57 protein-coding genes, 2 pseudogenes and 1 riboswitch (2 of these 60 cut by a window edge) are annotated in these 57,671 nt (G+C 32.7%); of the genes and pseudogenes, 38 read left to right on the top strand and 21 right to left on the bottom strand.

Annotation, left to right across the window (positions count from 1 at the left end; all coding sequences use genetic code 11):
* Together B6K90_RS11170 and B6K90_RS11165 are read left to right on the top strand one after the other, a co-directional pair.
* Positions 1–140, top strand: partial view of a GNAT family N-acetyltransferase gene (locus tag B6K90_RS11170; protein WP_088012813.1) — the end only. 412 nt of this gene lie to the left of the window's left edge; the window shows 140 of its 552 coding nt (coding positions 413–552); its start codon lies beyond the left edge, outside the window; the stop codon is at positions 138–140.
* Positions 141–331: 191 nt separating this feature from the next.
* Complete coding sequence (locus B6K90_RS11165) at positions 332–907, top strand: GNAT family N-acetyltransferase (protein ID WP_088012812.1); 576 nt, start codon at positions 332–334, stop codon at positions 905–907.
* A 55-nt stretch (positions 908–962) separates the two neighbouring features.
* Here B6K90_RS11165 and B6K90_RS11160 read toward each other — a convergent pair whose 3' ends face one another.
* Positions 963–1,154, bottom strand: a complete 192-nt coding sequence (locus tag B6K90_RS11160; protein WP_088012811.1) for a hypothetical protein — start codon at positions 1,152–1,154, stop codon at positions 963–965.
* A gap of 89 nt (positions 1,155–1,243) precedes the next feature.
* Positions 1,244–1,378 (bottom strand): hypothetical protein, encoded by a 135-nt coding sequence (locus B6K90_RS24355; RefSeq protein WP_255294764.1) that lies wholly within the window; start codon positions 1,376–1,378, stop codon positions 1,244–1,246.
* Between the two features lie 102 nt (positions 1,379–1,480).
* On the opposite strand from B6K90_RS24355, the gene B6K90_RS11155 reads away from it, so the two are divergent.
* A complete protein-coding gene (locus B6K90_RS11155) occupies positions 1,481–1,624 on the top strand; it encodes an imidazoleglycerol-phosphate dehydratase (RefSeq protein WP_088012810.1) in 144 nt (47 codons plus the stop codon).
* Positions 1,625–1,668: 44 nt separating this feature from the next.
* On the opposite strand, the gene B6K90_RS11150 is transcribed toward B6K90_RS11155, so the two are convergent.
* The gene (locus tag B6K90_RS11150) at positions 1,669–2,133 is read right to left on the bottom strand and encodes a hypothetical protein (protein ID WP_088012809.1); all 465 of its coding nucleotides are present in this window, start codon (positions 2,131–2,133) and stop codon (positions 1,669–1,671) included.
* A 202-nt stretch (positions 2,134–2,335) separates the two neighbouring features.
* Between B6K90_RS11150 and B6K90_RS11145 the strand changes: the two genes are divergently transcribed.
* The 4 genes from B6K90_RS11145 (at position 2,336) to B6K90_RS24560 (ending at position 6,363) form a co-directional block, all read left to right on the top strand.
* On the top strand, positions 2,336–5,083 hold the full coding sequence (locus tag B6K90_RS11145; protein ID WP_088012808.1) for a dynamin family protein: 2,748 nt from the start codon (positions 2,336–2,338) through the stop codon (positions 5,081–5,083).
* Positions 5,084–5,172: 89 nt separating this feature from the next.
* The gene (locus tag B6K90_RS11140) at positions 5,173–5,502 is read left to right on the top strand and encodes a helix-turn-helix domain-containing protein (RefSeq protein WP_088012807.1); all 330 of its coding nucleotides are present in this window, start codon (positions 5,173–5,175) and stop codon (positions 5,500–5,502) included.
* Between the two features lie 143 nt (positions 5,503–5,645).
* Positions 5,646–6,017 carry an IS3 family transposase gene (locus B6K90_RS23705; RefSeq protein WP_167555347.1) on the top strand — a complete coding sequence of 124 codons (372 nt, stop codon included), beginning with the start codon at positions 5,646–5,648 and terminating at the stop codon, positions 6,015–6,017.
* A 16-nt stretch (positions 6,018–6,033) separates the two neighbouring features.
* Positions 6,034–6,363 carry an IS3 family transposase gene (locus B6K90_RS24560; protein WP_139840716.1) on the top strand — a complete coding sequence of 110 codons (330 nt, stop codon included), beginning with the start codon at positions 6,034–6,036 and terminating at the stop codon, positions 6,361–6,363.
* A gap of 101 nt (positions 6,364–6,464) precedes the next feature.
* Here the strand turns inward: B6K90_RS24560 and B6K90_RS11130 are convergent, their stop codons facing one another.
* Positions 6,465–6,719 carry a hypothetical protein gene (locus tag B6K90_RS11130; RefSeq protein WP_088012806.1) on the bottom strand — a complete coding sequence of 85 codons (255 nt, stop codon included), beginning with the start codon at positions 6,717–6,719 and terminating at the stop codon, positions 6,465–6,467.
* A 160-nt stretch (positions 6,720–6,879) separates the two neighbouring features.
* On the opposite strand from B6K90_RS11130, the gene B6K90_RS24350 reads away from it, so the two are divergent.
* The 4 genes from B6K90_RS24350 to B6K90_RS11115 all read left to right on the top strand — a co-directional run bounded on the left by B6K90_RS24350 (position 6,880) and on the right by B6K90_RS11115 (position 10,771).
* Positions 6,880–7,005 (top strand): hypothetical protein, encoded by a 126-nt coding sequence (locus B6K90_RS24350; protein WP_268875909.1) that lies wholly within the window; start codon positions 6,880–6,882, stop codon positions 7,003–7,005.
* A gap of 131 nt (positions 7,006–7,136) precedes the next feature.
* On the top strand, positions 7,137–7,865 hold the full coding sequence (locus B6K90_RS11125) for a GntR family transcriptional regulator (RefSeq protein WP_088012805.1): 729 nt from the start codon (positions 7,137–7,139) through the stop codon (positions 7,863–7,865).
* A complete protein-coding gene (gntK, locus tag B6K90_RS11120) occupies positions 7,862–9,406 on the top strand; it encodes a gluconokinase (protein WP_088012803.1) in 1,545 nt (514 codons plus the stop codon). Before B6K90_RS11125 ends, gntK begins: the two co-directional genes overlap by 4 nt.
* Before the next feature lie 18 nt (positions 9,407–9,424).
* Positions 9,425–10,771, top strand: a complete 1,347-nt coding sequence (locus B6K90_RS11115) for a GntP family permease (protein ID WP_088012801.1) — start codon at positions 9,425–9,427, stop codon at positions 10,769–10,771.
* A 508-nt stretch (positions 10,772–11,279) separates the two neighbouring features.
* Here B6K90_RS11115 and B6K90_RS11110 read toward each other — a convergent pair.
* From B6K90_RS11110 to B6K90_RS11100, 3 genes and pseudogenes are all read right to left on the bottom strand, one after another.
* A complete protein-coding gene (locus B6K90_RS11110) occupies positions 11,280–12,725 on the bottom strand; it encodes a spore germination protein (protein WP_088012799.1) in 1,446 nt (481 codons plus the stop codon).
* A gap of 176 nt (positions 12,726–12,901) precedes the next feature.
* Complete coding sequence (locus B6K90_RS11105; RefSeq protein WP_088012797.1) at positions 12,902–13,417, bottom strand: DUF421 domain-containing protein; 516 nt, start codon at positions 13,415–13,417, stop codon at positions 12,902–12,904.
* Positions 13,418–13,622: 205 nt separating this feature from the next.
* Positions 13,623–13,956, bottom strand: a pseudogene (locus B6K90_RS11100) (IS110 family transposase); the annotation flags it as partial.
* Positions 13,957–14,468: 512 nt separating this feature from the next.
* On the opposite strand from B6K90_RS11100, the gene B6K90_RS24640 reads away from it, so the two are divergent.
* The 5 genes and pseudogenes from B6K90_RS24640 to B6K90_RS24155 all read left to right on the top strand — a co-directional run.
* The gene (locus tag B6K90_RS24640) at positions 14,469–14,564 is read left to right on the top strand and encodes a hypothetical protein (protein ID WP_456237254.1); all 96 of its coding nucleotides are present in this window, start codon (positions 14,469–14,471) and stop codon (positions 14,562–14,564) included.
* A gap of 230 nt (positions 14,565–14,794) precedes the next feature.
* Positions 14,795–15,991: an 8-amino-7-oxononanoate synthase gene (bioF, locus tag B6K90_RS11095; RefSeq protein WP_235821787.1), complete on the top strand. Its 1,197-nt coding sequence runs from the start codon at positions 14,795–14,797 to the stop codon at positions 15,989–15,991.
* Positions 15,988–16,728 (top strand): alpha/beta fold hydrolase, encoded by a 741-nt coding sequence (locus tag B6K90_RS11090; RefSeq protein WP_088012793.1) that lies wholly within the window; start codon positions 15,988–15,990, stop codon positions 16,726–16,728. Before bioF ends, B6K90_RS11090 begins: the two co-directional genes overlap by 4 nt.
* Positions 16,721–17,578 carry a malonyl-ACP O-methyltransferase BioC gene (bioC, locus tag B6K90_RS11085; RefSeq protein ID WP_088012791.1) on the top strand — a complete coding sequence of 286 codons (858 nt, stop codon included), beginning with the start codon at positions 16,721–16,723 and terminating at the stop codon, positions 17,576–17,578. Before B6K90_RS11090 ends, bioC begins: the two co-directional genes overlap by 8 nt.
* 545 nt (positions 17,579–18,123) lie before the next feature.
* A pseudogene (locus B6K90_RS24155) lies at positions 18,124–18,463 on the top strand (LysR family transcriptional regulator substrate-binding protein); the annotation flags it as partial.
* Positions 18,464–18,747: 284 nt separating this feature from the next.
* Here B6K90_RS24155 and B6K90_RS11075 read toward each other — a convergent pair.
* The 4 genes from B6K90_RS11075 to B6K90_RS24145 all read right to left on the bottom strand — a co-directional run bounded on the left by B6K90_RS11075 (position 18,748) and on the right by B6K90_RS24145 (position 20,439).
* Positions 18,748–19,161 carry a cupin domain-containing protein gene (locus B6K90_RS11075; RefSeq protein WP_088012790.1) on the bottom strand — a complete coding sequence of 138 codons (414 nt, stop codon included), beginning with the start codon at positions 19,159–19,161 and terminating at the stop codon, positions 18,748–18,750.
* Positions 19,162–19,219: 58 nt separating this feature from the next.
* Positions 19,220–19,915 carry an aldo/keto reductase gene (locus B6K90_RS11070; protein WP_235821792.1) on the bottom strand — a complete coding sequence of 232 codons (696 nt, stop codon included), beginning with the start codon at positions 19,913–19,915 and terminating at the stop codon, positions 19,220–19,222.
* Positions 19,912–20,079 carry an aldo/keto reductase gene (locus B6K90_RS24150; RefSeq protein ID WP_235821786.1) on the bottom strand — a complete coding sequence of 56 codons (168 nt, stop codon included), beginning with the start codon at positions 20,077–20,079 and terminating at the stop codon, positions 19,912–19,914. Before B6K90_RS24150 ends, B6K90_RS11070 begins: the two co-directional genes overlap by 4 nt.
* Before the next feature lie 171 nt (positions 20,080–20,250).
* Positions 20,251–20,439 carry a carboxymuconolactone decarboxylase family protein gene (locus B6K90_RS24145; RefSeq protein WP_235821785.1) on the bottom strand — a complete coding sequence of 63 codons (189 nt, stop codon included), beginning with the start codon at positions 20,437–20,439 and terminating at the stop codon, positions 20,251–20,253.
* A gap of 135 nt (positions 20,440–20,574) precedes the next feature.
* Here B6K90_RS24145 and B6K90_RS11060 point away from each other — a divergent pair, with 135 nt between their 5' ends.
* From B6K90_RS11060 to B6K90_RS11040, 5 genes are all read left to right on the top strand, one after another.
* Positions 20,575–21,060, top strand: a complete 486-nt coding sequence (locus B6K90_RS11060; RefSeq protein ID WP_088013104.1) for a TetR/AcrR family transcriptional regulator — start codon at positions 20,575–20,577, stop codon at positions 21,058–21,060.
* Between the two features lie 297 nt (positions 21,061–21,357).
* A complete protein-coding gene (locus tag B6K90_RS11055) occupies positions 21,358–22,209 on the top strand; it encodes an aldo/keto reductase (protein WP_088012789.1) in 852 nt (283 codons plus the stop codon).
* Positions 22,210–22,245: 36 nt separating this feature from the next.
* The gene (locus tag B6K90_RS11050) at positions 22,246–23,229 is read left to right on the top strand and encodes an aldo/keto reductase (RefSeq protein WP_088012788.1); all 984 of its coding nucleotides are present in this window, start codon (positions 22,246–22,248) and stop codon (positions 23,227–23,229) included.
* A 341-nt stretch (positions 23,230–23,570) separates the two neighbouring features.
* Positions 23,571–23,990 carry a MarR family winged helix-turn-helix transcriptional regulator gene (locus B6K90_RS11045; protein WP_235821784.1) on the top strand — a complete coding sequence of 140 codons (420 nt, stop codon included), beginning with the start codon at positions 23,571–23,573 and terminating at the stop codon, positions 23,988–23,990.
* Positions 23,991–24,126: 136 nt separating this feature from the next.
* Complete coding sequence (locus tag B6K90_RS11040) at positions 24,127–25,503, top strand: MATE family efflux transporter (RefSeq protein ID WP_088012787.1); 1,377 nt, start codon at positions 24,127–24,129, stop codon at positions 25,501–25,503.
* A 58-nt stretch (positions 25,504–25,561) separates the two neighbouring features.
* On the opposite strand, the gene B6K90_RS11035 is transcribed toward B6K90_RS11040, so the two are convergent.
* Positions 25,562–26,386, bottom strand: coding sequence for a TrmB family transcriptional regulator (locus B6K90_RS11035; RefSeq protein WP_088012786.1), 825 nt, complete (start codon positions 26,384–26,386; stop codon positions 25,562–25,564).
* A 111-nt stretch (positions 26,387–26,497) separates the two neighbouring features.
* Here B6K90_RS11035 and B6K90_RS11030 point away from each other — a divergent pair, with 111 nt between their 5' ends.
* From B6K90_RS11030 to abc-f, 6 genes are all read left to right on the top strand, one after another.
* Complete coding sequence (locus B6K90_RS11030) at positions 26,498–27,259, top strand: TSUP family transporter (protein WP_407920510.1); 762 nt, start codon at positions 26,498–26,500, stop codon at positions 27,257–27,259.
* 433 nt (positions 27,260–27,692) lie between these two features.
* Positions 27,693–29,039, top strand: a complete 1,347-nt coding sequence (gene brnQ, locus B6K90_RS11025) for a branched-chain amino acid transport system II carrier protein (RefSeq protein WP_088012785.1) — start codon at positions 27,693–27,695, stop codon at positions 29,037–29,039.
* 172 nt (positions 29,040–29,211) lie between these two features.
* Positions 29,212–30,600: an amino acid permease gene (locus B6K90_RS11020; RefSeq protein ID WP_088012784.1), complete on the top strand. Its 1,389-nt coding sequence runs from the start codon at positions 29,212–29,214 to the stop codon at positions 30,598–30,600.
* A 266-nt stretch (positions 30,601–30,866) separates the two neighbouring features.
* A riboswitch (cobalamin riboswitch) is annotated at positions 30,867–31,066 on the top strand.
* A 147-nt stretch (positions 31,067–31,213) separates the two neighbouring features.
* A complete protein-coding gene (gene metE / locus B6K90_RS11015; RefSeq protein ID WP_088012783.1) occupies positions 31,214–33,502 on the top strand; it encodes a 5-methyltetrahydropteroyltriglutamate--homocysteine S-methyltransferase in 2,289 nt (762 codons plus the stop codon).
* A 16-nt stretch (positions 33,503–33,518) separates the two neighbouring features.
* A complete protein-coding gene (locus tag B6K90_RS11010) occupies positions 33,519–34,013 on the top strand; it encodes an acyl-CoA thioesterase (RefSeq protein WP_088012782.1) in 495 nt (164 codons plus the stop codon).
* Between the two features lie 408 nt (positions 34,014–34,421).
* Positions 34,422–36,254, top strand: a complete 1,833-nt coding sequence (abc-f, locus tag B6K90_RS11005) for a ribosomal protection-like ABC-F family protein (protein WP_088012781.1) — start codon at positions 34,422–34,424, stop codon at positions 36,252–36,254.
* 75 nt (positions 36,255–36,329) lie between these two features.
* Here abc-f and B6K90_RS11000 read toward each other — a convergent pair whose 3' ends face one another.
* A complete protein-coding gene (locus B6K90_RS11000) occupies positions 36,330–36,911 on the bottom strand; it encodes a VanZ family protein (protein WP_235821783.1) in 582 nt (193 codons plus the stop codon).
* Positions 36,912–37,173: 262 nt separating this feature from the next.
* Positions 37,174–37,992 (bottom strand): YitT family protein, encoded by an 819-nt coding sequence (locus B6K90_RS10995; RefSeq protein WP_088012780.1) that lies wholly within the window; start codon positions 37,990–37,992, stop codon positions 37,174–37,176.
* Positions 37,993–38,154: 162 nt separating this feature from the next.
* Between B6K90_RS10995 and adh the strand changes: the two genes are divergently transcribed.
* The gene (gene adh / locus B6K90_RS10990; protein WP_088012779.1) at positions 38,155–39,672 is read left to right on the top strand and encodes an aldehyde dehydrogenase; all 1,518 of its coding nucleotides are present in this window, start codon (positions 38,155–38,157) and stop codon (positions 39,670–39,672) included.
* Between the two features lie 145 nt (positions 39,673–39,817).
* On the top strand, positions 39,818–40,090 hold the full coding sequence (locus tag B6K90_RS10985; protein ID WP_088012778.1) for a hypothetical protein: 273 nt from the start codon (positions 39,818–39,820) through the stop codon (positions 40,088–40,090).
* A gap of 162 nt (positions 40,091–40,252) precedes the next feature.
* Here B6K90_RS10985 and B6K90_RS10980 read toward each other — a convergent pair whose 3' ends face one another.
* Both B6K90_RS10980 and B6K90_RS10975 read right to left on the bottom strand, forming a co-directional pair.
* The gene (locus B6K90_RS10980) at positions 40,253–40,630 is read right to left on the bottom strand and encodes a hotdog family protein (protein ID WP_088012777.1); all 378 of its coding nucleotides are present in this window, start codon (positions 40,628–40,630) and stop codon (positions 40,253–40,255) included.
* Between the two features lie 102 nt (positions 40,631–40,732).
* Positions 40,733–41,059: a YnfA family protein gene (locus tag B6K90_RS10975; protein ID WP_088012776.1), complete on the bottom strand. Its 327-nt coding sequence runs from the start codon at positions 41,057–41,059 to the stop codon at positions 40,733–40,735.
* A gap of 163 nt (positions 41,060–41,222) precedes the next feature.
* On the opposite strand from B6K90_RS10975, the gene B6K90_RS10970 reads away from it, so the two are divergent.
* Positions 41,223–42,623 carry a PQQ-dependent sugar dehydrogenase gene (locus tag B6K90_RS10970; protein ID WP_088012775.1) on the top strand — a complete coding sequence of 467 codons (1,401 nt, stop codon included), beginning with the start codon at positions 41,223–41,225 and terminating at the stop codon, positions 42,621–42,623.
* A 181-nt stretch (positions 42,624–42,804) separates the two neighbouring features.
* Here B6K90_RS10970 and B6K90_RS10965 read toward each other — a convergent pair whose 3' ends face one another.
* A complete protein-coding gene (locus B6K90_RS10965; RefSeq protein ID WP_088012774.1) occupies positions 42,805–43,209 on the bottom strand; it encodes a VOC family protein in 405 nt (134 codons plus the stop codon).
* Positions 43,210–43,486: 277 nt separating this feature from the next.
* Between B6K90_RS10965 and B6K90_RS10960 the strand changes: the two genes are divergently transcribed.
* On the top strand, positions 43,487–43,957 hold the full coding sequence (locus B6K90_RS10960; RefSeq protein ID WP_088012773.1) for an NUDIX hydrolase: 471 nt from the start codon (positions 43,487–43,489) through the stop codon (positions 43,955–43,957).
* Positions 43,958–44,447: 490 nt separating this feature from the next.
* Here B6K90_RS10960 and B6K90_RS10955 read toward each other — a convergent pair whose 3' ends face one another.
* Both B6K90_RS10955 and B6K90_RS10950 read right to left on the bottom strand, forming a co-directional pair.
* The gene (locus B6K90_RS10955) at positions 44,448–44,573 is read right to left on the bottom strand and encodes a GapA-binding peptide SR1P (protein WP_088012772.1); all 126 of its coding nucleotides are present in this window, start codon (positions 44,571–44,573) and stop codon (positions 44,448–44,450) included.
* Positions 44,574–44,994: 421 nt separating this feature from the next.
* Positions 44,995–46,191, bottom strand: a complete 1,197-nt coding sequence (locus B6K90_RS10950; protein ID WP_088012771.1) for an FAD-dependent monooxygenase — start codon at positions 46,189–46,191, stop codon at positions 44,995–44,997.
* Positions 46,192–46,453: 262 nt separating this feature from the next.
* On the opposite strand from B6K90_RS10950, the gene B6K90_RS10945 reads away from it, so the two are divergent.
* Complete coding sequence (locus tag B6K90_RS10945; protein WP_088012770.1) at positions 46,454–46,921, top strand: UPF0158 family protein; 468 nt, start codon at positions 46,454–46,456, stop codon at positions 46,919–46,921.
* 201 nt (positions 46,922–47,122) lie between these two features.
* Here the strand turns inward: B6K90_RS10945 and B6K90_RS10940 are convergent, their stop codons facing one another.
* Positions 47,123–47,680 (bottom strand): hypothetical protein, encoded by a 558-nt coding sequence (locus tag B6K90_RS10940; RefSeq protein ID WP_088012769.1) that lies wholly within the window; start codon positions 47,678–47,680, stop codon positions 47,123–47,125.
* A gap of 231 nt (positions 47,681–47,911) precedes the next feature.
* On the opposite strand from B6K90_RS10940, the gene B6K90_RS10935 reads away from it, so the two are divergent.
* Complete coding sequence (locus B6K90_RS10935) at positions 47,912–48,949, top strand: M42 family metallopeptidase (protein WP_088012768.1); 1,038 nt, start codon at positions 47,912–47,914, stop codon at positions 48,947–48,949.
* 41 nt (positions 48,950–48,990) lie between these two features.
* Here the strand turns inward: B6K90_RS10935 and B6K90_RS10930 are convergent, their stop codons facing one another.
* On the bottom strand, positions 48,991–49,890 hold the full coding sequence (locus B6K90_RS10930) for a L,D-transpeptidase family protein (protein ID WP_088012767.1): 900 nt from the start codon (positions 49,888–49,890) through the stop codon (positions 48,991–48,993).
* Positions 49,891–50,324: 434 nt separating this feature from the next.
* Here B6K90_RS10930 and B6K90_RS10925 point away from each other — a divergent pair, with 434 nt between their 5' ends.
* The 5 genes from B6K90_RS10925 to B6K90_RS10905 all read left to right on the top strand — a co-directional run.
* The gene (locus B6K90_RS10925) at positions 50,325–51,956 is read left to right on the top strand and encodes a glycoside hydrolase family 13 protein (protein ID WP_088012766.1); all 1,632 of its coding nucleotides are present in this window, start codon (positions 50,325–50,327) and stop codon (positions 51,954–51,956) included.
* Between the two features lie 378 nt (positions 51,957–52,334).
* The gene (locus B6K90_RS10920) at positions 52,335–54,071 is read left to right on the top strand and encodes an ABC transporter ATP-binding protein (RefSeq protein WP_088012765.1); all 1,737 of its coding nucleotides are present in this window, start codon (positions 52,335–52,337) and stop codon (positions 54,069–54,071) included.
* A complete protein-coding gene (locus B6K90_RS10915) occupies positions 54,071–55,858 on the top strand; it encodes an ABC transporter ATP-binding protein (RefSeq protein ID WP_088012764.1) in 1,788 nt (595 codons plus the stop codon). The genes B6K90_RS10920 and B6K90_RS10915 overlap by 1 nt, the downstream gene beginning before the upstream one ends.
* A gap of 934 nt (positions 55,859–56,792) precedes the next feature.
* Positions 56,793–57,320 (top strand): YcxB family protein, encoded by a 528-nt coding sequence (locus B6K90_RS10910; protein WP_088012763.1) that lies wholly within the window; start codon positions 56,793–56,795, stop codon positions 57,318–57,320.
* Between the two features lie 242 nt (positions 57,321–57,562).
* Positions 57,563–57,671, top strand: the start of a protein-coding gene (locus B6K90_RS10905) for an ATP-dependent DNA helicase (protein ID WP_088012762.1). Its footprint extends 2,165 nt past the window's final position; the window shows 109 of its 2,274 coding nt (coding positions 1–109); it begins with the start codon at positions 57,563–57,565; its stop codon lies off the right edge, out of view.

Here is a 57,671-nt window from a genome sequence, read left to right as displayed (position 1 = left end):
CAAAAAGCCGTGCTATTCCAGGGAGATTAGGATTTTGTCAAGAAGGTCGTATTAGGAAAGCCGAATGGTTGTATGATCATTATGTAGATCACATTGTTTACGGTATGTTAGCGGAGGATTGGGTTTCACTAAGGAAATGATTTAATTAAATTTCTAATGTCAATAATATTGGAGCTTTTCTTGCATGAAAAGTATTAATACTTCAAATACTTCATTTTAAAGGACTTACTTATTATTTTTTTAGAAGTTAAATGAAGTGTGTAAGCAGTCTAACATAATGGCTTGTCTAACGTAATGCTATAAAACTGCATGTAAGAAAAGGAGAATAACAATGCATTGGTATGAAAAACTAAATCAGTATTTTCCAGTTGAAGAAATGAAATCAAGGGAGCATATGGAAACATTATTGAAAGAGCGGTCAGATATATACCATAAAGACGAAGGCCCTCATCATGTTTTAATGTATGCGGAACTGGATGATTTTGTATTTATTGATTACTTATTCGTTTCAAAAGATGCCCGTGGGCAAGGTCTTGGGTATAAACTGCTTGAAAAGCTAAAGAAGAAGGGCAAACCGATTATTTTAGAGGTTGAACCAGTTAATTATGAAGATACTGATACAGAAAAAAGGCTTCGATTTTATAAAAGAGAAGGCTTTGAGCATGCTCAGTCAATTGGATATAACAGACGCTCACTAGCAACTCAAGAAATAAACCCAATGGAAATTCTGTACTGGTCTCCAAATAACGAGGGTGAAGAAATGATTTTTAAGGCGATGAAAAAAACTTATAATATGATTCATACATATAAGGATACACATTTTTACGGTGAATCTTATCAGCCAGTAAATGATGTTTTAACTTTTGGTGAAAATAATAGCAATCAAAATCTTTTAGAAGACATATAAAAAGGTGAAATAAAAAACGACTGATCACTCAGTCGTTTTTTACTAAGTTAAAATATTAAACACCCATACGTTTACGTTGATTGTTTGGCTTTTTAGCAATTTGATTCTTTTTCGTCATATCTTTAACAGCATTTACCCCAGTATTTTGATTAGAATTTTGCTGTTTTTTGCTAGCCAACTTTTGTTTCATTAATTCCTGAAGACTAACTTTTTTTGGTTCGTTTTTAACTTCATTATTTTCGCTCATAAAATTTGTTTCCTCCAATTTTATCATACTTTTATAATGACTTGTTGAAGGAAAATTAGCAAGTACATTTAAAAGAATTAAAAGTTCTTTTAGCTTTCTTTTTCTGTATTTTTCTTATGAAACTCTTCCATTTTTTTACTCTTCGAATAAGCAGATTCTTCTGAATGTCCAAATTGATCTACAGAACTTTTTTGTGGACCTTTGTTCGTATGCCCTTTAGCCATGTTTAACCCTCCTTTTTTATTATTATGTGCTTAAATTCCTTGAATAATCTTTAATTTAAAATGGGAATCTATTTATGATAAATGGTTTTAGGAGGAAGAAAAATGACAAGTAAAAATGGCAGCAAAGGAAGTAAAAATCAAAACGCACCTCAACTTCATGGACAAGAACCAACTAGTGGTGATAACACAAAAGGAAACGTTTATCGCTCTAAAAAAGGCAGTAAATCCAAAAATGAATTACATTAATATTTAAATTAAAAAGAGCTTGGTTCCCCAAGCTCTAAATCTGTTCAGTCCTGAACATGAAATCCTTCTTCATCTAAATATTCACAAGCTTCACCGTAGCTATTGAATGTACCATCAAGATTTTCTCCTGCATAAACATTCCACATGTCCATTTCTGAAACTAGTTTAAGGATTTGTCCAGTCGCATTAACCCAAATTTCTTCTACTTCTTCATCTTCTTCAAAAATTGGTTCGATTGATAGGCTTTCAATTGATTTAGTGAGTATTGTACGAAGTTCGTCTTCAGTAAATTCTCTTATATTTACCATACCTTTTTCGTTAGTTTTATACCCCTTAATACCTTCAGCATATACAAAGCCATTACCATTAGGATGTAGATGGTAAACAACATTCTTTTTTTCCTTTAAACTTTCTTCAAATTGAAAATTTGTACGCCCAAGTGAGACGGGCTTTTTCGTTAATTCTGGAAATGATTCAATGATTGTAAGTTTTTCTTCGTAAGTTAGCATAATGCCTCCAAAAAATATTATTTTTTCTATGTTTTGTATGTAACGTAACAAATATAACAAAATTCTTATGAAAATGACATTGAATTGTTACAATTTCGGTTACTCTTATTTGGTAGAATAATAATGCTGTATAAATTTTACAAATTTCTTTTAGTAAATTTCTGGACTTAAATTGATTTTATTATACATAGAAGGTGATAACATGACTGTTAAAGTGAAAGTAAAAGAACAATTTATAAACAAACAATTTTATAAATCATATTTAAATGAAAATGAAAACAATAATCATCCTATTGCAGTTTTAGCTGACCTTTACAGAGAACAAAATGATGATATGGATCTTTCATCTATCCGATTTGCACAAGGTGAAGTTTATTTTGAAAATAAAGACTTTGAATCTGCAGTATTCAAGTGGGAAAAAGTCGCAAATCAGTTAAGCGATTGGGCAAAGAAAAATATTGCTGATTCTTATTATGAAATTGGTGCATATGAAACAGCAGAAAAGCTATATAAAGAAGTTAAAACAGATAGTAATACACTAACATCTGAAATATTCTTAAATTTATTCTCACTTTATATCGATGTTTCAAAATACGAGGAAGCAGATCGTATTATTAAAGAAGCAGTAAAATATAATCCTGATTATCCTAATGTAACAAGAATTGCACGTAATTTTTATGAGAAACATCACGATTGGAATAGTGCTGTAGCTCTAGCTTCTGATGAATCAATTCGTACGGAAGATTTAAAATGGTTTATTGTATTAAGAGAATACATCATAAATGGTGTAACAAAAGAAATGGCGCCAAGTTATTTTGTACAACCGCTACTATCATTGGCTAAAGTCGATCTTGAGCACTTTGAATTAATGGTAGAAGCACTTTGGAATAGTTATAGAGAACAATCAGTTTATGTAAATTGGTTACAAACCTTCAATGATATGTTATTCCAAATCAACGTTGAGACAGGTGTTAAATGGAATCGTTTGCCATCAATCTATTCAATGACATACGAAGAATTAGTTGAAGGTGAATACTTTGTAGCTCAGCTTGAAGAAATGATGCCAAGCTTCTTAACAAATTGGTTACGTATCACCGATATTAAAGGTGCAGTTTTAGCAACGACTGCAACACTAGCATGGGATCGTTTATTCCCGGGTCGTATTGATTATCAAATTGTTGCTGACGCAGAAATGGCATTTGAACAGTTAATGAAAACGCCTGATTGCTTTGAAATTGGCAAAGAATTATTTGAAAACATCCTACAATGGTCTGCTTTAAATGAAATAGAAGTTGGGGACCGTTTTGAGTGGTGGACAAGTAAATTAACTCAATTTGAAAATACAACAATGCTTGTGGCAGGTACAACTGGTAACGGAAAATCTTCATTTGTTAACTCACTTTTAGGTGAGAAAATGATGGGGTCTTCTACGACAATGCCAGTATTATTTGAACAAGATAGTGAATCAAATATTGTCGTATTTTCGAAAGAAGGCAATACACAGCTTGCTGAATATGCAGATTTTTACGATTTAACAACTGTTGAAAATAATCTGTTAAAAGGTGATGAATTAGTATACTATAAATTACCAAATTCATTTTTACAAAAGCATCGTCTATCAATCATTGACACACCTGGAATTGATGGAAAGCAAATTAATACAAAAGCATTATTTCAATCAGTAAAACTAGCAGATCGTCTTGTTTATGTTTTAAATGCTACTGCACCTTATACAGAAAACGAACGTTCTTTACTAGTTAAAATTAAAAAAGAATTACCAACTCTACCGATTCACTTTATTTTAAATAAGATGGATTCTATTTATAGTAAAGAAGAAATTGATCGAGTTCGCGCTGAAATCCAAGCGAAAATTAGTGTAGATTTCCCTAACGCTCAAGTATTACCTTATTCTTCAATTTATAGTAATCAAGATCAATTTAAAGATTTAGAATTATTTATTGAGAATAACGTTCTATCAACTGAAGCAAATTCAAAACGAACAGAGAAATTATTATTAGCTATTCGCAAATTAATTAATTTCCTATTAGAAAAACGAGTTGAAAGAGAAGATGAACTACGAGCTAATGTTGAATGGAATGAAGTTCTTGATGACAAATTAAATGGTCTATTACATTCTTTAAAAGATAAAGAAATGGAACATTTAAATACAATTAAAAGCTCGTATCGTGAATTAAAAGACGAATTAAAATATGACTTGAAGCTTAGTATTCCTGGTCTACTAAAAGAATGTAAAGAATTAATCAAAGAAGATAGTGATTTCGGTACAATTCTTGAAACGCTTAACGAGGAAATGAATCTTCGAATTGGTGAGTATGTAAGAGAGAATACTCTACCAAAACTAAATGAAGCTCTACAAAACTGGATTAAAGAATCAGGTGTTTTATTAGAAGGTACTCAAAGCTATTTAACTGAAATGAGTGATTCTTTAAATGAATATATTGGAAATGAATATTTAAATCTTGAGTGTGATTTTAAAGTATTAGATGACTGGCGCCGTGATGCAGATCGTATGACTAGTATGACTCAGCTAGATGACATGAATATTTTATTAAATTCATCACCATCTCAATTTATCTTAAAGAGCTCAGGTATCTTATTAGGTTTACTGCCACAAAATAAATCCAAGCTTGTTGCTCAATATCAAAAATATGTAGATAACGTTAATTATGATGATGTTACATCAGAATTATCAAACAAGTTTTTCTTACAATTTGAGATGTTTGAAAAAACTTTGCCAAGGGATTTATCAATGTTCCTAAATGCTCCATTTGAGCAAATCCATGAACTAGTTGATGAAACAAGAGTAGCAATTTCTAACTATAATCAAACTTTAGAAGATATGAAATCAAATCCAAGTATTTACTTTGATCCGATTACATTCTTCACAGTAAGATTAAGACAACTAGAATTTTTAACATTGCGTAAATAATAAAAAAAGAGTGTGCTAAATGTTATTATCCCCTCATAGTAGACAGTAAAAAGAAAGGGTTGTACTGTCTACTTTGGAGGGGTTTTTTTATGGGGAAAATTAGAAAAACATATTCAAAAGAGTTCAAGCTTAATGTAATAGATATGTATGTGAATAATCATATGGGTTCTACTTCAATAGCTAAAGAATTAGGTATATCTCAGTCAATTGTGCAACGTTGGATATCTCATTACAAAAAAGAAGGATTTCAAGGGTTAGATGAGAAGAGAGGAAAAACTGATAATCATCTGAAAGGCAGACCCAAGAAAATTCATGAAGACGACACAGAAAAAATCAAGCGATTAGAAGCAGAGAACGCCTATTTAAAAAAGCTCTTAGCTGCGAAAAGGAGGATGAAACAGGAAGAGAAAAAACAATAGAATACCAAATAATTCATGAGCTTAAAGATCAATTTACAATCTTAATTTTATGTGAGATAGCAGGTGTTTCAAAAAGTGGTTATTACAAATGGTTAACTCGTCAAAGTAATTCTACTAAAAATGATTTAGAAGATAAATCAATCGTGGAAAAAATTATCGAATGCCAACAAGATCCAGATATTAATTGGAGTTATGGCCATCCAAGAGTTAAAACTTGGCTAAGTAAAGCTTATGGACTAAAAGTAAATCATAAGAGAATATACCGTTTGATGAAGTCCAATAAGATACAAGCTAAAATACGAAAAAAGAAATGGAAACACTTCGGACGTAAAGAAAAGTTTGTACTTTCAAATAACTATCTTAATAGAGAATTTTCAGCTAAACGTCCAAATGAAAAATGGGTAACAGATATAACCTATTTACTTTTTAATGGGAAGAAAATGTATTTATCTTCTATATTAGACCTTTATAATAATGAAATTGTCTCATATAAAATAAGTGAAAGAAATGACTGAAATTAGTAGCTGATACATTAAAATCAGCAATAAAAAAAGAAATGTAAATGGACTCCTATTACATAGCGATCAAGGATTCCAATACACTTCTAAAAGATATAACCAGCTATTAAAAAGATATAATATTAAAGGGAGTATGTCTAGAAAGGGCAATTGCTTAGATAACGCTTGTATGGAAAGCTTTTTTAGTCATTTTAAAACTGAATGTTTTTACCGTTATCAATTTGAATCCTCACAAGAAGTTAAAATGGCTGTGAAAAATTATATTAAGTTTTACAACAACAAACGTTTCCAAAAAAAATTAAATAATCTTAGCCCTACTGAGTATAGGGCTAAGGCAGCTTAAAGAGTATACCTTTTATTTATGTGTCTACTTGACAGGGGTAAGACCAAAATGGCACACTCTTTTTTACATATTGAACTTTATAAAACCAATATTAATTTCAACTATTCCTCGGTATCTTCTTCAAACGGAATATGTACAACGATTGTTTGGTAGCCTTCTTTAATTTTTACATAGCCACCCCAAGGGATTTGTAGAATTAAAAAGGCTCCTTTCGTATCAATTGAAAAATGTGCAATTTTTTCATGTTCTTCATCAAGCAATAGTACTTCTCTTTCATTTCCTACAGTCCTAATTCCAGCGTGGCAGTGAATTTGAATTTTCCAGTTGCCTAGTCTACTTAATAAGAAATGACTCATATGGTATATCTCCTTCCATCAGTTTGTTTCTTTAAAAAGATCCATTGAAACTTCTTGGAATTCTAGATATTTATATTTTGATAGATAAATTAGTAAGGCTATCTTTAAAATCATTCTATTCTAAAAAATGTTAACTTAAGACTATTTAAGGAATGTTAAATTGGAAAGCAGCGTTTATACCAATGGAAAATATCTTGTAAAAGTGACTGTTACAAGCACTGGTGCATTTATTTCTAGATTGGCAGGGAATATTGTTGAACGTCATAATAAATCAAATCCTTTGTAATAAATTGCACTTGATATTCAAAATCTATTACATGATGGAGTTGTTTTAAATAAAAGCGCTTGCATTTTTTTAATTATGTTTTTATAATACTTGTATACAAGTATACTCGTATGGAAATGAGGATGGACTAAATGTTAGAATCAAAGCAATATCTTTATCCGGAAAAATGGCTATCAAAAGCTTCAGCTGGTGATCGTGTAACTTATGAATTAAGGATGCAGATAATTTCTGGTCTAATTGAAAGCGGTACCAAGTTATCAGAAAATAAATTGGCTGCCGATTTTAATGTGAGTCGTTCTCCTATTCGAGAAGCATTAAAAACACTAGCATCTGAAAATCTGATTCGTTTAGAAAGAATGGGTGCAGTTGTTATTGGATTAACTGAAAAAGAAATAGAAGAAATATATGATGTACGATTACTAATCGAAACATTTGTATTTGAAAGGTTGGTAAAATTAGACACGAAAGAATTGGTAATGGAACTAAGTAAAATTCTTGAAATGATGAAAATCGCAATTAAATATCAAGATGCCGATGAGTTTTCATTTCAAGATGTTTTATTCCATGAAACGATTATTCGAGCGATTGATCATTCATACATTTTGATGATCTGGAATAATGCCAAACCAGTAATGGAAGCGTTTATACTTTTATCAATGCGAGTACGGTTCAAGGAAAAATATGAAGACTTTCAACGAATAGTCGAAAATCATCAATTATATATTGACGCAATTGGTACGAAGAATAGAGACCTTATGATTCAATCTTTGCATCAAAACTTTGATGATGTTCAAGGAAAAGTAGAAGATCATTGGAGATCTCAACAAATGCTTTCAAAAGGAGTAGAACAAGAAAAATGACAAACTATATGTTAGGGTTAGACATTGGTACCACAAGCACAAAAGCCGTTTTATTTACTGAAACAGGCGAAGTCATCCAACAAGAGAATATCGGTTACCCACTCTATACACCTGATATTTCAACAGCTGAACAAGACCCAGAAGAGATCTTTACAGCTTTAGTACAAGCAATTTCTAAAATAATGAAACAACATCCAAATAAAGAGATATTATTTATTTCTTTTAGTAGTGCAATGCATAGCCTAATTGTAATGGATGAAAATGATCGACCATTAACGCCTTGTATTACATGGGCAGATAATCGAAGTGAGTCTTGGACTCATAAAATTAAAGATGAATTAAATGGTCACGAAGTTTACAAACGAACAGGTACTCCTATTCACCCGATGTCACCTTTAAGCAAGATTACATGGATTGTAAATGAACGACCAGAAATCGCTCAAAAAGCGAAAAAATATATCGGGATTAAAGAATTTATATTTAAAAAGTTCTTTGACCAATACGTTGTAGATCATTCTCTTGCTTCAGCTATGGGGATGATGAATCTTAAAAAACTAGATTGGGATGAGGGAGCTATACAAATAGCGGGGATTACAACTGAACAACTATCTAGACTAGTACCTACTACTGAGATTTTTACAAACTGTGATCCTGATTTGGCTAGACAGATGGGAATTGATCCACAAACTCCTTTTGTAATTGGTGCAAGTGATGGAGTACTATCCAATCTTGGTGTGAATGCGATTCGAAAAGGAGAAATAGCAGTCACAATTGGGACAAGTGGGGCAATTCGAACCATTATTGACCAACCACAAACTGATGAAAAAGGACGAATATTTTGCTACGCATTAACGGAAAAACATTGGGTCATCGGTGGGCCAGTAAACAATGGCGGAATGGTTTTTCGTTGGATTCGTGATGAATTTGCGGCTTCGGAAGTTGAAACCGCAAAAAGACTAGGTATTGATCCATATGAGGTTTTAACAAAGATTGCTGAAGGTGTTAAACCTGGAGCAGATGGTTTGTTATTCCATCCTTACTTAGCGGGTGAACGTGCCCCATTGTGGAACCCTGACGTTCGAGGCTCCTTCTTCGGCTTAACGATGGCACATAAGAAAGAGCATATGATTCGCTCTGCACTTGAAGGTGTTATATACAACTTATACACTGTGTTTTTAGCTTTAATTGAATGTATGGATGGGCCAGTTTCTAAAATTCAAGCAACTGGTGGATTCGCAAGGTCGAATGTATGGCGTCAGATGATGTCCGATATTTTTGATTTAGAAGTAGTTGTACCAGAAAGCTATGAAAGTTCTTGTCTTGGTGCTTGTATTTTAGGTCTTTATGCAACAGGAAAAATAGAATCCTTTGAAGTAGTATCTGAAATGGTCGGTAGTACTCACAAACATACTCCTAATGAAGATGCAGTAAGAGAATATCGAGAGCTATTGCCAATCTTTATTAGCCTATCGAGAGTGTTAGAAAAAGATTATAAGCGGATTGCTAATTATCAGAGAGGATTAATTAATAAAAATAAATAGATATACGGGGGGATTTTCATGCCACTGGTTATAGTAGCAATAGGGATTTTAGTATTACTTTTTTTAATCATGAAGTTTAAATTAAACACTTTTATTTCATTAATCATTGTTTCATTTGGAGTTGCTTTAGCACTTGGAATTAAACCAGATAATATCGGCACAACTATTGAAGCTGGATTAGGCGGGACACTTGGTCATTTAGCATTAATTTTCGGACTTGGTGCAATGCTTGGTAAGTTGATTGCAGACTCTGGTGGCGCACAGCGAATTGCGATGACACTTGTTAACAAATTCGGTGAAAAGAACATTCAATGGGCAGTCGTTGTTGCTTCGTTCATTATCGGTGTCGCTTTATTCTTCGAAGTTGGATTAGTGTTATTAATTCCAATTGTATTTGCAATATCAAGACAATTAAAAGTTTCTATTTTATATTTAGGTATTCCAATGGCGGCTGCATTATCTGTAACACACGGATTCTTACCGCCACACCCAGGTCCGACTGCAATCGCTGGTGAATATGGTGCGAATCTTGGTGAAGTATTACTTTACGGTTTTATTATTGCTATACCAACTGTTATTATCGCTGGTCCATTATTTACAAAGCTTGCTAAAAAACTTGTACCTGCGTCGTTCACAAAAATGGGTAATATTGAATCTTTAGGAGAACAAAAAACATTTAAACTTGAAGAAACTCCTGGTTTTGGAATCAGTGTTTTTACCGCATTACTTCCAGTTATTTTAATGGCAATTGCAACAATAATTAATTTACTGCAAAAAACAATGGGATTTGAAGATAATAGTTTACTTGTAGCGATCCGGTTTATTGGTAATGCAGGTACTGCCATGGTGATTTCATTATTAGTTGCGATCTATACAATGGGATTAGCTAGAAAAATTCCAATTAAAGAAGTTATGAATTCTTGTACAACAGCAATTACTCATATTGGTATGATGCTCTTAATCATCGGAGGCGGCGGTGCCTTCAAACAAGTGTTAATTGATGGCGGTGTTGGTGACTATGTTGCAGAGTTATTCAAAGGCACTTCAATTTCGCCGATTTTACTTGCATGGATTATAGCAGCAATCCTACGAATTTCCCTAGGTTCTGCTACTGTTGCAGCTTTAACAACTTCTGGTTTAGTTATTCCAATGTTAGGTCATTCTGATGTTAACTTAGCTTTAGTCGTTTTAGCAACTGGAGCTGGTAGTTTAATTGCTTCACACGTCAATGACGCAGGTTTCTGGATGTTTAAAGAGTATTTTGGATTAAGCATGAAAGAAACTTTCTTAACTTGGACATTACTTGAGTCAATTATTTCAGTTTCCGGATTGGTCTTTATTTTATTACTAAGTTTATTCGTATAAAAGCTTCTGCTAGTTAGACAAAAAGGGTAGTATCCTCGCTATAATGCTTAGAATCCTCTGGGTATTATGGTAGTGGTATACTGCTCTTTTATTTTTTTAAAAGACTCTGTTAAAGTAGATTGTAGGTTCCTTATTCAACTAATTGGGGGATTAGAGTTTTATGATTGATTAATACTTCTTGGCTTGATGATAAAATTAAAATAAAGTGGAATTAAATAAATTAGAGTATGGAGAAACCATATGAAAAAACTTATAAATATATTAGTCATATTAGGTCCAATGTTGAATTATTATTTTACGCTTATACAACTAATGCATTAGTTGAACAACCTAGAGCTGTTACAGTACATTTTTCTAATTCAAGTAAATGGCAGTTGTTTAAGTGAAAAATTTCACAAAATAGATTAAATATTTAACTCGAAAAATAAAATTACATGAAAAAGTTCTTCAACAATCAGGCCATTTAGTTGAAGAACCGGAATATCTGATTAGATAATTTGTTGGTTAGTTACTTTTCATCATGCGGATAATGATGAGGACTGTTACTTAACTTTCGTAAATCTCCTCTAATCAAGACATCTTTAAATTCTTTGTAATGAAATGGTACGATTGGTGCTAAGAATGGAACACCAACAGAACGTAAACGTGCTAGGTGGATAAATAATAAAACTAACCCTAAACATATACCAGTTAGTCCAAAGAGTGCGCCCAAAAAGGTAAATACATAGCGAGTAGTATTGACTGCCATAGTCATTTCTCCAATCACTAATAATGTATTTGATAGAAACGTAACACCAATTACAATAAGACTTAGTGGATGAAAAAGTTTTGCTTCGACGGCAGTTGATCCGATAGTGACTGTGGCAATTAGTGAAACAAGAACTAACATCTCCCTTGAAACTCTAAACTCGCCGATTCCTAATATCTGTAACAAAACAAGTAACAAGAAGACTTCAAACCAAAATGGAAGAACGGTATGTGAATGGGTAAAATAAGCCTTCGCAAATTCCTTCGGAAACCAATTTTCGTGAAAATTAGCGATTGACATGTACACTCCCGGTAAGAGAATTGAAGCAAAAAAACAAATAAAAGAAAGAAGTCGATTTTGAATTCGTGCCTTCATATAGTATTCACTAGGTTGTTGAAAATATTGGACAAATACATTTGGAACAATGACTGCCTGTGGAACCCCATTGACCATTACCGCAATTCGTCCTTCAAATAAGGCAGAAACGACAGCATCTGGCAAATCCGTTTTAAAGGACAGTGGAAATATTGTTTTTTGATTCCCTTCAATCGCATCTTCAATGACCCTTCCTATTACATAGTTCACTTGTAAGGCATCAATCCGACGATGTACTTCATCTAACGCTTTTTGATCGACTAAATCTGTTAAATACACAATAGCAATATCAGTTTTAGCGATCGTACCAATTTGTTTTTTTTCGACCATTAATGTAGGAGATTGAATACTATTATGTAATAAATTTAGATTCCCCTTTAATTGTTCAGCAAACGAAATTAACGGACCTTGGATATTTCGTTGGTTGGTACTTTGTTCAATTTCTCGGTGTTGCCATTCGGCTGTATCTAAAAGTAGTGCACGTTCATATCCTTCAACAAGGAGTAGACTCTTTCCTCTTACAATACCATTCACTATATCACTCATCGATTGGACAATCTCAACAGATTCTGATTGAAGATAAAGAATGGCCAACGTATTTATTAATGAACTCTTCTCTACTCTTCGAACTAACCGTAGTGGTTCGATGATGTTCTGTCTAATTAAATCCACGTTCACAATCGAGTCAATATAGAGGATTGCTCCATAAAACTTATGAACTTGGTCAAATTGAATTAATCGAATTGTTAATTCCGGTGAGTGATGAAATTGCTCTTGGACCTTCCTTATATTTTTATGTAACTGTTTCGTTAATACTGGTTCTTTACTCATTGTTGTCACACCTCTTAAAAGTTGACGATTTTTAACCGTTTATCCTCAGATTAACAGACTTACACTCCTATTAGTCATTCCCATTTTTATGACAAATTACTAAAAAGTACAGACTAGTAGCTGTTTTACTAAATTTTCCCACAAGATATCGATAAGAAAGTGACAATTAAATAACTTCACTTTGAATCGAGAATTTTTGTTTCTATCAATCTTACTAGATTTTGAATGTCCTGTTTAGTTGCAGGTTGTAAGTTTGTCTTCAATTTATATCCTATTTGCCCATTTGTTTCTAATGTAGCCCATTCTACATCTTCAATTGAAGCTATTCCCAACTGGTGTAAACGCATTTTTAAATTTTCAGTTGTAAGTCGTATTTTTTTCATGTTTTCTAAATTTAAGTTCCCATCTTCTATGATAATGATCGATCTACCAGTTAATAATAATTCGAATGATTTATATTTTATTTTTAGAAACTGAAATACAACTACAGTTAAAATAAGCAAAGACGCAACACCTAAACTAGTCCAAATACTCTTATTTTCAATTGGACGACTTAGTAATGGACCAATTGTACTCATTAAAACAATTTCAGAAACTGTCAATTTGGAAATAGAGTTTCTTCCAGCTATTTTTAATAAAAGAGTTCCCATAATAACGATTAACACTGCTTTCCAAACAAAATCTAGTTGCATATTATCATCCTTTTAAACTTATTTTTCCAAAGTTCATTACAGAATATTCATTAAAAATGGGAGGCTTTATTTTGAAATCATTGATATTATTAATGTAATTAAGGGAAATACGATAGTTAATTAATAGGTTAAAATTGGACATTTGATTAAATGCTTATAAATCAACTAAACCAGCTAATAGTTGTCAATATTTTTCAATAAAAATGAGATTTAGAAGCTGAATTCCTCGTTTTTATATGGTTCTAGCTCTTCTTTGTAATACAACTCGCACAGGTGATAGGAATCAATCGCATCAGTTTTAACTTTTCGCAAACTCGTGCTTTTCGCTCGATAAGAAATTAATGGATTAACGACAATATATAAATAATTATGTTCTTCTATAAAATGAAGAATGGGTGAGTGATAGTGACCTGTTGACTCTAAGACAATCGCAGGTTTTTGTTTAGTTAGTTTCTCAATTTCTATTAAAAAATGATGTAATGTTCAAATCCATCAAGTGTATGAGTAATTTTAAAACTGCATTTATATGGATGCCCCTCTGGATTCATAAATGATCTCCTCCTAAAATAAATTCACCGGTAACCCCTCGTCCTTTCTGTAGTTTCATAGGTTCGCTTGTTATACGAGATCTAAGTCCCAACCAGCCCAAATCATGCTTCTACAAATAGGGTGCGAACTGTTTAGTTGACGGGGTCAAAGCCCCATGCATGCAACGTTCTACCCCGGCTACCATAATGAAAAAACAATATGAAAAATGGTCAACCAGTAAATCTGGATGACCTTATAATACGAACGCATGCATTAGTTCCATAAGAACGGCTGCCTCGGACTTACCCCTGTCAAGTAGACATATTTAAATAAAACCTTCATTTCGTAGAAGTGTGATTCCTTACTTTTTGAATTTGATCAAGAAGATACAGAAATGGAAACAAAACAGTACAGTTTAAAAGTTAAGTAAGATGATATTCGTTTAGATTATCTTATTAAATCAATAGGCAATATGGAATTTTGAAAGAAACCAAAGGTTAATGATTCTTGTTATTTACTAAATTTGACGAAAGGGACGTTGTTTCATATGTACGATGATCGATGTTTATTGATTTGTTATCAGAAGAGCCAAGGATTGATTCCATCGCCATCCAAATAGTTGGTACAATTGGATATGATAGGTTTGTTCTAGGAGTTATAAAAGAGTAAGAGGATCATTGAATAAAGAATTCTATTGAATGCTATTGGGCGCGTTAATAAAACGCGTCTATTTTTTGTTTAATCATTTGTTGCTGAATCTCTAAGTATTTTATGTTAACATAATATACAAAATGGTTAACATTTAAAAATTATCAAGGAATGTATGGTTAAATCAAAGGGGGGATGGTTTTGATAGATCAAGAGAATTTACAATGGGAACAAGAAATCAAGGGAGAGTTAGCTCGTCTTGAGGAGCTCTCTCAGAATCGCCGCCTCGTTACGACTGAATTTGCTGTTCAGCCTTGGCTTATAAAAAATGGAAAGAACATGTTGAACCTTGCGTCGAATGATTATTTAGGGTTCGCAGGAGATGAACGATTGAAAAATGCTATGGTGGATGCAGTTAGAACTTATGGTGCGGGCTCAACGGCTTCCCGTCTGATTGTCGGTAATCATTTGCTTTATAAACAAACCGAAACCGAGCTTGTGAACTGGAAAAAGGCAGAAGCTGGACTTATTATCAATAGCGGTTATACGGCGAATCTAGGGATTGTTTCTGCACTAGTAGGTCGGGGTGATTATGTTTTTAGCGATAAACTCAATCATGCCAGTATTATAGACGGTATTCTCCTGAGCCGGTCTAAAAACCAGCGATATCGCCACAATGATTTAGAACATTTGGAGACGTTGCTACGACAAGCCCCCATTGAAAAAAGAAAGCTGATTGTAACAGACTCTCTTTTTAGTATGGATGGTGATTTTGCAAATCTATCCGGGCTGGTTCAGTTAAAGGAGAAATATAACGCTATCTTAATGGTTGATGAAGCCCATTCTAGCGGAATTTATGGTGAAAATGGGGAAGGTTATGCTCGTCAATTGAATCTTGACCATAGGATCGATATTCAGATGGGGACGTTCAGTAAAGCGCTTGGATCGTTTGGCGCATATGTGGTCGGAAAAAAGTGGCTCATTGATTATTTAACAAATAAGATGCGAAGTTTCATATATACAACAGCCCTTCCTCCAGCAATCCTCGGTTCAGCAAAAGCTGCTATTAAACTTGTACAAGTAGAATCAGAGCGGCGAGTGTTGTTGAAAGAACATGCTTCCTATGTTAGGAATGCACTTGGTGACTCTGGGTTTAATTTATGTGGGAGCGAATCCCAAATAATTCCGATTATGATTGGCAAAAACGATAAGACCATGGAGTTTGCGGCAGCTTTACAAGAAGAAGGAATCGCTGCTATTCCAGTACGTCCGCCTACTGTTCCTGAAAATGAAGCAAGAATACGCTTTACCGTTACTGCTCTGCATCAAAAAGAAGATCTAGATTGGGCTTTAGAGCGTATTGTGGTCTTAGGGAAAAGGATGGGGATCATTAAATGAGAAAACCACATCTAATCATGCTGCCAGGTTGGGGAATGGAGACTTCAGTATTTCAAACGATAAGAGAGCCTCTTGCAGAAATCGTTCAGCTTTCTTTTGTGGAATGGAGAAACGTAAGAAACTTAGGTGATTTTAAAGAACGGGTAAAGGAAACCGTATATAAAACTAACGAACCTGTTCATATACTTGGATGGTCATTAGGATCAATTGCTGCTCTCGAATTTGCAGCTGAGAATAATGAATATGTGAAAGGACTCATACTTATTGGTGCAACGAGCCATTTTACATCAGTTATTGACCATACAATTGGATGGCATCCACGAGTAATCGAACGAATGAAAAAGCAGTTGAAACGAAATAAGGAGATAACTCTTTCGAATTTTTATGAGGCGATGTTTTCGCAATCGGAAAAAAAAGAATTCTTAACATTTATGAACTCGGTAAAACATAATTTTCAAGGAGATGACCTTGATTCACTCTGTACAGGATTGGACTATTTAGTAAAAACAGATGTTAGAGGGAGTCTATCAAAGATTAAGGCGAATAGCTTATTGATTCATGGGAAAGAAGATACTATTTGCCCTTCGGAGGCGTCTTCATATATGAAGGAACAAATGAACAAAAAAGGAAAACTATATGTATTACATAACGCAGGGCATATCCCGTTTTTTACAAGATCAAGTGAATGTATTCAGTTGATGACACAATTTTTACAAAGGACGGATTATGATGATTAATAAACAACTTTTACGGAAACGGTTTAGCGAAAATGCAAGGACATATGATCAGTATGCGAAGGTACAAAAAAAGATGGCCAATCAATTAATGGGTACAATTCCTAAGTCAGATGAAGCGATTGAAATTCTTGAAATTGGTTGTGGCTCAGGTTATTTGACTCAGTTGTTGTGCAATGCTTTTCCGAATGCAAGATTGACAGCAGTTGATCTCTCGCCAGGTATGATTGAAGTAGCAAAGAAAAGGGTGTACGAGGAGCGAATCACATTTCTTTGCGGGGATATTGAGGAAATGAAAATCTCTCGTAATTTTGACATTATCATCTCAAACGCAACATTCCAATGGTTAAACCATCCTCAAAAAGTCATTGAAAAGTTGTATAAATTGTTGAAGAAGGAAGGGATACTATCATTTTCAACATTTGGAAAACAAACCTTTCAGGAACTTCATGCTTCCTATAAAATTGCGAAAGAGAGGTTACAGATTGAAAACAACAGCAGTCCGGGACAGAAATTCTACAGTATTGAAGATCTCATCGGGTTTTGTAAAAGCACATTACCGTCATTTAATGAATTGTTAGTTGAACAATTTTATGAACGGGAGTATTTTCAAGGTGTTCGTGAATTCTTTACCTCGGTCAGAAAAATTGGGGCTAATAATAGTAACAAAGCCAATTCCATACAACGGCCGTCTTTCTTCAAAGAATTGATAAACCAATACGAAACTAACTACCGTGATGAAAAGGGAGTCATAGCAACTTATGAATGTTTGTTTTTAACCATTTTGAAAAAGGATCAAAGACAAGATCAGCAAGAACCATATAATAGTGAATACCAAAAAGTAAGTAGGTAATTCGCGAACAAGAAATTCGTAATGATTTATATAACATTTGTTCAGCAATCGGACGCATTTCTCTAACAAGGAATACGTCTATTTTCATTTAAGGGGCTCCTCTATGAAATTAATATTATTGAAGAACACAGAGCAAAGGGATTCGAAAACAGAAGTTATCAATCATATTAAAGAATGGTTAAAACAAAAAGAAGTTCATTAATTTAAACTACACTTCTTTGGGGAATAATGCAGGGGCTCGAAGACTACGAGATTCTCGGATTTGAATTGCGGGAGTTAATATGTTGAAGTCAATAAACTAACTTTCAAAAGGTTAACTTTTTTAACGTAGTTGTACTGAATCAGATACTTGTTTAAACAATATCTAAACTTATTAACACTTGAATGTATTTGGAAATCTACATATGGATCATCTTTTAATTCAAAGAAATCTTCCATTAGGATGAAACATACGAATCGAAAAAGTAGCTATGACGGGTTTAACTTGTTGGTTTTCGAAAGAGAGAATTGGCAATATCAGTTAAGTATCGATCGAAGGGTAGCTGATATTGGAATTATTGAACAGTCCATTTATGCTACTGGAAAAAGGAGGGAAAGCAGAAATCTAAGAATTTTTTGAAAAACATCAAATATCACCATTAATACATTTACAACATGGGATGACTATGCCATCTTATCAATGGTAGAAATCGGTTTAGGAATCAGTATATTACCAGAATTAATTTTACAACGTATTCCTTACAAAATAATATCGAAGGAGCTTGAAGATCCTGCTTTTAGAAATATTGGCATAGCTATGAGAGAGGAAAATCACTGTCGCTTGCAGCCAAGAGATTTTTAGAATATCTATCATATAGAAGATTGATAATTGAAAAGCCTGATTAAGACATCTATTAGTTTTAATAAAAACTACTATTACTTATGTAACTAACAAACATGCTTTAGTTGAATAAGGTTTTCTTAATTTTACGACGAATATAAATTATGCAAGAGTATAAATTGACTTAATATAGAGATGGAAATATATTCTGAAGTCAACTAAAGCAATACATAAGTTGATGATCAAAATAACACGCTTCCCTTAAAAGTTAAAAAACTACTAAATTGAAATGCAATGATTCAATGGGGTAGTTTTTTATTTATTTTCTAGATTTTAAATGTTATAAAAATTATTTACCTGTATTTTCGTATTCTTCTTCTGAAACAGATTCCAACCATTCTGGTGTACCAGCAGTGATTGCAATGTGTTCAAACCAACTATTTTTTGTTGCACCATGCCAGTGTTTCACACCATCGTGCGTGACAATAACATCACCAGCTTTTAAGAATTGAGCAGGTTTTCCTTCTTCTTGATACCAACCTTCTCCACCTGTTACTAATAATATTTGATAACCATTACGATGAATATGCCAGTTGTTTCTGCATCCTGGTTCAAAAGTTACATTCCCAACCCCAATACTCACTTTAGGATCGGCAACTAATGACTTAAGATAGCTTTGTCCTATAAAAAATTGTGAAAATGCTTCATTTTTCTCACCTATTGGGAAAATTACACCATTTTTTACTTCTTCATGTTTTGCCATTTTAAATTCCTCCATCTTTCTTTTATTAATTTACTAAAGGTCATTATTCATCACCTGTTTACTTTAATTTCCCACCAAATACCGGGAAAAAGCTATGTTCACCATAATTTCTGATGTGCTCTACATTTTTCAATGTCTCCATATCTTCGTCGCCTATAACAAAATCAAGCTCTGCATTGATTCTCATATGATCTGAATTTGCAGTCTTTGGAATTACGACAAGACCAAGCTGGATATCATAACGTAGGCAAATCTGTGCAACAGATACTCCATACTTATCAGCTATTACCTTAACTTCTCCATTATTAAAGACTGCACCGTGTGCAATTGAATATGCCTCTACTAGGATGTCATTCTTCTGGCAGAATTTAATTAGCTCAAATGGTGTATTGCTTACATGTGCTAATATCTGATTTACCATAGGCTTGATTTCACAGCTTTTAAGAATATTTTCTACATCGTCTTGGAGGAAGTTAGAAAGACCGATTGCTTTTACTTTGCCTGTCTTATAAGCATCTTCCATTGCTTTCCATACTTCTTTGTTTTCCTCGAAGTAGCGGTTCTCTTCACGGAATTCCTTCCAAGGTTGTGGGCTGTGGATAATCAAAAGATCAATGTAATCTAGTCCCATTTTTGCTAAATACTCATCAATGGACTGCTTAACTGCATCGTAGGTCTTAACTTCTGCAGCAACCTTTGTCGTAATAAAAAGTTCTTCCCTCGGGACCCTGCAAGAACGGACTCCCTCACCTATACCAGTTGCATTCTATATGCCTGAGCAGTATCGATATGTCGATAACCGATTGATACAGCATCACGAACGGCCTGTGCTGCCTGTGTATCATCAAGCAAGCAAGTACCAAGACCTAATATAGGAATTTCTACATCAGTTGATAATTTGTAAGTTTTGTTAATCATATTTTTATCTCATTTAAGTTATATTTATTAGCATTTTGTTTCCTACTTTCTTTTTAATTTTCAGGAATGATTTCATTAATGCATGATAATGCGTTAAGTGTTCTCGGAAAGCCCATATAATATATGGAAGGCAGTGGGTAATAGCTGAAATCAATGTTACCTTGTCATTTCCTACATTATGTTGCCATGGACATGTGCCTTTACTTGACCTTCAGCACCACCCAACGCACTAATAATACAAAGCGTCAACAATTCCCTTGTATTTAAATCGAGTCCGCTACGAGTGTAGAAGTCGCCAAAACAAAAAGCTGAAAGATAATCCTGTATATGCTTTTGATTTGATGGGGCACTTTCAAGCATTTTTTTTTATGACATCCCCGAAAATCTCTATTTGTTTTGCAAGCCCTTTTTGAAAACGTGTATTTTCATCTACTGTTTTTTGACTTTCAATTGATAAACAGATATTTTTTGCTTAAAAATGCCTTCATTGAACTAATGTCCGAAAAAAAATTTGATCAGGTTACGATACAAGACATTTCAGATCGAGCTAATGTTGGTAGAAGAACAATTTATGATCATTACACAGATAAATTCGATATATTAGACATGCTAATTAAAGAACATATTAATGAACTGAGGAAGTTGTGTGAATCTGCATCTGAATTAAGTTTTGCAGAGGGGAATCTTCTTTGGTTTAAATACTTTGAAAATAATTACACATTTTTTTCAACAATGTTAGCTAGTAAAGGAGCTTCTAATTTTCGTAAACATTTTTTAGACTTTGTGATTGAGGAGTTAGAGGTTGACGTAAATGTAAAAGAAGGGAAAAATCAAGGATTAAGCAAGGAGTTAATTCTAAGATTTTTTGGAGCAGCTATTGTAGAGATTGTAGAGGTTTGGATTAATAAAGGTATATCTGAACCAACTGAAGTTGTGGCAGAACAAGTAGGGTTGTTGTTAGATAGGAATTTATCGATTTAAACATTTGTTTTATTAATATTGCATGCTGCTTTAGTTGAATGAGTTCAGCCTGATATTTGAATAATTGAACAGACATTTAAACCTCCTAGTTTCTAAATTAATTCTAGTCTATTAAATATACATTTCAATGAATATAAGTAAGTTGAGAGAATTAGGCAATGATTTGATAAGAATTTGATAACGGTAGCTTTTTCATTTATAAGATAATAAGTATTGTAACGTTGCACAAATTCAATCTTAAAAAACTTAAACATAATATTTCTTGGATACAAAAGGTGTAGAACTGGAGGAATTTACATGCAAAAAGTCGTTTTAAATAATGGTGTAGAGATGCCTATTTTAGGTTTTGGTGTTTTTCAAATTCAAGATGAAAGTGAATGTGAACAAGCTGTTTACGATGCTCTTATGACGGGTTATCGTTTGATCGATACTGCTGCCTCTTACTTAAATGAAAAAGCAGTCGGCAGAGCATTAAAACGAAGTGATGTGCCACGGGAGGAACTATTTATTACCACAAAACTCTGGGTTCAAGATACAGGATACGAACAAACAAAGAAAGCATTTGAAAAGTCCCTGGAAAGATTGCAATTAGATTATTTGGATTTATATTTAATTCATCAGCCATTTGGTGATGTATATGGTTCTTGGCGTGCAATGGAGGAACTGTACCGGGATGGCAAAATTAAGGCGATTGGAGTTAGTAATTTTTATCCAGACCGACTAACTGATTTAATTATTCATAATGAAGTTGTACCTGCTGTAAACCAAGTTGAAACGCATCCTTTCTGTCAGCAAATTGAAAGTCATAAACTTATGAAAGAAAATAATGTACAGATAGAGTCATGGGGACCATTCGCTGAAGGCAAAAATAACATGTTTCAAAATGAAGTTTTAGCATCAATTGCAAAGAAACATAATAAATCGGTAGCTCAGGTTATCTTGCGATGGTTGACACAAAGAGGCGTTGTTACGATACCTAAATCAGTACGTATGGAAAGAATCATCGAAAACTTTACTATCTTTGACTTCGAATTAAGCCAAGTAGAACTTGAGAGGATTGGGGCTTTAGATACGAAGGAAAGCTTGTTCTTTTCTCATAGGGATCCTGAAATGGTGAAATGGATAGGTACTCGTAATCTTGATATTTAATGTATACTATTTTTTATAAAAGGGAGGACAATTTAAATGGAGTATACAAAACTTGGGAAAACAGGTTTAGAAGTATCTAGGCTTTGCCTTGGTTGTATGGGTTTTGGAGTTGCAGAAAGATGGATCCATCCATGGGTAATTGATGAAGAAAATAGTCGCCCTATAATTAAACAAGCTCTTGAGATGGGGATCAATTTTTTTGACACAGCTAATGTTTATTCAGATGGAACTAGTGAAGAAATACTTGGAAGAGCATTAAAGGACTATGCTAACAGGGATGAAGTTGTTATCGCCACAAAGGTTTACTTTCCTATGCATGATGGACCGAATGGAAAGGGGCTTTCTAGAAAGCATATTATGAGTGAAATTGATAAGAGTCTTAAACGCCTTGGGACTGAGTATGTAGATTTATATCAAATACATCGATGGGATTATAATACTCCTATAGAAGAAACAATGGAAGCTTTACACGATGTGGTAAAGGCCGGTAAAGTGAGATATATTGGAGCATCTGCAATGTTGGCTTGGCAATTTTTAAAGGCGAACCATGTAGCTGAAAGAAACGGATGGACTCGATTTGTATCAATGCAGAATCACTTAAACCTTTTATATCGGGAAGAGGAGCGTGAAATGCTGCCATTATGTAAGGAAGAACAGATTGGTGTGATTCCTTATAGCCCTCTTGCATCAGGAAGATTGACTAGGGACTGGACAGAATCAACACATCGATCAGAAACTGACCAAGTTCAAAAGTCTAAATATGATGCAACTGTTGAAACAGATAGATTGATCGCCAATCAGGTTGCTGTAATTGCAGAAAAACGGGGAGTACCTCGTGCTCAGATTGCACTTGCTTGGTTACTACAAAAGGAACCAGTGACTGCTCCAATTATTGGAGCAACAAAGTTATCCCACCTTGAAAATGCAATCCCGGCACTTTCTATCAAGCTAACCCCTGAAGAAATACTTGCTTTAGAAGAACCGTATATACCACACCCAGTAGTTGGGCCATTAATCTAGGTTTAATTATTATAAAATTAGTAGCCATTTTTCTTAATTGAAAAATGGCTTTCCTAATGTAATTGTTTAGATTTAGGGACAGGAAAAGCTTGATTGACACAATTAATATTCTTCCTACACTTGGGCTAAGTAGAGCTAGTTAAAAGATTTTTATTTTGGATTGGTACAATTAATTTTATTGTCATTTGAATAAAATAAGGATCCAAAGGCATATTTAACACAAATCTTTAAAAGTTTAAAATCTAATTGTTAGAATTCTATCTTTTTAATTGACATAGAAATTTAACCAAGGTATATTTGTTTCAGACAGTTAGAATTCTAATTATTCGGAGGTGAACGATTTGCTTGATACACCTTATACGAGACTTCTTGGTTCCATTATGCATAAGGTACGGGATCAATTATCGAATCGAACGAAAGAACTTGAAGTAAATCCGCAACAAGGTAGGATGATCAGTTATATTGCAGAGCATCAAGATCAAGGCTTGATTCAAAAGGATTTAGCAGATGCATTTAAAAGAAGAGGTGCAAGTATAACAAGCATGCTTCAAGGGCTTGAAAAGAATGGATATATAGGAAGAAAAGTCCAAGCTGATAATGAACGCCAGAAACAAATTTTTGTATTACAAAAAGGAAAAGAAATAGTTAATCAGATTGATGAAATGTTTTTGGCAATGGAATCACATTTAACTGAGTCATTGACTGAAGATGAAAAAACAGAGTTCTTACGCCTATTGAAAAAAATTGATTCGAACCTTTGAGTGAATACGGCCATTACGGTCGTATTGATATACTGTTAGTAACCTAATAGTTAGAACTCTAATTAATTGTAAACAAAAAACTAAGTATTATTTTAATACCAATATAAAAAATAAAGTTTCGAGAGGATGGAATAAGATGGAAGAATTTGAAGTAGATCATTCTAATATTTATTATTTAAAGGAAGCACCGATACGAAAAGCGTTAGCTCATTTATGTATTCCAATGATGATTGGGATTTCTGCAGGTACAATCTATAACTTAATAAACGCATTTTTTATTGGTTTAGTACATGATACAGCGATGTTAAGTGCCATTACATTAGGCTTACCGATTTTTACGGTGCTAATGGCGATTGGGAATGTATTTGGTGTTGGTGCAGGTACCTTTGTTACTCGCCTGTTAGGTGAAGGCAATTTGCTTAAAGGGAAATCTGTAGCAGGTTATGCTTTTTATATGAGTGTTATATGTGGACTGATTGTTTCTGCAATTGCCTTATTATTTGTTAATCCAATTGTCCAATTGCTAGGAGCAGACGCTTCAACATTGCTTTATACAAAACAATATACTATAACGCTTTTTGCAGGTGGTTTTGCATTTATTTTAAACTATGCATTAGAACAAATTGTGCGTTCTGAAGGTGCAGCAAAAGAATCCATGTATGGAATGTTTATTAGTGTTATTTTTAGCATCCTATTTGATGTATTATTCATTTTAGTATTAAACCTTCATGTAATGGGTGCGGCACTTTCAATGGTTTTAGCAAATATCGCTGCGAGCATATATTACATTTGGTTTTTAGACAGAAGAAGTGAAACATTAAGAGGTTTCTTAAAACATTGGAAAGTATCAATGACCGATCAATTAGAAATCTACAAAGTCGGTGTACCGGAGTTATTTAAGATGTCATTTATGATTGTTACAACTTTACTATTAAATAATTATTCAATTGAGTACGGAAAGCACGTAGTAGCAAGCTTTGGGATTGCCGTTAGGGTTGCACAACTCCCAGAGTTTGTTACGATGGGATTATTTATAGGGGCTATATCTTTAATTGCGTTCAACTTTGGTGGAAAAAATAAATCACGTCTTTATGAAACATTAAAAGAATTAACTTTATGGATTGGTGGCATCTCAATTGTGTTTGCTAGTATTGCATATATCTTTAAAGTTCAAGTATTAGGCTTATTTTCTAGCGATTCAGCCGTCTTAAGTATTGGAGCATTAATCTTAACTGCTCAACTCATTTCATCTGTTTTTAATGGATTCACAGGTTTATTCACTAGTATCTTCCAAGCATCTGGAGAAGGACTTGCAACTGGAATTATGTCGATTACACAAGGTGTATTATTCATTCCAGTTGTTATCATTTTACATCATCTTTATGGATTAAATGGCATTATATGGTCTTTAACAATGACCGAGGGGATTACATTCGTTATGGGTGCTATTCTAATGATTCCTTACTTAAGAAAACTTAAGAAAATGCCATATAATAGCACAGTTGTTCAATAAGTTCAATAACCAGGTCTTTGACATCTAAAAAGTGAAAATAAAGCACAAGTTCATTAAGCTACTTATGCTTTATTTTTGTCGTTCTTTGAGTATGCTTTTTATTATCCATGAAGAAGAACCTTCGCTCAGTGGTAATCCATTTCTCTAAATCGTCTTTACTACGTCGAACAAGTCTATTTACTAGTACATCATGCCATACATAATCCTCTAATAAGTAAATATGTACAGGGTCATTTGTGTAAAAAGCAACACTGCGCTCCTTAATGGATGGTCCATAAATCATCTCCTTAGAATCGATGGACAAAATAAACCAATGATCTGTAAACTGGTTTTCAGTAAAAGGTGTAATGCGATGAATTTCTAGATTTCCAATTGGATTTTCAACGTGTAGAGTAATACCTTGTATTGTTACTTTTTCAGCCACCTGAACAAGTTCTTTTTTCAAAACTTCATACATATCGTCCCACATTGAAATAATAATCCGTTTTTCTGCTTTTTTTATTAAGGTCTCACAATAGTTAATAATCGTTTTATAGTCCTTTAAAGTAATTACACGATTGTCATTTTTTTCACAAAAAGTTTCTAGCCCTTTTAAAGAGTCACTTATTACTGAATAAGTTGATTGCCACTCTGACTGAGCTTTCTGCAAAAAGATTTCAACGGGCAGAGGTGAGTATCGAGCGGTGTCATTGATTTCCTCTTTCAAGACAATTCCTTTTTCAACTAGACTACTTAACACATCATAAATCCGTGCTCTTGGAATACCTGAGTCCTTGCTAACTTGGTATGCTGTAACAGGACCTTGTTTAACAAGTGATACATAAGATTTAGCTTCATATTCGTTAAAACCTAATTTTTTGAGCTGTTGCACTATTTCGTCCACTTTTTTCGCACTCCTATTTTTTCTTTATGTAATAAATTTACAATAACTATTTACATATAGCAATCTGTTAGTTACTATTTCAGTAGTAACTATTTGGAGAGGGTGATTGAAATGCATTTAGATTCATCTTTATTAATTATTTTAATTGTTTTTGGATTTATAGCTTCATTTATTGACTCTGTAGTAGGGGGTGGTGGGCTAATTACACTACCTGTATTATTATTCACTGGACTGAATCCTGCTGGAGCAGTAGCTACGAACAAACTAGCATCGACAATTGGCGCTCTAACGAGTACATATATGTTTTATCGTTCTGGTAAAATTGATCTCAAATCAGTGTCTAGATTTTTTCCACTCACATTTATTGGTTCATTGTTTGGTGCTTACACCGTTCATTTACTAAACCCTGAACTACTTAAGCCGTTGATGTTGATAATGCTCGGAGCAGTAGCGATCTTTACTATTTTCAAGAAAGATTGGGGAAGCATCTCAACACCAAAAAAGTTATCTATTCATCATTTCATTATTTTTTTAGTGACAATATTCGGGATTGGTTTCTATGATGGATTCATCGGACCAGGAACAGGATCATTTTTAATTTTTTCTTTTTTGTTGATTGGTTTTGATTTTTTAAAGGCTGCAGGCAATGCGAAATTTTTAAACTTTTGTAGTAATATTGCTGGTTTGTTAATGTTTATGTTTTTAGGACAAGTAAACTTCACTTATGGAATCATAATGGGAATTGCACAAATTGCTGGTGCGATTTGTGGATCGAAATTTGCGCTAAAAAAAGGAAGTGGTTATGTTCGTGCCCTGTTTATTGCAGTAACATGTATATTGTTAGCGAAGAATATATACGATTATATTCAATAATTATAAAAAACTGTGCTGCGTTCTAAGGCCACAGTATGATAGTAGAATCTTGGAATAATGATTAAAACCTTAAAATAGAATAGATCGTTATGAACTAGTTTAACGATCAAATACAATAGTAGAAGATTAGAACCCGTTTTTGAAGTGCACCAAAATTTGTAGACACAACTACAATTGATGGTGCGTTTTTTTTTTGACAAATATTTCTTTGAATCTAAACTTAACTGCCCTATAGGCAACAAAGCGGTAGCTAAATTACGGAACTGGGTTTAATAGAATTGATAAATTTGTAGCAAAATATTATTACATCAGAAAAACAAAAAATTTATTGTAGTATTATTATTGAATTTGATGAAAATGTGAGGTAAGATTGTTTGGTCTGAAAATTAGTCCAATTTGAAAATATATAAATTATTAATCGGAGTTGTTGTTTATGTCACCAAGAGTACCTAATTCTTTTATAATCATTCTAGGTTTTATGTTATTCGCATTGTTTTTCGGTGCAGGAAATCTAATTTTTCCACCTATACTTGGACAGTTAGCCGGAAAAAACGTATGGATCGCCAATGCAGGTTTTTTAGTAACTGGAGTTGGATTACCATTGCTAGGTGTTACAGCATTTGTTTTTTCAGGTGAAAAAAATTTACAATCTATAGCTAGACGTGTACATCCGTTGTTTGGTATTGTATTTACTACGGTTCTTTATCTAGCAATTGGTCCTTTTTTTGCTATCCCTAGATCAGGGAATGTATCATTTGAAATTGGTGTTAAACCCTTTTTATCAAATGATGCAAATCCTGGTGCATTAATCATATTTACAATCTTATTTTTCACAGTTACATGCTTGTTATCACTTAATCCTACAAAGATTATTGATGTTGTTGGAAAATTTCTGACCCCTATTAAATTAACATTTATCGGATTGCTTGTTGTTATTGCTATTGTTAATCCAATTGGAAAGTTTCAAGAGCCATTTAAAGGATACTCAACAAATGTGTTTTTTAAAGGTTTTCAAGAAGGTTATTTAACGATGGATGCTCTTGTAGCTTTTGTTTTTGGAATTATTATTGTGAATGCAATTAAAGGAAAAGGAGTTACTTCTAAAAAACAGCTTATGATCGTTTGTGGAAAGTCAACATCAATAGCTGCAACACTTTTAGCAATAATCTATTCTGCTCTTTCTTACATGGGTGCTTCTAGTGTTGAGAAACTCGGTCGATTAGAAAATGGGGCTGAAGTTTTAGCGAAAGTTTCAGACTATTACTTTGGTTCTTATGGGGCAATATTACTTGGATTAATGATTACAGTGGCATGTTTGACCACGAGTGTAGGTCTAATTACTGCTTGTTCTACTTTCTTTCATGAATTGTTTCCATCGATTTCTTATAAAAAGATTGCGATCATAATGACTGTGTTTAGTACACTTATTGCAAATATTGGATTAACACAATTAATCAAAGTTTCAATCCCTGTATTAATGACACTGTACCCTATCGCTATATCCTTAATTTTCTTAACATTCTTACACTATAAATTTAATGGTAGGTCAGAAGTGTATCAGGGGAGCTTGATCTTAACATTTATTGTGAGTTTATTTGATGGTTTAAACTCGGCTGGTATTAAAATTGAAGTAATTCATAATTTTTTCACTAAGTTCCTACCTATGTATAGTTTAGGTTTAGGTTGGATCGTTCCATCTATAATAGGTGGTATATTTGGCTATTATGTTAGTGTATTACGGAAGAAAGATATAGACAGTCCAATTCGAAAAGTAGGTTAGGAAACTAATAGCTAATAATGATAGTTAATGAAGAAGCTTTTTAACTGTAAGGTATGTTGCATAACAATGATTTTTAGGGATTAGATTTTTTAGATATAAAAAAAGTGACACTTGCTTCATCATTTCAATACAAAATAGAGATGATAGTTTCTTATCTTTGGGAGGGAATAGAATGGCACAAAAGGAATTACAAAAAGGATTGAAGGCTCGCCATATTCAGATGATTGCTTTAGGCGGTACAATCGGTGTAGGATTATTTATGGGTTCAACAAGTACGATTCATTGGACAGGCCCATCTGTAATGCTTGCTTATGCAATTTCGGGTATTTTTATCTTCTTCATTATGCGTGCTATGGGAGAAATGTTATACGTTGAGCCAAGTACAGGTTCATTTGCGACTTTTGGCCATAAATACATACATCCTTTAGCAGGGTATATGACTGCATGGAGTAACTGGTTCCAGTGGGTAATTGTTGGAATGTCAGAAATTATAGCAGTTGGGGCATATATGAAGTACTGGTTTCCAGATCTACCTGCTTGGATACCAGGAATTATTGCAATTGTGATTCTTGGTGCAGCAAATTTAATTTCAGTAAAATCATTTGGTGAATTTGAATTTTGGTTTGCGATGATTAAAGTTGTTACTATTTTATTGATGATTGTTGCAGGGTTTGGTCTTATTTTCTTCGGCTTTGGAAACGGAGGAAATGCGATTGGAATATCTAACCTTTGGAAAAATGGCGGCTTCTTTACAGGTGGTTGGTCAGGTTTCTTCTTTGCACTTTCACTTGTTGTTGGAGCTTATCAAGGCGTTGAATTAATTGGTATTACTGCTGGAGAAGCAGAAAATCCGAAAAAAACATTAAAAGACGCAATCCAAAGTCTTATATGGCGTATTTTAATCTTCTATATTGGTGCAATTTTTGTTATTGTAACAGTATTCCCATGGGATCAACTAAATTCGATTGGTAGCCCGTTTGTTGTAACTTTTGCAAAGTTTGGTATTACTGCTGCAGCTGGAATTATTAACTTTGTAGTAATCACTGCTGCAATGTCTGGCTGTAACAGTGGTATCTATAGTGCAGGACGCATGCTTTATACATTAGGAATAAATGGACAAGCACCAAAATATTTTACAAAAGTCTCAAGTAACGGAGTGCCATTATTTGGTACGATTGGTGTACTAATTGGTTTAATAATTGGCGTTATTTTAAATTTTATTGCACCAAAAAACTTATTCGTTTATGTATATAGTGCAAGCGTACTTCCTGGTATGATTCCTTGGTTTGTCATTCTAATTAGTCATATTCGTTTTAGAAAAGTAAAGGGAGATGAACTTAAAAATCATCCTTTTAAAATGCCTTTTGCGCCATTCACTAACTACTTAACGTTAGCCTATTTAATTTTGGTATTAATCGGTATGTGGTTTAATGATGACACACGTATCTCGCTGATTGTAGGAATTATTTTCTTGGCGATTCTTGTCATTTGTTTCTATGCTTTTGGTATAGGAAAACGTAAACCAATTGATGCACAATCAGATGAAGAAATAGCTAACTAATTAATCACTTAGTTTGTTTGTAAGAAGATTCTTTAACATAGCTATTTTATAAAAATAACTATTTTTTAAACAATCAAAGCGTTCGTAGTATTAGGTCAAACAGAAATTAAACTGGTTGATCCTATATTACGAACGCATTTTTTAGTTAGCTTAAAAAATAAAGAATGTCTAACTCGCCCCTATTTATCTAATCTAAAATAAAAATTTATATAAAAATAATAAAAAATATTTTGACTATTATTACATTTTATGACAAAATGATGAAAACCAAATAGTAGGGAATAGGTGTAAATGAAGATCATAGTATGAAATCATTTACTTAAAAGGGAAGATTGGTGTAAATCCAACACGGTCCCGCCACTGTAATAGAGGAGTAAATAAGAAGGTGCCACTTATTAAAGATAGGGAAGGTTTTTATTTACAAAGATTCTTAAGTCAGGAGACCTGCCTATTCTAACGACGCTGTTTGACCTACGAGAGATAGGGAGGTGCCTTATGGAAAGAAAACTTAAGTTAACGTATTCTAATTATTTATGTTTTCCAACTTAAAGGCATTTTTGTCTCTAATGAGATAAAAATGCTTTTTTATTTTAGTTAAAAGGAGAGGGAAAGAATGGCATGCATAAGTAATCTAGGATATCCGAGAATTGGTGAAAATCGTGAATGGAAAAAAACGTTAGAAAGCTTTTGGCAAAATAAAATGAATGAAGAAGAATTTGAAAAAGAAATGAAATCACTGAGATTAAGCTCAATAAAGAAACAGCATGATTTAGGTGTTGAGCTAATTCCAGTAAATGATTTTACGTATTATGATCATGTATTAGATTTTGCGACTATGTTTGGTTGGATTCCTAGTCGATTTGGTGACATAAATGAAAGACCAAGTCTAGATACATATTTTGCATTAGCAAGAGGTAGTAAAAACATTGTAGCTTGTGAAATGACGAAATGGTTTAATACAAACTATCACTATATCGTTCCTGAATATAATAAAGACAAGCAATCAAGATTACTATTCAATAAACCACTAGAAGCATACAAAGAGGCACTAGTTGAGCTTGGGATAAAAACGAAACCTGTCATTCTAGGAATCTATACATTTGTACAGTTAGCTAAAGGTTACCAAGAAAAAGAAAAACGAAACATAATTAGTAACTTAGTAAACCTTTATATTCAAATGCTTAAAGAGCTTGAGAATGAAGGTGTTGAGTGGGTCCAAATTGATGAACCATGTTTTGTGTTAGAAGAATCAAATGAAGATATTCGTTTTATGAAAGAAGTTTATGAGCAAATTGCCAAAGCTGTACCTTCATTATCAATCATGCTTCAAACATACTTTGAAGCGGTAGAACAATATAAAGAACTAATTTCGTTCCCAGTAGCTGGCCTTGGTCTTGATTTTGTACATGGTAAAGATGGAAATTTACAATCGATTATTGAGTACGGATTTCCAAATGACAAAGTAATAGGTGTAGGAATAATTAATGGACGAAATATTTGGAGAAATGATTTAAATGATTCGATTGATTTTTTAAATTCACTCAAAAAAGAAGTAAATCCAAAAGATTGGTGGATTCAACCGTCGTCTAGTTTGCTTCATGTACCAGTTACAAAAATTGAAGAGAATTTATTAAATGAAACATTATTCGAGGCATTATCATTTGCCGATGAAAAATTAAAAGAGTTAGTTTTACTAAAAAGTTTATTTATAAATAAAGCGAACGTATTTGAAAACGAAATTAAATATGCAAGCAATTGTTTAGTAAATTTAAAACAGCTTAGCGAAAAAAATCACTCAACTCGTAATGAATTAGAATCGATTAATGAAGAAGATTTTAGAAGACCAGTACCATTTCATTTAAGATATCCATTACAAAATAAAGTAATGAATTTACCGGTTTTACCAACGACAACAATTGGAAGTTTCCCTCAAACGAAGGAAATTAAACAAATAAGACAGCAATGGCGGAAAAAAGCAATTGATGAATCAGAATATATGGATCAAATAAAATTAAAAATTAAAGAATGGATTGAAATTCAAGAAAATATTGATATGGATGTATTAGTACATGGTGAGTATGAGCGTACTGATATGGTTGAATATTTTGGTGAGAAACTTGAAGGATTTGCATTTACGAAAAAAGCATGGGTTCAATCTTATGGATCGCGCTGTGTTAAACCGCCAATTATTTATAGTAAAGTCGAATTTACAAATCCGATTACTGTAAATGAATCTGAGTATGCACAAAGCTTAACAACTAAACCAGTCAAAGGGATGTTAACAGGTCCGGTTACGATATTAAATTGGTCATTTGTCCGTGAGGATCGTACAAGAGAGGAAATAGCAAATGAAATTGCATTAGCTTTACGTAAGGAAGTAAAAGCACTTGAAACTGCTGGCATTTCAATTATTCAAGTTGATGAACCCGCAATTCGAGAAGGTTTACCTTTGAAGCGAAAAGATTGGGATCAATATTTACATTGGGTAACGAGAGCATTTCGTTTAGCTACTTCAAGCGTCCGAAATGAAACGCAAATACATACACATATGTGTTATAGCAACTTTAGCGATATTATGGAAACAATTATTGATTTAGATGCAGATGTTATTTCAATTGAACATGCAAGAAGTCATCAAGAATTTTCTGCTTATTTAAAAGAGTCCCCTTATCCATTTGGAATTGGTCTAGGCGTGTATGATATTCATAGTCCGAGGGTACCGTCAATTGAGGAAATGGAAGAAAATATCTTAAGTTCTTTAAAAGTATGTGATACAAATAGATTTTGGGTTAATCCAGACTGTGGTTTAAAAACTCGCAATGAAGCTGAGGTAATAGATGCCTTATCAAATATGGTAAAATCTGCGAAAAAAGTCCGAGAAAAATATTATTCAATTATTTAATGATAGGGTGAAATCGATGAATGGTAGATATGTAAAAGAATCCAGAGTATTTGATAGTAGTAGAATATTTCCAACTGATTTAAATAACCATGGTACATTATTCGGAGGAAAAATGCTTGCCGCAATGGACTTAATTGCCTCCATTTCAGCTACAAAGCATTCAAGAATGGAATGTGTTACCGCATCGATGGATTCAGTTGAATTTTTATGTCCAGTACGAGAAAGTGACTGCATATATTATGAATCGTTCGTGATCTTAACAGGATCAAGCTCAATGGAAGTATTTGTCCGAGCAACTGCCGAAGACCTACTTTCAGGTGATAAAAGAGTAGCTGCAACATGTTTTGTAACTTTTGTTGCACTTAAAGATGGAAAACCACATAAAGTAATAGAGGTTATACCAGAAACTGAGGAAGAAGTTAAATTACAGCAATTAGCATTTAAGCGATTAGAAAGTCGCCAATTAAGAAAGAAATTGAGCAAGGAATTGGCATTAATTTGGAAAGAATAAAAAGAAAGCATTGAAATCATACTAAAAGTAAGCTAATATGTAATTAATAATTTTAAGGAGGCATCAAATTTAGACACTATGTACAATATCCGATAACTTTTTTTAGCTAACGAATTTTATAGCAAAAAAGTACTCTGCCTGAAATCAGAGAAATTGGATAACTATGTCTATTTTTTGAGCCCGTTATTAATATTAAATTAATCCATTGTAGTAAAATGCAGGGGGTTATTTACTATTACATTTCATTTGAAATATAAACAACGTATATATTTTTAATATATACCCGGCTTATTAAAACACATCCAATTTACACACAGGCAGATACTGCTTGTGTGTTTTTATTTTCTCTCGTTTAATGATTGATTTTTAAGAGAGAATTATATTTTAAAATCGGATGGAGTGAAGTATATGTTTATTATAAAAGCATCGAATATAGAAATAGAATTAAATGGAAAAACAATTTTCGAAAATGGAAACTTAGACATAAAAGAAGGTGAAAGGGTAGCATTAATTGGTGAAAATGGAGTTGGAAAGTCAACGTTTATTAATGCCCTATTAGGTGATATTCCATTGAAAAAAGGAATGCTGCAAATTCATTATTCAAAAGATGAGATTGGCTGGCTTTTAACTGATGAAGAGGATCAGGAAAACTTTTCAGCAAGGGAAGTGATCGAATCATTTGATAAAGAACGATATATCATCAAAAAGAACTTAGAAAAGTTTGTACTTGATTTATCGAACGAACAAAATCTTGCTAAATATAACGAGAGTTTAAGTAAATATTTAGAATTAGATGGCTATGATTGGGAAACGAAAATAGATCAAGTTTTAAAGAAATTTCAATTACCGCAGGAGTTATGGAATATCCCATTCAGTCAATTAAGTGGTGGACAAAAAACAAAAGTCAAATTAGCAAAAATCATGATGAAGGAACCAAAACTGCTAATTTTAGATGAACCAACAAATCATTTAGACACTGACTCAATCCAATGGCTAACGGAATGGTTACAAAACTTTAAAGGTAGTGTCCTTTTTATTTCTCATGAACGACAATTCATTGATGATGTTGCGACTGTTACTGTTGAATTAACGGAAATTGGTACATTTAAGTATAACGGTGGCTATTCAACATACAAAATACAAAAGGAACATGAACGAAAAACTCAGCAAGCACAATATGATAAACAAGAAGCGGAAAAGAAAAAGCTAATTGAAACGATTAATCAATATAAACAATGGTTTACAAGCTCGCATAATGCGGCCAGTGAACGGGATCCTTTTGCTAAGAAAAAAGCGGCAAAAAACGCATTAAGATTTAAATCAAAAGAAAAGGATTTAGAACGATTAGAGAAAAGAAAAGTAGAAAAACCAAAAGAAGCTAAAACAATTTCAGCAAGCTTTGAAAATGATTCATTTTCAGCTAAACAAATGATTACTTTTGAAAAAGTTGATTTTTCATATGATGAAAAATCGTTATTTAACCAAGTTGATTTTATATTAAATCGAGAAGATCGATTAGCTGTAATTGGAAAAAATGGCTCTGGAAAATCTACATTTTTAAAATTATTAACAGGATTAAATACGCCTAATAACGGATCTGTACGACATAACCCTCAATTAAAAATAGGTTACTTTATGCAGGAACTTGAAGCTTTAAATGAGGATTCAACAATATTAAATGAAATTTTATCACTTCCAAATATGACTGAAACAGAAGCAAGAACACTTTTAGCATGTTTCCTTTTTAGAAGAGAGGATGTTTACAAAAATATTGCTCAATTAAGCATGGGTGAGAAATGTAGAGTTGCCTTCGTAAAGTTATACTTTTCTGATGCTAATCTACTAGTGCTTGACGAGCCAACAAACTATTTAGATATTCACACGAGAGAAAGAATTGAAGAAGCATTAGCTGCATATCCTGGGGCAGTAGTTGTAGTGTCACATGATCCATATTTACTAAAAAAGGTCTCAAATCGTGTAATTCATATTGAAAATGGAAATCTTTATGAATTCAAGGGATCTTTTGCTGAATGGAATGGTAGACAGAGCATCTCAAACGATCGACAAACATTATTAAATGAACGAATTAAAATACAACTAGAAATAGCTGCAATTAATTCCGAAGAAAAAGATACGGATGAAGAAAAGAAAGCTCAAATTTCACAAATCGTTAAATTACAAAAGGAACTAGATGGTATAAATGAAAGGTTAAGATTAGATATAAAAGGGAAAACAATATAAAACGATTCTTTAAAATTAAAACGCCTTAGAATGTTAGTAAAAAGATTCTAGGCGTTTTTTTAATAAAATCATTTTTTATGCATCATATATATGTTTTAATAACGAGTTTAATTGTATTTTAGCTTTTTTTATAATTAACTTATAAAGATTAGAAAATAATTTAAAAATACAATATCCAATTATCGTTCCTGTAAAATTAAATATAACGTCATTCATATCAACAACTCTATGAGAGAAACCATTAAGTAGTGCAATAATCCCCTGCAATGACTCAATTATGACTCCTATCAATAATCCCGCTATGGCTATTTTTTTAAATGTACTCTTTGTAATAAAAGGAAGTCCAAATCCAAATGGAATTGTCATCAAAACATTAAGTAGAGAAGTCTCAAAATCCTCTTTTGTAAGGTGTATAAGAGGAACTAGATTCAAATTTTTCCATGCATGTAGCCCAAACATATTCTTGTAAGTTTGAGATACATAGATTGGAAATTGAGTATACTTTAAAACATAACATAAATAGATATACATAATAGAGAAAAAGAATAAATATACAATATCTTTTTTGAATTTTATTTTTAAAACAAATAATATCATTAATAATATAATTATAGATCCATATAATATACATCCATTGAAATCGATCATTTTTTCCATTTTAGAGAATCTCCTTCAAATCAACCTGTACATGAGTTTAATTTTTATGACTTTTTAATATTTTTATAAAATAATATTTGTTCTACCACCTACTGCTTTACAATTCGACTTTACCAATTATTTCATATATTAACGGAAAAAGATGTTACAAACTATTGAAATATGATTTCGATTTAAAAAAATGGACCATAAGTGCATAAAAAAACAAATCACTTAAGTTTGAGTACTTAACGCGATTTGTTTTTTGCTTTTCCTAAACCTTTTAACTTGCTTTCAACACATCATTTACATCATGAATAACGACAAACGCTTTTGGGTCGATTGCGTGAATTATTTTTTTAAGTTCAAATAATTCTTTATTGCTAACAATAATGTATAGTGATTCTTTTCTTAAGCCTGAGAAATGGCCTTTTGCAGGATAGATTGTTACGCCTCGATTCATTTCATTTGATACAATTTGTGCAATTTCATTAGCTTGATCTGAAATAATCGTAATCGCTTTTTTCGGATTTAATCCTTCCATTATAAAATCCAAAACTTTAATACCGATATAAATAGAAATGACAGTATATAACGTTTTCTCGAAGCCGATTACAAAATAGCCGCCTAAAACGACAATTAGATCGAATAATAGTAATGATTTACTAATGCTCCACCCGAAGGATTGATGAACCATTTGAGCAAGAACCGTAGAACCACCTGTTGTACCACCCGCTCGGAATACAATTCCTAACCCTAGTCCAATTAAAACACCAGCAAAAATAGTACCTAGTAAAGTTTCGCTTGTTGGTACGCCATAACCGTCCGTAATACGTAAGAAAAATGAAATAGCTACTATAGAAATAACTGTATATAAAATTAGTTGTTTCTTTAAATATTTATATCCAATTATTAACAATGAAGCATTTAATACAAAATATACGACATCAGGTGACCAGTTAAATAGGTAATAAGTAATCATCGTAATGCCGGTAAAGCCACCCTCAGCTAATTTATTCGGTATTGCAAAGAAGTTAACACCGACTGCAAATATTGCTGATCCAACAAGGAGATATAAAATATCTACGATGTTTTTACGCACAGTTACCCCTCATTTTCTAACAGATTTTTAACACTTCTATTATTCTATCTAATTATTCGTTTTGAATCAAAATATTTCTTTTAAATTAAAGATGTATTATTAGTCATAGTTATTGGTACCTTTTCATAGCTTATATAGACAAGCTATTAAGGGGGAATCATTATGGTATTTGCAACACCTGGAAAATCGGGTTCATTAATTACGTTTAAAAATCGTTATGACAATTTTATAGGTGGGGAATGGGTAAGACCAGTAAGGGAACAGTACTTTGGAAATGTATCGCCAGTAACTGGACAAGTCTTTTGCGAGGTGGCAAGATCGACTTCAGAGGACATTGAAAAAGCACTTGACGCGGCACATCGTGCAAAAGGTAAATGGGGAAGAACTTCAGTAACCGATAGGGCAAATATTTTACATAAGATTGCTGATCGTATGGAAGCAAATAAAGAATATCTTGCTGTGGCAGAAACTTGGGAAAATGGTAAACCTGTACGTGAAACTTTAGCTGCTGATATTCCTCTAGCAATTGACCATTTCCGTTATTTTGCCGGATGTATCAGGTCACAAGAAGGATCGCTCGGTGAACTTGATGGTGATACAGTTGCTTATCATTATAAAGAGCCATTAGGGGTTGTCGGACAAATTATTCCGTGGAACTTCCCTATTTTAATGGCTGTATGGAAGCTTGCACCTGCACTAGCTGCAGGAAATTGTGTTGTTCTAAAACCGGCAGAGCAAACGCCAACTTCTGTGTTAGTTTTAATGGAATTAATTCAAGATTTATTGCCACCTGGAGTTGTTAACGTTGTAAATGGATTTGGACTTGAAGCGGGTAAACCATTAGCTTCAAGTGATCGAATTGCGAAAATTGCTTTTACAGGTGAAACTTCAACTGGCCGACTAATTATGGAATATGCTTCAAAAAATTTAATTCCTGTAACGTTAGAATTAGGTGGTAAATCTCCTAATATATTCTTTGAAGATGTAGTAGACAATGAAGAGTTTTTCGATAAAGCACTTGAAGGCTTTACTATGTTTGCTTTAAATCAGGGAGAAGTATGTACATGTCCTTCAAGAGCGCTTATTCATGAATCTATCTACGAGGAATTTATGGATAGAGCGGTAAAACGAGTTAAAGCGATTAAACAAGGAAATCCATTGGATCCTCAAACAATGATTGGCTCTCAAGCTTCGCACGAGCAATTGAATAAGATTTTATCTTATTTTGAAATTGGAAAAAATGAAGGTGCAGAAGTTTTAGTTGGTGGTAGTCGTAATGTTCTTGATGGAGAATTGAAAGATGGTTTCTATGTAAATCCTACAATTTTTAAAGGGAACAATAAAATGAGAGTATTCCAGGAAGAAATTTTTGGTCCTGTTGTTTCGGTTACTACATTTAAAACAAAAGAAGAGGCATTGGAAATTGCAAATGATACATTATACGGATTAGGAGCAGGTGTTTGGACTCGGGATATGGATACTGCTTATCGATTCGGACGCAACATCGAAGCAGGTCGAGTTTGGGTAAACTGCTATCACGCATATCCTGCACATGCTGCATTTGGTGGGTATAAAAATTCAGGTGTAGGTCGTGAAACTCATAAAATGATGTTGGACCACTATCAAAATACAAAGAATATGCTAGTTAGTTATTCTCCGAGTAAACTAGGATTCTTTTAAAACTTTTACACTCCAGTATTCATTTACTGGAGTGTTTTTTATTTTAATAGAAAGCAATAAAAATAATAAATTTCTAAAATCCATACATAAAAACTAGTAGCAATTTAATATGTTAAATAAACAGTATAAATTGGAGGGACTAAATATGTTATATCTAGCAATCTATTTATTAGTCATTATAGTACTGTATTGTTTCATTCATTTATATTTAAACCGGAAGTGGAAGTTAATATATACTACGTATGGTTATCAAAACTATTTTATTATTATAGGTAAATTAAAGAAGAATGGAATTGAGTATAAGACAAAATTACCGATGAATTTTAGTGGTAGGAGATTTAATGAGAATACTCAATATGATATATATGTAAAAAAAGATTTAGAACATTTGGCATTACAGTCTTTATATCAAAATTAATAGATTGTTTAAACATTTGATTTGTTTTTTGGAAAGAAGAATGTTTATTTTCACTTGAGGATACTCGCTTTCATTGGAGCAATATTCTTGTGCCTACTCGTCATTTTCGCTTCCTTGAGGAGGCACTTTAGGCTCCCGCATTTCTCTTTGGGCTCTAGCATCCTATTTTAATATTACTCCTGCAAAGCTTCCACGTAATACTAGTTTTTCCTTCTGATTTGTACATAAGAAGGATGCCAAAATGGATTTTCTATTCTCTTGTATTTCAAATTTCTCTATTGTAACTTCACACTGGATCGTGTCTTCTGTATAAACTGGTCTTAAAAATTCAAAATTAACTGTTCGCGCTAGTACATTGTGATCTCCACCTATTTTAGTTGGTAAAGTTGCAGTCAACAAACCTTGAATGACAAGTCTCCCTTGTTCATCAGGAGTAACATGATGTGAGCCTGCATCACCAGAAACCTTCGTAAACAATTCAACGTCTTCTACTGTAAAAGTTCGCTCAAATGTAATAATATCGCCTACTTGTAATGACAATTTTTTTCACTCCCAATAATAAAAGTATTAATTCACTTAATTAATAGTTCAATTTCTTATCGTACTATCCTTTAAAATCGTTAAATAAAAAAATGGCAATAATTAATTACGGGGTGCCCATAAAATGACAGACACACCGATTAAACAGATTGCTGCACCAATCCAATCATAGAAATCAGGTGATTTTTTATCAACACCCCAGCCCCATAAAATTGAAAGAACGATAAATACACCTCCATAGGCAGCGTAAACTCTACCAAATGATGGGAAAATTTGAAACGTTGCAATGACACCATAAAGTGCCAAAATAACCCCTCCGATTAATCCCAAATATGCAGATTGACCTTCTCTTAGCCATAACCATATAAGGTATCCTCCACCGATTTCAGCTAAACCGGCTAATAAAAAAACAAATATTGCAGTTATCAAATTACTTCTTCCTTTCAATTAAAATATGTCCCTTATTTTAACAAGAAAGTATATATATTTCTATTTTGTATATCATCGTTCTTAGAAATGAATTTCGGTACTAATAGAACTATTCCAATCATAATTTATAGAAGAAAATAATATGAAGGAGGTGTTTTGTTAGGTGTTAAAAGTTAATGTTAAATTACGTCCTATTGTTAGTAAAATTAATTTACCGACCGTACTGAAAACAACCATACTTCCAGGTGATTCAGTTGAAAGATTATTTATTGCAACACAGGTAGGAGAGATCTTTTACATAGGAAATGGAGAAATCAGGACTTTTTTAGATATTCGCCCTCGGGTATTAAAATTAGGTGAGGAGGGAGGCTATGATGAACGCGGATTACTTGGGCTAGCATTTCATCCTAATTTTTATCATAATGGGTTGTTTTATCTGCATTATTCAGTAGCTGGATCTCAGGGTCCAGATGCTCTTTCTACCCATTTTAAACCAAATCCGTGTAATCCTAAAACATTAAATCTAAAATGGCTAGATAGAGAAACTAAATATAATCATATTGATACAGTTGAAGAATGGGTTCTACAATCAAATGGTCAGCCTCAAAAACGACGGACATTGCTGAACATCAGAAGACCGTTCTTGAATCATAATGGTCTTAATACCTTAAATTTTTCACCTGAAACAAGTAAACTTGTTTTAACAACAGGAGATGGTGGATCTGGCTATGATCCGTTTAACTTAAGCCAAGACAATTTGGAAATTGCGGGTAAAATAATTGAAATTGATGTAAGTAAAAATATAAACGGCAATAATCCCCCTATTGTCAGTCGATTTAATGAACTTCCAACAAGTATTCAAGAAACTCTTACAGTAATGGCTAAAGGTATTCGGAATATAACAGGTATTTCATATCAAAGAATTTATAATCAATATATTAAATATGTAGGAAATGTCGGTCAGGACATGGTCGAGTCGCTTTTTTCATTTGTTCATTATAAACCTATACCAGTCTCACGGTTAATCCAAATGAATTCTGAAACTGAAATGGAAGGATTTATTAACTTCGGCTGGAGAGGGTGGGAAGGTGCTTTTCCGACCTCAACAATAGAAGGCTGCGCTGAAAATTCAGATTTGGATAAGAAAACAATAGCTTATTACAATGAATCAGTAACACTTTCAGCGAGTCGTCTTCAGCCTTTAACTAGCTATTTTCATAAAGATCTAAGACATGATAAATTCGAAGGAACTGCACTTACAGGAGTCCAGGCATACATGGGGAATGAAATACCTAGTTTAACTGGTAGCGTCGTATTTACCGATTTAGTACGAAAGGGATCTCAAGCACAGGTTAAAGGGGTTTTAGCTTATACGAAATTAAGGTCGGATGGTCAACAAAGTGATTACAGTGTCATACAAACGGATTATGACTTTGGATCTCAACCTGCCTATTATGTAGGTTTAGGTACGAATTTAAATCAAACAAAAATTTATTTAGCAGTTTATGGTTCTATGAAAGTGACGGATTTAAACATGGGTACTATTTTTGAAATAGTTCCGTGACTTATTATTAATTTGTCTAAACAACCAAGGAAGTACTCCAGTGGTTGTTTTTTTAGCGGATAATTGATCAAATGAATAGATCCCTTGCTAGTTGGTTCTTGAAATAACAATAAAATCGATACAAGCTCTCTATAAGGCCTTGTGAAGGAGCTTGTATCGATTAATTACTTAAGACTGAGTGTCACCTGAGATTTGAATTTTTTTTACCATTTCTATAGTCAAGGCAAGTAACTTCAATCAATAAGTTATTAAAAATTGTGAAATAAAAACCATAACTATTACCTCTCATCGGATAAGGTTCCTTGTCTACTTGAATGCCCCCAGCTATTAAACGGTCATACTGCTGATCGACTTCACTTGACGTATCCACTAAAAAACCAATATGAAAAGTTTCAGGATATTTAATTTCTATTTGTCTCTTAAATGCCTTTGGGTCACTTAACACGAGAATAAATCCATTCTCATCACTCAACACTACAAGAGCTTTACCTTTTTGATCCAGAAATTTAAAATCAAAAAATGTTTCAAAGAATTGTCTAGCTTCTGATAAATCATCAACACATAAATTTAAATGATTCAACCTCATTCAATTGTCTCCTTTTAAAAAATTTAGATCCATCTAAATCTGCGACCGATAGAACAAACACTTGTATCTTTTCCTTTATCATACAAGCGTTACTTCTCATGTTGTTTATATTTAGAACAACTAGACTATATATATGTATATTAACTGGTAAAATATTCCTTTTTCTATTGCTTCTTGTTGATATTAGGTTATATAACGTGGTAGTTTAGTGGAATAATATGGAATTATTTGATACAGTCAAATTAAATATTATCATTGTTTATAAGGGAGAAAATAAATGGGATATATTATGGATTTAAGAAAAGTTGTAGGCAGCAGACCTATCTTAATGCCTGGCGCAAATGTTATACTACTAGATTCACAAAAGAGAGTATTATTACAATTAAGAAAAGATAATAATACTTGGGGATTACCTGGTGGATCATTAGAGTTAGGAGAAAATTTAGAAGAAGTGGCTAAAAGAGAATTGAAGGAAGAAACTGGTATAACAGCATTAAACCTTAAGTTTTTTAACATTTTTTCTGGAAAAGAGTTTTATTATAAATATCCTCACGGAGATGAGGTATATAATGTAATTTCGACTTATATATGTACTGAATATACGGGCGAATTAGAGAAAGAAGAAAGCGAAGTGCTAGAGCTATGCTTTTTTAGTTTTAATGACCTTCCATCTAAAATTAATCCATCTGAGCTTCCAATCATAAATTCGTTTAAGGATTCTAACTATTTTAACGAAGGCTTACTTTAATAAAAAGAAAGGGTTCGGCTCTAAGGGGGAAAATAGGATGGGAATTCAAAGAATGACTATCAGAGAGTTTCTTAAAGAAGAGAGTATTCGTAAAGCCTTTATTGAAATACACAGGAGTAATGGAAAAAGGTTATAAATTTCTAGTATTTAGTTTGATACTATTTTTAGTATGTATCTTAACAACTAGATTAATAGACAAATTATTCTTGAAACTAAACTTATTCAAAGGTGTTTTAAGGGGAAAAAGTAAGAGAACATATATGCGATTAATAAATTGGTCTTATTTTATTTTGGGATTTTTTATACTTTTTGGAAGCTTATTCAACTAAGACACGTATTAGTTAAATATAAATGAAAAAAAGGATCTACAAGAAAGATCCTTTTTTCATTTTTAATAGTATGTTAATTATTATTTTGTTAAACCTTAAGAAATTAAGTATTTTTAAATAAGGTCTTGATTACAAAATAAGCGTATATTTTTGTGTATATGTTATTTTGAAGTTGAAGTTGCTGCTTCATTTTTGCAGTTTTCACAAGTTGAATAGATTTTCACAACTTTTTTATACTCCGCGTACTCAATAGTTTCTTCGCATTCTTTACAGATTAAAATTTGCATTAGAAACACCTCCTAAACACACTATAACACGTTCGAATCACTATTTCTCCAGGGACTTTACCCACCCTGTGGACGTGAATTGTCCCAGTTGAAAAAACGTTGAAATAGCAAGGTTTTCAAGCGAAAAACGTCTAAAAAAATTTTTTTCTTGTTTAAAAAAAAACGAAAATACAACCGTGTAAACATGTCTCTGGGATCAATTTCGCCCGTGGTAACTAATTTATGATGACGATGATTTGTTCGTCGGGATGTGTTGTAATCAATCTTCACTTTTTGCATTTGGAATCCCCGAAGGAGAACGATTCCATCCTAGTTAATTTAATATAAAGGGTGCTCTTAGAATAATTTTGATATTAATTAAAAGAAATAACGCTCAGAATATACTCCGAGCGTTATTTCTTTTATAAAGCAAACTAATAGTTTAATAATCTTTCAGTTCTATCTCATTTGCAGCTTTAGCTATCATTCTCGTAATCATTTTAAACATTCCATTCATTAAGATGGGAAAACGTAACATTGCATTGCGTAGTAAAATTTTGAAGTTAGATTTTTCAACCATTCCTCCAGCACTTAATAGCCCTATTTTTTGATTTTTTTCAACAAAACTTCTCATCTCTTTTTCATAGCTTATAAAGGCTTCTTTGTAATCACCATTAGCAGCTTTCAGCTCTCCTGCAAGTACATATGCTCCGACAAGGGCCAGGCTAGTACCTTGACCTGAAAGGGGTGAGGGACAATAAGCCGCATCACCTACTAAAGAAATCCGACCATTTGACCATGTCGGCATGTGAATCTGACATATTTCATCAAAATAAAAATCTGAAGCTTTAATCAATTTTTGGAGCAAGTTCGGAGTTTCCCAACCCTTAAGTTCTTCGAAAGCATTTTTAATAAGATTCTTTTGTTCTTCCAAATTATAACGGTCGTATTTCAGTGGCTCGGATTGAAATATTAACATGCCCTTTGCTTGCTTGTTATCATTTGCGCTATACATTCCAACAGTTTTACCTGGAACCGTATAAAGCATTTGAGAGTGGTCGAGATTAAGATAATTCTCGAATTCAAAAATCGATATATAACAACCTAGTGTACGTTTAAACTGATCTTCGTCGCCAAATTTCAATGTACGCACGTTGGAATGAATTCCATCTGCACCTATAATTAAATCAAATATATCTGGCATCCCATTAGTAAATTGAACTTCTACTCCTGTTATCGTCTCATTTATTGAGGTAATTGAATCGCCCCAAATATATGTAACTTTATCCTTAGTCAAATCGTACAAAATGCTACTAATATTTTCACGCATAATTTCGATATCCATCCCTTGTTGATTACCTATACTTGCTTCACTTATTTTACCTTTGATTTTACCTTTATCGTTCACGAAGTAAACACCAGTCATATGAGTATCTAGCGCTCGAACTTGATCAAGAATCCCCATACGTTCAAGAACAGAAATTGCAGCGCCACGGATATCAACAGCAAATCCCCCTGGACGTAAAGTGGGTGCTCTTTCTACTACAGTTACCTCGAAACCAAAGCGATGAAGCCAGTAAGCAAGTGCTGGCCCTGCAATGCTTGCACCGGAAATAAGGACACGCATCGGTTGCTTCATATTACTTAATCACCCCTAAGCTAACTAAATTTAAACAACATAACAAGAATATATTCACAGGTTTATTACTTATGAACTATCGTGCTGTTTTATTTTATCTACCTAGTTACAACCAAATATAATACATTTGAAGGCTTGTTATTGACCAAACTGCCAGTTAAGTTGTATATGACTCCAATTTTCTTTTAGATTGTTTTTTAATCAAGTATAATTATCTGTGTAACAAATCTGCCAAATATTAAAAATAAGAAGGTGATTCTATATGACAAATAAAGCAAAGATAAAAGATATTATTGAAGAAATGGAAATGCAAATTGATGGTTATCGTTCATTTGTTAAGATAAGTACGGGTGAAGTTTTTTCGGTTTCTGAAAATGATCTTATTGATGCTGAAGATGAAAAACCAATAGATGATTTACATGATTGGCAGATAGAAAATTTAGAAATCGCAAATGAAATTGTGGAGAATTTTGAGGACTATAAGGAATTGCCTTCAAAATATGAAATCAATGAATATAAAATTGTTGAAGACTTTTGTTTAACTGTTAAAGATGTGAAAATACAAAAAATATTACTAATAACAATCGAAGGAAAAGGAGCATTTAGAAGATTTAAAGACGCTGTTAGAGAGTTTAATATTGAAATGGATTGGTATAGTTATCGCGGCAGACGCTATAAAGAGTTAGCGATCGCATGGTGTCAAACTAATGGTATCGAGTACATAGATTAGAAATATAAATATTAAGAGTTGAGCGATTTGTGGCTGTTTGACTTACAGGCAGTTTAAGCCAAATCAAAAATAAAATGAATCCCTTCAGATTTCGCTGAAGGGATTTTTAATGTTTTTTATATTTTAAGGTTTTGTTATGTAATTATTTTGAACTGTTGCCTGTTTAGTTCAAAAATTCTCTACGTCTAATTAGATAGGTAGTTAATTCATCAAAACCAATCTTTTAAAAATAATTAAAGCAATTTCAAGCCATAACCAGCAATAAACGAAAGAAAATATAGTAATAATTAGAACGGTATAGATTGAAAAAGAATCAGAAAATGCCGGTCCTAAGACTGGAAAGTGGAAAAGATATAATAGACTCATAATTCCTAATATTAATAGAGTCGCTCCAGTCGCAATGATCGATAATCTCTTTTTAAAAAAGTGAAAAGCCAAACCTAAGCCAAGTCCCAATAATCCTGTTGTAAAAGGAAATATAATAAGTTCAGTTGGCTGTAAGATGAATAACAACGTGATTGTTAGAAAATAGGACTTTATTCCAAATGGAATGGAAAACATGGAACATAATAGAATAGGTGCAGTGGCGAGCGGACTTAAAATAAATCCTATAACTGGTAAAACACCACCTGCTGCTTGAAAGAGTGCAGCGATACAAGCAAAAATAGATACTAAAATAAATTTCTTCGTTTGAGTTTGATTACTGAATTTTAGTTGAAATAAGCGAACCTCTTCAGTAATAGGTTTGAGAAAATACAACTTTTCACCTCATTTAATCAGCTTAATTCATTTCAATGCATGATATACACTATTTATATGAGATGGAATTAAGCGCAATACTTTTTAATTTTTATTTCCGCTGTATTCTCCATTAAAATTAACTGATCGGCGCGTCTATGTTTTTCTAGTAATATTGATAACAAACACAAATAAATGTATGATAAATACGTTAAGAATTGCATGAAATTTCAAAATTGAAGGGGAAAAACTATGAATATTAAGATTGATAAAGAATATGTGCTACAAACTACTAAACAACTACTAGAGTTTAATAGCCCAAGTGGTTTTTGTTTTGAAATTATGGAGTTAATTCAGTCTTGGACAAATACTTTAGGGTATGATTTCGAAACGACTAATAAAGGCTGCGGAGTAATCACAATTCCTGGTAAAAGCAATGAGCAAGTGATTGGATTATCAGCACATGTTGATACGTTAGGAGCAATGGTTCGATCAATTACAAGTAAAGGTACTTTAAAATTTACTATTATTGGTGGACCAATCGTACCAACTCTTGATAGTGAATATTGTCAAATTAGAACACGTGAAGGAAAAATATACTCAGGTACATTTTTATCTACAAGTCCATCAATTCACGTATTCGAAGATAGTAAAACAAAAAAACGTGATCCAGAAAACATGGAAGTTCGTATTGACGAATGCGTTAAGTCAAAAGAGGATGTATTAAATCTTGGAATTAGCCCAGGAGATTTTATTTTCTTCGATCCGAAAACGACAATTACTGAAAGCGGATTTATAAAATCAAGATTTATTGATGATAAAGCAAGTGTAGCATGTTTAATTGGTTTACTTGAATTATTTAAAAGGGAAAAAATTGTACCTACATATACAACAAAATTATTTATTTCAACGTATGAAGAAGTTGGACATGGATCTTCTTATATCCCATCTGATATTACTGAATTAATTTCAGTTGATATGGGTTGTATTGGAGATGATTTAAGCTGTACTGAATATGATGTCTCGATTTGTGCAAAAGATTCTGGTGGACCATATGATTTCAATATGACAACTGATTTAGTAAACTTAGCGAAAGAAAATGAACTTAGCTATGCAGTAGATATTTATCCAATGTACGGTTCTGATACAGTTGCTGCTTTACGCGGAGGACAGGATATTCGGGGCGCGTTAATTGGACCAGGTGTTCATGCTTCTCATGGTATGGAAAGAACGCATTATAGTGCGATGGAAAATACGATGAAATTATTATATTTATATTTAACAAAGTAATAATGTAAAAAGCTGTTGAAACTATCAACAGCTTTTTTAGTTTAATAATCTAATTTTTGAACTCCGTTTAATTGACTATCAAATCGGTCCTCACCATTGATTTTTATATTTTTCTTTAATGTAAGTGTATAAAAATAGGCTGAGACAGAATCACGTTTTTTTTCTTGGAGTTTGTCTATTAATAATTTTTTTGTACCAGCACCAACGACACCATCACTCGTTAATCCATTATCTTGTTGAAATGCTCTTACTGCTTGATCTGTGCCTTCTGCAAAATAGCCATCGACCCCGTTTGTAGCGTAACCTAATTTTGTTAAAGTATCCTGAAGCCATTCAACATCAGAACCCACACTTCCAAGTTGTAAACTAGTAGGAATATCAGTTGGTTTTGTTACAACTACACTTCCTGAATCTTCATCAAATAAATGATTTGTAACAGCGATGTCTTGAAACGACTTATTTGATGAAGTGATTAAAACAGTAGCCCCTTTTTGAACACGATCAAATAACCATTCTACTTCTTCATCATACATTCGTACACATCCGTGACTAGCATAAGTTCCAACAGAACTTGGATTATTATTTCCGTGGATTGCATAGGTTGTACCCCATGTCCCTCTAGCATTTAAACCTAACCACCTATTACCAAGCGGATTCCTCGGGTCACCACCAGGAATATTATCCTTATAATAAGGACGGTTAACAATTTTAACGACAATTTTAAACTTGCCTTCAGGAGTTAAATCCTGACTCTTACCAGTCGCTACTTTAAAAACTTTTACCAATTTACCATTCTCATAAAAAGCTAATCTATTAATCGATTTATTAATAATGATAAATTGAGAAACAGGTTTTGTTTCTGCGGCGTAAGATTGAACATAAGAAGTACTCAAAAATAAAATAAATAGTAATAAAAAAATAAAACAGCGCTTAAACAACATCGTCCCCCCAACAATATATTTAGAAATTACATAGCCTTATATAGTATGAAGGGATAGCTTGTCCTATCTAATAAAATTTCAAATTAGGAAAAAAATAGATTAATTGAAAAACGGAAAAATGGATCTGTCAATTTATTGTTCTTTGGTTAACGATACGTATAAACATTTTTAACGATTTGAAGAAAAATGAAAATGTTTGCATTAATGACCAATCTTGTTAAAATAGAAAATGTAAGCGGTTAAATAAAATTCCGAATAAATGTTTTCTAATAATAGGGACTCTACTCTAGAAAAAAATGCACACGATTGCACAAATGTAGAGGAGTGTTCGAGTAAGGTGTAATTTCACGTACCGTATTAATGTATTTAGAGGAAAGTACCTTTTTAGAGTTTTTAAGATTTTAATCTATACATAAATCTAGGAGGCAATTTAAATGGAGAAAAAATGGTGGCATAATAGTGTAGTTTATCAAATATATCCTAGAAGTTTTATGGATAGTAACGCTGATGGAATCGGTGATTTAAAAGGAATAATTGAAAAGCTTGATTATTTAAAGCTTTTAGGGATAAATGTTATTTGGTTAAGTCCTGTATATAAATCACCTAATGATGATAATGGGTATGATATTAGTGATTATTGTGACATTATGGAAGAATTCGGTACGATGAAGGATATGGATGAATTAATTTCTGAAGCAAATAATCGCGGGATTAAAATCGTAATGGATTTAGTAGTAAACCATACTTCTGATGAGCATCCATGGTTCATTGAATCTCGAAAAAGTAAAGATAATCCATATAGAGACTATTATGTTTGGAGAGACCCTGTGAATGGAAGTGAACCAAATGACCTTCCTTCTGTATTCAGTGGCAGTGCTTGGGAATATGATGAAGAAACTGGACAGTACTTCTTGCATTTATTTAGTAAAAGGCAGCCAGATTTAAACTGGGAGAATCCGAAAGTTCACGAAGAAGTGTACAATATGATGAACTTCTGGCTTGATAAAGGAATTGGTGGATTCCGTATGGACGTAATTGATTTAATCGGGAAGATTCCTGATCAAGAGATTACTGCAAATGGTCCAAAACTACATGAATTTTTGCAAGAGATGAATAAAAAGACTTTTGGAAATCGCGACGTATTAACTGTTGGAGAAACTTGGGGAGCAACTCCAGAAATTGCAAAGCTATATTCAGATCCAGCTCGTAATGAATTAAGTATGATATTTCAATTTGAGCATATCAGTCTTGATCAACAAGAAGATAAAGAAAAATGGGATTTAAAGCCTCTAAATTTAATAGAGCTAAAAGAAGTATTTAATAAGTGGCAAACACAGCTTGATGGAAAGGCTTGGAATAGCTTGTTCTGGAATAATCATGATTTACCACGTATTGTTTCTAGATGGGGTAATGATAAAGAATATCGTATTGAAAGTGCGAAAATGCTTGCCTCAATCCTTCATTTAATGCAAGGTACGCCATATATTTATCAAGGTGAAGAAATTGGAATGACAAATATTCGATTTGAAAGAATTGATGAATATGACGATATTGAAACGAAAAATATGTATAATGACCGTATTTCAAAAGGATATAAGCATGAAGATATAATGGAATCGATTTATACAAAAGGTAGAGACAATGCACGTACTCCAATGCAATGGAATGGAGAAAAGCATGGAGGTTTTACAAAAGGAAACCCTTGGTTAGCAGTAAATCCGAATTTTACTAAAATAAATGTTGAACAATCAATTAACGATCCAGATTCAATTTTTCATCATTATCGCCAGTTAATCGAATTACGAAAACAAAACCCAGCTATTGTTTATGGTTCTTTTGAAATGCTTGCTGAAAAAGATGAAAAAGTATTTGCTTATATAAGAAAGTATAATGATGAAAAATTATTAATTGTAGCTAATTTTACTAATGAAGATTCAAAATTTAGTTATAGTGATGGTTATGATGAAATAAGTATACTTTTAAGTAATTATAAAGATTCAAGCTCAACTCTAGAGAATGTAAGCTTAAGACCTTATGAAGCAATAATTTATAAAATTGAATTATAAATTTATTAAAAATAGTTTGACATTTTAAAGTGCACTCGTATATGATAAGATTATCAAATAAAAAGGAGGTAGGTTAACATGATGATTGTAAGAAAATTAAAAGAAAAAGCATCACATAATTTCATAATGATTATGAACCCTATCTCTACGCAGGACGGACCACGTTGAAACTTAGATTTCATTTGACGATCTAGCCATGGGTTTATATTCCCCATGGCTTTTTTGTGCCAAAAAGAAACGATTCATTTCTGTTTGTTTTTGGGCGAAACGTTTTTTTATGGCCATGGGGTATGGAAAATATTCCCATGGCCTTTTTATTGTCAAAAAAAGTGGAGGGTTGCGTAGAGTTAGGTTAATTGATACAGGGGAGGTATAATTTTGTCTCGAATTTTAAAATATGTCTTTAGGCATAAGCTTTCATTTATTATTGGTTCAATTTCAATGGTTTTAGTAATTGGTGTGGATCATTTAATTCCTTATTTACAAATGATCTTAATCGATGATGGTATTACGAAAGGGAAAGCATCAGTAGTTCTTCCAGTTATTGGGGGTATTATCGGTGTGACAATTATCAAATCAATTTTTGGTTATGTAAAAGAATATTTATATGACTTAGTAAGCTCAGAGGTACATGAAGATATTAAAAATGATATGTTCAAGCATATTCAAAGCTTTGAGTTTAAGTATTTTGACTCGATGAATACGGGTGAATTACTTTCGAGAATTAATGAAGATGTGGAAAATATTTGGCAAACAATTGCGTTTGGACTAAGATTGTTTGTTGAAAATATTATCTATTTTACTGTCAGCACAATTATCTTATTTGTAATTAATTGGAAGTTGGCACTAATCTGTTTAGCAATTATGATCCCAATTGGATATATGGGTACTCGTTTAAATCGCTTACTTAATAAAGGTTACGGTAAAATAAGTGACCATACAGCTGAAATTAATACAACAGCTCAACAAAATATTGCGGGTGTAAGATTGGTTAAAGCATTTGCGAGAGAAAAGCATGAGACATTGAAATTTTTGAAAATGAATCGTGGATATTATGATTTAAATATGGCTCAAGCTAAAACAATGCGTAAATATTTTCCTAATATTGAATTTTTAACAAATATTGCGCTTGTAGCAATGATTATTATCGGTGGATATTTCGTTTTACAAAATAGTATGACACTAGGTGAACTAGTTGCATTTAGTGGTTATATTTGGAACTTAATTTGGCCGATGAGAATGCTAGGCTGGTTAACAGATGTACTTTCTAAAAACCAAGCGTCTGCGAAGAAGATTTTTGAAATTTTAGATCGTAAAACAGAAATTGAAAACAAAGATGGTGCATATACACCTAATCTTGTTGACGGTTCAGTAGAATATAAAAATGTAAGCTTTAAATACAATGATGAAATCGTCTTAAAAGATATTAATCTATATATTCCAAGCGGTAGTAAAGTAGCCATTATGGGGACGACAGGTGCTGGGAAATCTTCAATTCTTCATCTAATTGGTCGATCATACGATGTTGCTGAAGGGGAAGTTTTAGTTGATGGTGTAAATGTTAAAGATTTCAATCTTACATCTTTACGTCAAAATATGTCACTAGTTTCTCAGGATACATTCCTTTTCTCAGATACAATTGAAAACAATATTAAACTAGGAAACCAAGAAGCTACAATGGATGAAATTCGCGAGGCTTGCCGTATTGCTTGTTGTCTAGACTTTATTGAAGAGCTAGAAGAAGGATTCAACACGGAAATTGGTGAACGAGGTATTGGTTTATCTGGTGGCCAAAAACAACGTATATCAATTGCTCGAGCATTATTACGAAATGCTCCAATCCTCATTTTAGATGATGCAACTTCTGCATTAGATATGGAAACAGAGTATGAATTATTACACAATTTAAATAAACGATTTTCACATAGTACAACATTTATCATTGCACACCGTATTTCAGCCGTAAAAAATGCCGATGTAATTTTATTTGTTGAAAATGGAGAAATTGTTGAAAAAGGAAGTCATAAGCAACTATTAGATAAAAAAGGAAGATACTTTGAAGTGTACGAAGAACAATTCAAAGATTTCGAAACAGTAGAAAGCGGGGTGGTCTAATGGCACAAAATACGATAAACCGTGATGAAGACCAACTAAATCGGAGTAAAACCGAGCTTATTCTTAGGCTCGGGACTTATTTAAAACCTTATAAGTTAAAAACATTTTCCGTTATTTGCTTAATGTTATTTGTAATGGTAATTGGGATATTAAACCCATATTTACTAAAAGTAGCGATTGATACAAATATTAAAAATCATGATGTAAAAGGGCTAATAGTAATTGGAGCTGTATTGTTAGCACTAAATTTCTTAGCAATGATCGCTTCAAAAATACGTTGGACGATGATTAGCTCAGTTACGAATAATATTTTAGTAAATATTCGTCATGAACTTTACACACATATTCAAAAACTATCATTTACATTTTTTGATAATCGTCCAGTTGGAAAAATTTTGGCTCGTGTAATGGGGGATATTAGTGCTCTCCAAAATTTATTCAACCAAAGTATTCAAACATTAATTCCAGAATTACTAAGCTTAGTTTGCGTGACAGTCGTAATGTTTATATTAAATGTTAAACTTGCAATCGCATCTGTATCAATTCTTCCATTTTTGGCAGTTGCAATGTTTTATATTGAAACACGTGCACGTAAAAGATGGGATGATTACCGAAAGAAACGTTCAAATTTAATTGCGTTTATACATGAAGACTTTTCAGGGATTAAAGTTGTTCAATCCTTTGCGAAAGAAAAAGATAAAGAAAAAGACTTCAAAGAAAAGGTTTCTGAATTAATGGGCTCATTCATGAGAGCAGTAAAAATGAATGACTTCTTTTGGCCATTAGTTGAGCTTTCATGGGGTGTTGGTACTGTAATTGTATTTTATGTTGGTTATAAACTCGTAACTAGTCAAGATATTGAAGTTGGAACATTAATTGCATTTTCAATGTATATTGGCATGTTCTGGCGTCCAATTATGAACTTATCAAACTTTTATAATACATTAATATCAAACTTCTCGGCAGCTGATCGTATTTTTGACATTATGGATATTGATCCAGAAATTATTAGTGAAGAAAATGCACCTGCAATTGGAAGAATTAATGGTGAAGTTCAATTTAGAAATGTGACTTTTGGTTATGATGAAAACTCAACGGTATTAAAAAACGTAAATTTCACAATCAATCCTGGTGAAAAAATTGCATTGGTAGGTGCAACTGGTGCAGGTAAAACAACTATTGTTTCACTATTAAGCCGTTTCTATGATCCTTTAAAAGGTGAAATTTTAGTTGATGGGAAAGATATTAAAAAAGTAGATTTAGAATCTTTTAGAAGTCAAATGGGAATCATGCTACAAGATACATTCCTATTCTCAACTTCGATCATGGAAAATATTCGATACGGTAAATTAGATGCTACAGATGAAGAAGTAATTGCTGCAGCAAAAGCAGTCCATGCTCATGATTTTATCATTAAAATGGAAAATGGATATGATACTGATGTAAACGAGAGGGGCTCAAGACTTTCATTAGGTCAAAGACAATTAATCTCTTTTGCTCGTGCTCTACTAGCTAATCCTAGAATATTAATACTTGATGAGGCTACTTCGAATATTGATACTCACACAGAGAAGCTTGTTCAAAATGGAATTGAAAAGCTTTTAGAAGGTCGTACTTCATTTGTCATTGCCCACCGATTATCAACAATTCGTGACTGCGACAAAATTATGGTAATTGGTAACGGAAATGTCGAGGAAAGCGGTACACATGATGAGTTATTAAAATTAAAAGGAAATTATTATAAGTTATACATGGCGCAATATAGCTTCATTAATGATGGAGCATAATTGATCTGTTTGAATTAGTTTGGGGCTGTCTCATATGTCAGGTTAACAACTGACACATGGGCGCCCCCTTTTTTATTGTAAGTGGGAGTATTTCAAAGCGATTTTCATTTGCAGTTGATCTATTCGATCTTTTTTTTATTGGGTATAGGGCATTTTTTAAGTTAGCCATTTGAAAAGATCTACTATTGTAAGTTTTTCGCCCAAAATACCTTAACTGGTATGGGTCTCAGATATTAATTGTGACTCTCAGATATTAATTGCGATTCTCAAATTTTAATTGTGATCCTCAGTTTTTAATTGCGATTCTCAAATTTTAATTGTGATTCTCAGATATTAATTGTGATTCTCAAATTTTAATTGTGATTCTCAGATATTAATTGTGATTCTTGGATATTAATTGTGATTCTTGGATATTAATTGTGATTCTCAATTTTGATTGCGGTTCTCAAATTTTAATTGCGATTCTCAGATTTTAATTGTGATTCAAAGATATTAATTGCGATTCTTAAATTTTAATTGCGATTCAAAGATTTTAATTGCGGTTCTCAAATTTTAATTGAGATTCTCAATTTTAATTGCGATTCTCAAAATTTAATTGTGATTCTCGATTTTAATTGCCGTTCTCAAATTTTAATTGAGATTCTATAAGACTTATTTGCAGGTCAGAGTTTAATTACCACTGTTCTTTTTGATCTGTAGTTTTCCTTAGTTTGTTTTCATTCAATCATATTCAAATTAGGACAACCATTTTTATGCCAAAAATGTAAAAATAGAACTTTTGAAATGAATTATAACTCATTCTTAATAAAAGAATTTATTCTATGAATCTTGAAAAGTCAACTTAATATAAGTAGATGAAATATCTTTATTTTCTATTTTTTTCTAATGTTAAAATAATAGTGATTAAATATTTTTGCGAAAATGGAGGTCAGGTATGAAACTTAATTATGAAATAAATTTGGATGATTATATTGAATTTAATTTACATCACTTAAAACACTCAAAAACTGTTCAAAAGTCATTAATTAATCAACGAATTGCTGTGAGTTTAATCTATTTAGTATTACCATTTTTAATTTCTTTTCTATTCAAGCAACCGCTTCTCGGTTATTTACTTGCCTTTTCGTTAGCAGCCATTCTTTGGTTCATTTATTTTCCAAAGTATTTTTACCGCTCATCAAAAAACAAAATGATAAAGCATTTAACTGAAAAGAACGATCAATCTTTATTCGGTGAACATTCTCTAAAGGTAGATGAGAATGGGATTAAAGAAATTACACAATCAAGTGTTCATGAAATAAAGTGGGATAATATAGTTGAAATAAAAGGAACGAAGAATTACTTTTATATATACTTTTCAAGTATGCAAGCCATCATAGTGCCACTAGAAGCAATAAAAGATGACATAGAGAGCTTATTACAATTCTATAGAAAATATAATATTCAAGTTTTATATTGCTAGTTGAATAGTGCATTCTGATCTCTAAAGGTTCAAGTTATTTTAACTTGAACTTTTTTACATAATAAGAAAGTATAAATTGATAGTGAGAAGGAAATCGACGTGTTACCTAAGTATAGTGCTATTACGTCTCTGGCTTCGCTAAAAAAGGCTCTTCAATCGGAGAGTTTTCTTTATTTGTTACGTTTCATTCTTAATCAAGAAAGATGAATTATGATAAAATGTAAAAAAAGGAGGGTACTCACTTGGAGAATTGTGTAAAGGTTTCAGTTCGAACGCTAGTTGAGTATGCTCATACAGCGGGAAGTATCAATTTAACGTATAAAAGTTCAGTTTCATTAATTGAAGGAACAA

The sequence above is a fragment of the Gottfriedia acidiceleris genome (assembly GCF_002128425.1).
Lineage (GTDB): Bacteria > Bacillota > Bacilli > Bacillales > Bacillaceae_G > Gottfriedia > Gottfriedia acidiceleris.
Note: the sequence above shows the minus strand (reverse complement) of the source record. Positions and strands in the feature narration are given on the sequence as shown.

Bases quoted from the DNA above. Each gene is read 5' to 3' on its own strand.
- B6K90_RS11165 (WP_088012812.1), top strand. From the start codon at position 332: ATGCATTGGTATGAAAAACTAAATCAGTATTTTCCAGTTGAAGAAATG.
- B6K90_RS11160 (WP_088012811.1), bottom strand. From the start codon at position 1,154: ATGAGCGAAAATAATGAAGTTAAAAACGAACCAAAAAAAGTTAGTCTT.
- B6K90_RS24355 (WP_255294764.1), bottom strand. From the start codon at position 1,378: ATGGCTAAAGGGCATACGAACAAAGGTCCACAAAAAAGTTCTGTAGAT.
- B6K90_RS11155 (WP_088012810.1), top strand. From the start codon at position 1,481: ATGACAAGTAAAAATGGCAGCAAAGGAAGTAAAAATCAAAACGCACCT.
- B6K90_RS11150 (WP_088012809.1), bottom strand. From the start codon at position 2,133: ATGCTAACTTACGAAGAAAAACTTACAATCATTGAATCATTTCCAGAA.
- B6K90_RS11145 (WP_088012808.1), top strand. From the start codon at position 2,336: ATGACTGTTAAAGTGAAAGTAAAAGAACAATTTATAAACAAACAATTT.
- B6K90_RS11140 (WP_088012807.1), top strand. From the start codon at position 5,173: ATGGGGAAAATTAGAAAAACATATTCAAAAGAGTTCAAGCTTAATGTA.
- B6K90_RS11130 (WP_088012806.1), bottom strand. From the start codon at position 6,719: ATGAGTCATTTCTTATTAAGTAGACTAGGCAACTGGAAAATTCAAATT.
- B6K90_RS11125 (WP_088012805.1), top strand. From the start codon at position 7,137: ATGTTAGAATCAAAGCAATATCTTTATCCGGAAAAATGGCTATCAAAA.
- gntK (WP_088012803.1), top strand. From the start codon at position 7,862: ATGACAAACTATATGTTAGGGTTAGACATTGGTACCACAAGCACAAAA.
- B6K90_RS11115 (WP_088012801.1), top strand. From the start codon at position 9,425: ATGCCACTGGTTATAGTAGCAATAGGGATTTTAGTATTACTTTTTTTA.
- B6K90_RS11110 (WP_088012799.1), bottom strand. From the start codon at position 12,725: ATGAGTAAAGAACCAGTATTAACGAAACAGTTACATAAAAATATAAGG.
- B6K90_RS11105 (WP_088012797.1), bottom strand. From the start codon at position 13,417: ATGCAACTAGATTTTGTTTGGAAAGCAGTGTTAATCGTTATTATGGGA.
- B6K90_RS11090 (WP_088012793.1), top strand. From the start codon at position 15,988: ATGAGAAAACCACATCTAATCATGCTGCCAGGTTGGGGAATGGAGACT.
- bioC (WP_088012791.1), top strand. From the start codon at position 16,721: ATGATTAATAAACAACTTTTACGGAAACGGTTTAGCGAAAATGCAAGG.
- B6K90_RS11075 (WP_088012790.1), bottom strand. From the start codon at position 19,161: ATGGCAAAACATGAAGAAGTAAAAAATGGTGTAATTTTCCCAATAGGT.
- B6K90_RS24150 (WP_235821786.1), bottom strand. From the start codon at position 20,079: ATGATTAACAAAACTTACAAATTATCAACTGATGTAGAAATTCCTATA.
- B6K90_RS24145 (WP_235821785.1), bottom strand. From the start codon at position 20,439: ATGCTTGAAAGTGCCCCATCAAATCAAAAGCATATACAGGATTATCTT.
- B6K90_RS11060 (WP_088013104.1), top strand. From the start codon at position 20,575: ATGTCCGAAAAAAAATTTGATCAGGTTACGATACAAGACATTTCAGAT.
- B6K90_RS11055 (WP_088012789.1), top strand. From the start codon at position 21,358: ATGCAAAAAGTCGTTTTAAATAATGGTGTAGAGATGCCTATTTTAGGT.
- B6K90_RS11050 (WP_088012788.1), top strand. From the start codon at position 22,246: ATGGAGTATACAAAACTTGGGAAAACAGGTTTAGAAGTATCTAGGCTT.
- B6K90_RS11040 (WP_088012787.1), top strand. From the start codon at position 24,127: ATGGAAGAATTTGAAGTAGATCATTCTAATATTTATTATTTAAAGGAA.
- B6K90_RS11030 (WP_407920510.1), top strand. From the start codon at position 26,498: ATGCATTTAGATTCATCTTTATTAATTATTTTAATTGTTTTTGGATTT.
- brnQ (WP_088012785.1), top strand. From the start codon at position 27,693: ATGTCACCAAGAGTACCTAATTCTTTTATAATCATTCTAGGTTTTATG.
- B6K90_RS11020 (WP_088012784.1), top strand. From the start codon at position 29,212: ATGGCACAAAAGGAATTACAAAAAGGATTGAAGGCTCGCCATATTCAG.
- metE (WP_088012783.1), top strand. From the start codon at position 31,214: ATGGCATGCATAAGTAATCTAGGATATCCGAGAATTGGTGAAAATCGT.
- B6K90_RS11010 (WP_088012782.1), top strand. From the start codon at position 33,519: ATGAATGGTAGATATGTAAAAGAATCCAGAGTATTTGATAGTAGTAGA.
- abc-f (WP_088012781.1), top strand. From the start codon at position 34,422: ATGTTTATTATAAAAGCATCGAATATAGAAATAGAATTAAATGGAAAA.
- B6K90_RS11000 (WP_235821783.1), bottom strand. From the start codon at position 36,911: ATGGAAAAAATGATCGATTTCAATGGATGTATATTATATGGATCTATA.
- adh (WP_088012779.1), top strand. From the start codon at position 38,155: ATGGTATTTGCAACACCTGGAAAATCGGGTTCATTAATTACGTTTAAA.
- B6K90_RS10985 (WP_088012778.1), top strand. From the start codon at position 39,818: ATGTTATATCTAGCAATCTATTTATTAGTCATTATAGTACTGTATTGT.
- B6K90_RS10965 (WP_088012774.1), bottom strand. From the start codon at position 43,209: ATGAGGTTGAATCATTTAAATTTATGTGTTGATGATTTATCAGAAGCT.
- B6K90_RS10960 (WP_088012773.1), top strand. From the start codon at position 43,487: ATGGGATATATTATGGATTTAAGAAAAGTTGTAGGCAGCAGACCTATC.
- B6K90_RS10955 (WP_088012772.1), bottom strand. From the start codon at position 44,573: ATGCAAATTTTAATCTGTAAAGAATGCGAAGAAACTATTGAGTACGCG.
- B6K90_RS10950 (WP_088012771.1), bottom strand. From the start codon at position 46,191: ATGAAGCAACCGATGCGTGTCCTTATTTCCGGTGCAAGCATTGCAGGG.
- B6K90_RS10945 (WP_088012770.1), top strand. From the start codon at position 46,454: ATGACAAATAAAGCAAAGATAAAAGATATTATTGAAGAAATGGAAATG.
- B6K90_RS10935 (WP_088012768.1), top strand. From the start codon at position 47,912: ATGAATATTAAGATTGATAAAGAATATGTGCTACAAACTACTAAACAA.
- B6K90_RS10930 (WP_088012767.1), bottom strand. From the start codon at position 49,890: ATGTTGTTTAAGCGCTGTTTTATTTTTTTATTACTATTTATTTTATTT.
- B6K90_RS10925 (WP_088012766.1), top strand. From the start codon at position 50,325: ATGGAGAAAAAATGGTGGCATAATAGTGTAGTTTATCAAATATATCCT.
- B6K90_RS10915 (WP_088012764.1), top strand. From the start codon at position 54,071: ATGGCACAAAATACGATAAACCGTGATGAAGACCAACTAAATCGGAGT.
- B6K90_RS10910 (WP_088012763.1), top strand. From the start codon at position 56,793: ATGAAACTTAATTATGAAATAAATTTGGATGATTATATTGAATTTAAT.